The organism is Rhodococcus sp. DMU2021 (genome assembly GCF_019641445.1).
GTDB classification, from domain to species: Bacteria; Actinomycetota; Actinomycetes; order Mycobacteriales; family Mycobacteriaceae; genus Rhodococcus; species Rhodococcus pyridinivorans.
This window is the reverse complement of sequence record NZ_JAIFKB010000013.1, coordinates 57672-115342: the sequence shown is the minus strand read 5'-3', so window position 1 is coordinate 115342 and position 57671 is coordinate 57672. Positions and strand designations below refer to the sequence as shown.

Sequence of the window (57671 nt, the reverse complement as noted above, 5' to 3'; positions counted from 1 at the left end):
CTGGACCTCTCCGGTGTTGGGGGCGAAGACGTCGGCGAAGCGGCCGGAGGTGCCGGCGACGTGCTGCCCGCCGACGAAGTGGGTCAATTCTCGAACGCTCATGTCCGATCCCGTCCTTTACTGGTGTGCGATGACGTGGGGTGTGCGATTTCGGCACGAACGGGCCCAGGCCCGAAGTCTTCGCTCATCCTATAGTTGGAAGTCCACGTATGTCTACCGTCACACCGGACCGGATCCGCCGGCACCCTCACGCACGGTCGATGCGCGAGGGGCCGATATCAGCCCTCGGCGATCTGCTGCGCCTTCGCGTACGCCAGGTGCAGGAAGTCGGCTCCGGTCAGCGCCGCGAACGAACCCGCCACCAGACGCGTGAGATTCGGAGCGTAGACGCGGCCGAAGACCATCGCCGTCACCGTCCACAGGTCGAGGCAGAAGGGGCAGGCCAGCAGTTCCCCGACGGCGTGACGGACCCGCGACGACTTGCGGGGCTGCTCCATCACCTCGGCCGGACCACCGGGGCCGTCGAACTTCGTGAACGGTGCGCGGACGGGACTGGTCACCGCCGCCTTGCTCACGATCCGGGAGACCTTGTGGCTCGCGAGCGCGGTCACCACGAGATCGCCGGCATCGGGCTTCGGCATCGGCCGCCCGCGCTTTGCCGCGACGGCGCCGAGCGTGCCGACAGTGGTGAGGTACACGGACATGAGCACCGCATATCCACCGAGGGGTCGATCCTCCCCGTTCCGATAGGTGTCGGCCTCCTGCTGGACCGCATCGACCGCACGTTCGGCGTTCTCCCGCGCTGTCGACGATGCTTCCGGAGTCCGCATGAATCCTCCACTCGTGGCATGTGCTGTCGGTGGCGCGACCGGAGCCGTCACCTTCACGGGCGGCATACCCCAGGGACGGACGACACAACCACCGGCGACCGATCGAGGTCAACGCATGCGGCGGTAGAGATCCTCGAGGTCGATGATCCCCCGGATCACCACGGCTTCGTCGGTTCCGCCGGCCCGCAACGCGCGGCGCAGCAGCATCGGATCGAGGTCCTCGAGCGCGGGACGGAACCGTTCCGTGGGCAGCTCGGACAACTCGGTGTCGTCGCCGTAGAAGTCCCGCGCCGCGGCCACCTCTTCGTAGGCGTCCGCATCGTCGACGCCGCCGATCAGCGTCGCGAGGTCCACCCCGCGCAGGGTCAGGACCGCGAACGGTTGGTCGTCGACGTGTTCTGCGAGCAGGTAGGCGACGGCCGCGGCGTGCTTGCAGGGCCACCCGTCGTCGGGGCAGGTGCAGTCGAAGTCGAGTTCACCCGAGCGTCGCGGGAGGAGGGCCGATCCGAGTTCCTCGGGAAGGATGCCCGCCGCAAGTCGCGTCAGCATGCCCGGCGACGAGCGGACGAGCGAGACGAGGTCTCCCACCGCCTCCTCGTCGAGCGTGCGCACCCGCACCGCCGAGGTGAAAGGGGTGAGTTGACTGCCCTGCACGTCGCCGACGGCCGCTCCGGGTTCGAGCCGCATGGAGATCACCTGGCCGGCGCGTGCATACGCACGGCCCCGCGTCAGTCGCCCCTTCTCGGCGACCTCCTCCATCGCCGAGATCAGTTCCTTCGACCACCAGCTGCGGCCGATCGAGCCCCGCTTGGTGCGCGCCTCGATGCCGCCGTCGATCCGGCGGGCCGTGCCGTAGCGGCGTACGTTGCCCCGTGCCATCTAGTCCCCCACCGCGTCGTCGCCGAGGGTGAGCAGGGAGTGCAGCTGATCGGTGGACAGCTCGGTGATCCAGTTCTCCCCTGCCCCGACCACAATCTCGGCCAGTTCCTGCTTGCCGGTGAGCATCTCGTCGATACGTTCCTCCACCGTTCCCACACAGACGAGCTTGCGGACCTGGACGTCGCGACGCTGCCCGATCCGGAACGCACGGTCGGTGGCCTGGTTCTCCACCGCCGGATTCCACCACCGGTCGAGGTGCACGACGTGGTTGGCGGCGGTGAGGTTCAGTCCGGTGCCGCCCGCCTTGAGCGAGAGCACCATGATCGGCGGTCCGCCCTCGCTCTGGAAGCCGTCGACCATCGCGTCGCGCCGGCCCTTGGACACTCCCCCGTGCAGGAAGGGCACCGTCGTGGCGAACCGCTCCTCGAGATAGGGCACGACGAGCTCACCGAACTCGCGGAACTGCGTGAACAGCAACACCTTCTCGCCGTCGGCCAGCACCGACTCGACAATGTCCTCGACCAGGCCGAGTTTGCCCGAGCGGTGCCGTCCGCGACGCAGGACGGGCGAGCCGTCGCCCAGATAGTGCGCGGGGTGGTTGCACACCTGCTTGAGCCGGGTCAGCGCCGCGAGCACCGCGCCCTTGCGGGCCATGCCCTCCTTGTCCCGGATCCGGCGCATCATGTCGTCCACGACGGCCCGATACAGGGCGGCCTGCTCGGCCGTGAGGTTGGCGCGCACGGTCTGCTCGAACTTCTCGGGCAGATCGGAGATCACGTCGGGGTCGGTCTTGACGCGGCGCATCACGAACGGTGCGGACAACGCCCGCAACCGCGCCGCAGCGACGGCGTCGTGGTCGCGCTCGATCGGCACCGCGAAGCGGGCCCGGAAGGACGCCGCGGTGCCGAGCAGGGACGGATTCGCGAAGTCCAGGATCGCGCGCAGTTCCTCGAGCCGGTTCTCCACCGGTGTGCCGGTGAGCGCGATCCGGTGCGCCGCGGGCACGGCGCGCGTGGCGCGGGACTGCGCGGTCGCGGTGTTCTTCACGTGCTGGGCCTCGTCGAGGACCACGCGTTGCCAGGTCAGCGTCGCGAGCTGCGCGACGTCGCGGGCGGCGATGGCGTACGTCGTCACCACGAGATCGTGGTCGGCGGCAGCGGCGGCGAGCGCCGGTCCGCTCAGCCGCTGGGCGCCGTGGTGGACGTGCACCCGCAGGTCGGGCACGAACCGTTCGGCCTCACGCTGCCAGTTGCCCACCACCGACATCGGGCAGACCAGCAGGGTCGGGGCGTTCCGCAGGCCCGACTCTCGTTCATGGGCGAGCAGCGCGAGCACCTGGATAGTCTTGCCCAGGCCCATGTCGTCGGCGAGCACGGCGCCGAGACCGAGCCGGCTCATGAACGCGAGCCAGTCGAGGCCGCGCTGCTGGTAGGGACGCAGTTCGGCGTTCAATCCCGCCGGCACGGGGACAGGCTCGGGGTGCGCCTGCCCGTCGAGCAGCATCTCGACCCAGCCGGAGGCGGAGATCTCGGTGACCTCCGCGGGCGGAGCATCGTCGCCGGTGAACTGGGCGAACAACGACCCGAGGGTCGCATCCTCGGCGGAATGCGCGGTGACGTACCGGGCCGCGCGGGCCAGCGCCTCGGCATCGGCCCGCACCCATTTGCCGCGCAGTTTGACCAGGTCGCTGTTGGCCGCGACGAGCTCTTCCATCTCCGACGGGGTGAGCAGCATGTCGCCGACGGCGAGCTGCCATTCGTACGAGACGATCGCGTTCATCCCGACGACGCTGTCGTCGGCGCTCACGGGGGCGACGGGTGACTCGACCTGCAGACGCAGGGACGGATCGACCCGGGTCCAAGCGCGCGGTAGCAGCACCGCGATGCCTGCGGCGTCGAGCTCCCGGGCGCCGTGCTCGACGAGATCGACGACGACCGGGGTGGGCAGCAGAAGGTCGAGACTGTCGGGATCGCGGGGCACGTCCTGCAGGCGGGGATAGGCCTGGAGCGCGGTCCCGAGCTTGCGCACGCCGATCTGGAGCAGGTGCGGGTCGGTGTCCTCGACGGGCAGCGGCGTCGGGGACTGTCCCTCCGGACGCAGGCACACCTCGAGCCGCCAGATGGAGTCGGCTCCGACCCCGTCGTCGACGTCGTCCGGTTCGACGAGGCGCAGCACGAGGTCGGGTTCGTATCCGGCGAGGCTGGCGCGCCATTCCTCGAGCGCATCGGCCATGCGCTGGGTGCCACGGGGATGGGGACTGCCCTCGGCCAGCGCAGCGACGAGGGGGTGCAGCGAGGTCGACGAGCCGTGGAGGGTGCGCACGATGGGGTCGGTCAGTTCGCGGCACAGATCGTCGAGGAGATCGACGGGCCGTCCGAGCTGTCGTTGCGCGGGAGACATCGCGGCGGCGAGTTCGGCGGACCAGGCCCGCGTCTTCTCGCCGCCGAGCAGGCGCCACCGCGCCCACCACTGCTTCTCGACACGCACGAGCTCCGGTGCGACGCGGCCGGCCTGCGCCCACCTCTCGATGCCACGGGCGACGTGCGCGAGATATCGCAGATCGCCGCCGACACCCCCGGGACGCCGCGGCATGTCCAGCAGAAGCTCGGCTGCGTCCGCCGGTGCGACCGCGACGGCGGGCAGCGTGCTCGGCTCGGTCTCCGTAGGGAAGGTGAGGGTGACGCGATGGCGGAACGGGCGGTCGATCCACCGGCGCAGCGCAGACGGCAGCGCGTCGGGATCGGGCTCTGCGGCGGGGTCCCACCACAGCATCAGGCCGGATCCCGGTGACCACAGCCCGTGCAACATGCCCACTATCGTGCCAGCCGCACCCGACCCCGATGGCAGGCTGGGTCCCATGGCACGCGCATACGGCTTCGTGGAGTACGGCGGTCCGGAGACACAGCAGCTGTTCGACACCCCCGTCCCACCGCCCGGTCCGGGGCAGCTCCTCGTGGCAGTCCGGGCCGCGGGCGTGAACCCCGCCGACTGGAAGGTGCGGTCCGGACGGCGCACAGGCAGCGTCACGGTGCACTTCCCGGCGGTCCTCGGCCGGGAGGTCGCCGGTGTGGTGGAGGCCGCCGGTCCGGACACCGGCTTCCGGCCGGGCGACGCCGTCTTCGGGGCCGCCGCGGAGGGCTACGGCGGCTACGCCGAGTACACCCTCGTCGACGCGCGGGCTGCTGCGCTCGTGCCCGAGTCGGTGCCGTTCGAGGTGGCGGCGACCCTTCCGGTCGCGGCCGGAACGGCCTTCGACATCGTCGAGTATCTCGAGATCGTCGATGCGGACACCGTCCTCGTCCTGGGTGCCGGTGGTGGTGTCGGGTCGGCGACGACGCAGCTCGCGCACAACGCCGGCGCCGCCGTCCTCGGTGTGGCGAGTGCGGGGAAACGGGATCTCGTCGAATCGTGCGGCGGTCTGTGGATCGAGTCCGGTGACGGGTTCGACGCGCGGGTCGCGGCCACCGCGGAACGGTGCGGGGCGGTGACCGCGGTCGTCGACCTCGTCGGTGGCGACGTGCTCGAGCGGGCGGTCGCGCTGACGCGGGCACCGGAACGGGTCGTGAGTGTCGCCGATCCGGCACGCGCGGAGGAGCTGGGCGGTTCGGGAATCACGCGGCGACGGACCCGGGAGGTGTTCGAGCAGGTCGTGGCGCTCGTCGAGCGTGGTGTTCTGACGCCGCGCGTCGAGCGGACCTTTCCGCTCACCGAGGCCGGGGCTGCGCTGGAACTCGTCGAGTCCGGGCACGCCGGCGGGAAGATCGTCGTCACCGTGCCCTGAAGATCCTGTCGGCAGGGCATGTCAGGATCGCCGCGTGCGTGGGGGGAACGCGACGTGGTGGGTGGCGGCAGTGGTGGTCGCGGTGGCGGTGTCCTGGTTGTGGGACCGCACCGCGCCGGGGTCCGGGACGGTGCCGGGCAGCCCCACCCGAGCCGAGGTGCATCTCCTGCTCGAGCAGGTGACGGTGGTCGATCAGCGCCGGAAGGTTCCCGGCTATCAGCGGGGCTGCGGCGCGGGCGAGCGATGCGTGTTCGGTCCGGCCTGGTCCGACGACCATCCCGGGGCCGGTGGACACGACGGTTGCGACACCCGCAACAACGTCCTCGCGCGCGACCTCACCTCCCCCACCTTCCGGGCCGGCACCGACGACTGTGTCGTGACGAGCGGGGTCCTGAACGATCCGTACACCGGTGCGCGCGTGGAGTTCCGGCGTGCCGAGGCGAACGCCGTGCACATCGATCACATCTATCCGCTCGCCGCGGCCTGGGATCTCGGTGCCGCCGCATGGCCCGCCGAACGTCGACTCCGGTTCGCGAACGACATCACCTACAACCTCGTCGCTGTCGACGGGCAGGCCAACCTCGACAAGCGCGACGGCACGCCGGCCCAGTGGCTGCCACCGGCTCCCGGTTACCGCTGCTGGTTCGCCGGCCGGTACCTGACCGTGGCGGTGCGCTACGCGTTGCCGATCACGGTCGACGACCACCGTGCCTTGGTGGGCGCGGCGGAGTCGTGCCCGTGACATCATCGCGACCAGCAGTCTCCCCGCCTGGCAGATGCCGTTGACGGCGGAGATGACGAGGGCGGCGAGGGCGGGATCGGAATCGACCAGTCGCACCGCACGTTCGGGTCCGCAGTACATCGCCGGGGTGAACGCGTTGCGCGCTGCGGGCCGGTCGATGATGCACCAGACGATCGCGCCTTCCCGTTCGAATCTCAGTCCTCCTGCACCCAGATCGTCTCCCTTGCATCGGACAGTATCTTGTTCTTTGTTGTGAGAACAACGTGCTCTCCTGAGAAAATCTCTGTTTCCGAACATGTAGGGTCTACGGTGAGCAAATGCTCGAGCGCATCTCCAAGGACACCCGGCTGTGCATCTCGATGTCCGGCCGTCCCAGCAACATCGGCACCCGGTTCCACAACCATCTCTACGAGGAACTCGGCCTCGACTTCGTCTACAAGGCGTTCGCGCCCGCGAACATCGAGGACGCCGTGGCGGGGATACGCGGCCTGGGCATCCGCGGCGCCGGGGTGTCGATGCCGTTCAAGGAAGCCGTGCTGCCCCTCGTCGACGTGCTGCACGATTCGGCGCGGGCCATCGAGTCCGTGAACACGATCGTCAACGACGACGGCGTCCTGCACGCCTACAACACCGACTATCAGGCGGTGAGCGATCTGCTCGTCGAGCACGGCGTCGATTCCGCCCTGCCCGTCACGGTGGTGGGCAGCGGCGGCATGGCGAAGGCGGTGACAGCGGCGCTGCGCCACAACGGATTCACCGACGGAACGATCGTCGCGCGCAACGGGGACACCGGACGACCGCTCGCACGCAAGTACGGCTACGAATGGCGCGCCGACACGAGCGACGTCGCACCCGGGCTGATCGTCAACGCCACTCCGATCGGGATGGCGGGCGGCGCCGAAGCGGACGACCTGCCACTGCCCCACGACTTCGTGGCCGCAGCGTCGAGGGTCTTCGACGTCGTGGCCGTCCCGCCGGACACCCCACTCGTCCGATTCGCCCGCGAGCACGACATCCCTGTGATCACGGGCGACGAGGTCATCGCGCTGCAGGCGGCACTGCAGTTCGAGCTCTACACGGGAGTGACCCCGACGCGCGAGCAGGTGCGCCGCGCGTCGGAGTACTCCCGTTCCTGAACGGTCGGGACGGAGGAGGACTCGGCCGTCGAACGATATGGCCCTGTTCGAGACCGTCGAGCACCACGGCGGCGGCATCGACCGCGACGGTCATCTCGACGCGGGTGATGTCGTGCGTGGCGGGGGTTCTGCAGATCGAAGTTGTTGACCCCACGCGGCCGTTCGCGCCGACTGGAACACGAACGTGGTGGTCACGGTGTCGCCCCCCAGGTCGCCGACGAACCAGCCGGTGAAGAACGGGCCGAGGTCGACGCCGTAGGTCGCCTCGCACTCGCCGGCGATCACCGGTGCGGCCTCGACGAGGTGGGCGACGATCGCTCCGAGCAGGGTCGCCAGGACTGCAGCACCTACCGTGGCTGCTGTACGACCTCGGGCGAAATGTTTCATTTGCGTTAATTTGCCGGCCGTTTCTCCGGGATACTCCGCGAGTCCCATTCACGACCGGTGGTCCCGCCTCCGGAGTGCAGTTCTCGTCGGCGATGTTGCGAATTGTCGACGAGAACTGCGCATCGGCCGGCGGATCGCCGCTCAACTGCCGGTGGCGACCTCCCGCTTCGGATCCGCCGACCACTGCGACCACGAACCCGGATACAGCGCGGCGTCGATGCCCGCGATCTCGAGCGCGGCGATCTCGTGTGCGGCGTTGATTCCCGATCCGCAGTACACGGCGACGTCGGTGCGCTTCACGCCCAGCGTCGAGAAGCGGTGCGCGATCTGATCCGCGGGCAGGAACGACCCGTCCTGACGGAGGTTCTCGGTGGTCGGCGCGCTGACTGCGCCGGGGATGTGGCCCGCCCGGCGATCCACCGGCTCCTCGTCGCCGCGGTACCGTGCGTGGGCGCGCGCATCGAGCAGAACTCCGTGGGTCGCGTAGGTCGCGGCCTCATCGGGACCGATGGTGGGCATGTGGCCGGGGCTCAACGTCACGTTGCCGGACTTCTTCTCGCCGCCCGGTCCTGCGGCGAGAGGGTGCCCGCCGGCGATCCACGCCTGCAGTCCGCCGTCGAGCAATCGCACCTCGGAGTGCCCCGCCCAGCGCAACAGCCACCACGCGCGGGCCGCGGCGAGATCGCCGCTGTCGTCGTATGCGACGACGAGAGCACCGTCGTCGATCCCCCACCGGCGTGCGATGGCCTGGAAACGGTCGATGTCGGGCAGCGGATGACGACCGAGCTCGGGTGCGGGCGGATCGGCGAGATCCTCGTCCAGGTCGACGTAGACCGCTCCGCTGATGTGCCCCTCATGGAATCGGTCCCGTCCGTGTCTGTCGCCGAGTGCCCAGCGGACGTCGAGTATCACCGGCGACCGGCCCTGCTCGATCATCTCGGCGAGTTCGACGGTGGAGAGAAGAACGGGGGTATCGGACATGACCCGATCCTGACACGAACGGCACACGCCGTTCCGGCTTTGGGGCGACACGCCGTGCGTGCCGGGACGACCCCGGCGGGCGGACACGCCCTGTGCACGTCCGATTCGGGGGTTTTGCGTCTCGGTTCGGGATTGGCGTGGGGGTTGGTCTGATTTGACGTGCGGAGAGCACTATCGTCGAGACGTGAGCAACCGCCAACCGACGAGCCCAGCCGCCCCGCCTGAGCCGGAGCAGTTCCCGGTGTTGTGGCCCATGCAGACGCGTTGGGCCGACAACGACCATTACGGCCACGTCAACAACGTCACGTACTACTCGTACTTCGACTCGGCGGTCAACGGGTGGCTCATCTCCACCACCGGTGTCGACATCCGCGAACTCGACGCGATCGGGGTCGTGGCCGAGACCTCCTGCCGCTATCTCGCCGAGCTGTCCTTCCCCGACCGCCTGCAGGTCGGACTGGCGGTCGAACGTCTGGGCACACAGTCGATCACCTATTCGCTCGCAATCTTCCGGGAGGCCGACGACACCCTGATCCCGGCGGCGACCGGCCGGTTCGTCCACGTCTACGTCGATCCGCAGACGCGCCGCCCTGTCCCGATCCCCGATCAGATCCGCAAGGCCGCCGCCCAGTTGGCCACCCCGAACGCGGGCCGCTGACGCCCTACGTCGCCTCGTCTCCGCTGCGCCCGGCCGCCCGGTTCAGCAGCGGAGCTGTGCGCTGCGGGACGAGGTCCTGCATTACCAGCGACATGTCCGTGCGCTCGACGCCGCGGATCTTCAGGATCCGGCCCGCGAGCCGATAGAGGTCGTCGGCGTCACGGGCGACCACCTTCACCGACAGGTCGATCTGCCCGGTCAGCCCGTAGACCTCGGTGACCTCGGGGATCTGTGCGAGTTCGTCGACGACCTCGTCGAGACGGTGCTGATCGACCCGGGTCGCCACGTAGGCGGCAAGCGGATAACCCAGGCTGACGGGATCCACCCGCCGGTCGAACGAGGCGAGCACGCCCTCGGCCTCCCATCGGGCAAGGCGCGCCTGGACGGTATTGCGGGACAACCCGAGACGCTGCGCCAGCTCGACTCCCGTGGCCCGTGGTGTGCGCGTGAGTTCGAGCAGCAGACGCGCATCGGTGGCATCCAGACTGGTCATTTTCCGCAGTCTGCCAGCTAGGAGCACCCCGAAACCGTGCTTTCTGCACGGTTGGGAGCGGATCGATTGCGCACGCGCGAATTGCCCGGATGATGTGATGTACGGCACACATCATCCGGTCGGGCCTCACGAGGGCACGCTGGATCCGCACCGACGAGGTGATCCGATGGTTGTACCGACCGTCTATCCGGTCCAGTTGATCCAACCCGACGGGCGACGCGTCCTCGACACCGAGTACGGCCCACTCGTCGCCGACGTCGGCCCCGACGAACTGCGCGGGCTCTACCGCGACATGGTCGTCGCGCGACGCGTCGACGCGGAAGCCACGGCGCTCCAACGGCAGGGTGAGCTCGGCCTCTGGGCGCCGCTCCAGGGCCAGGAGGCCGCGCAGGTCGGCTCCGCCCGGGCACTCGCGCCCGACGACTACGTCTTCACCAGCTACCGCGAGCACGCCGTCGCGTTGTGCCGCGGCGTCGACCCCGCCGACATGACCCGCCTGTGGCGTGGGTGCGGACTGTCCGGATGGGATCCGCAGACGGTCGCCACCACCAACCCAGCCATCGTCGTCGGAGCCCAGGGCCTGCACGCCACCGGTTACGCGATGGGCGCGAAGCTCGACGGAGCCGAGATCGCCACCGTCGTGTACTTCGGCGACGGCGCCACGAGCCAGGGCGACCTCTCGGAGGCCATGGTCTTCTCGGTCAGCTGGGGTGTCGGCGTGGTGTTCATCTGCCAGAACAACCACTGGGCGATCAGCGTGCCCACCCACGTGCAGAGTCCGGTCCCCCTCGCCCGGCGCGCCGCCGGATTCGGGATGCCGGCCGTGCAGGTCGACGGCAACGACGTCCTCGCAGTCCTGGCGGTGACCCGGCGTGCCGTCCGGCATGCCCGCGAGGGTGCCGGTCCGTTCTTCATCGAGGCACTCACCTACCGCATGGGCCCGCACACGACCTCCGACGACCCCACCCGCTACCGCACACCCGCCGATCTCGAGGAGTGGCAGGCACGCGACCCCATCGATCGGTTGCGACGACTGCTCGAACGCGAAGGGCACGCCGACGACGACTTCTTCGACGAGGTCCGGACCACTGCCGACGACGCCGCGATGCGGCTCCGGCGCGGCACGCTCGGGATGCCCGACCCCGAACCCGCCGCCCTGTTCGACCACGTCTACGCCACCGAGCATCCGCTCGTCGAACAGGAACGCGCGGACTACGCCGAATATCTGGCGAGTTTCGGCCCCACGGAGGAGGCGCGACGATGACCACCACGACGATGACCCTCGGCGGTGCCCTCAACGCCGGACTCCGCCGCGCACTCGAACGCGACCCCAAGGTCGTCATCATGGGTGAAGACGTCGGCACCCTCGGCGGCGTCTTCCGCATCACCGACACCCTGCAGAAGGATTTCGGTGAAGGTCGTGTGATCGACACTCCCCTCGCCGAATCCGGGATCGTGGGAACGGCGTTCGGGATGGCGCTGCGCGGCTACCGACCCGTGTGCGAGATCCAGTTCGACGGCTTCGTCTATCCGGCCTTCGACCAGATCGTCTCGCAGGTCGCGAAGATCCACTACCGCACGGCCGGTGCCGTGGTGGCCCCGCTCACCGTCCGGATCCCCTACGGCGGCGGCATCGGTGCGGTCGAACATCATTCGGAATCACCGGAGGTGTACTTCACCCACACCGCGGGTCTGCGGGTCGTGAGCCCGAGTACCCCGTCTGATGCGTACTCGATGATCCAGCAGGCCGTCGCGCTCGACGACCCGGTGATCTTCCTCGAACCGAAGCACCGCTACTGGGAACGCGGTGAGATCGACACGGAGACCGCACCCGACCTGCCGCTCACGTCCGCGCGGGTCGTCCGGTCCGGTTCGGACGCGACGATCGTGACCTTCGGTGCGCTGGTCGCTACCGCGCTACGCGCAGCCGACATCGCCGAAGCGGAAGGACATTCGCTCGAGGTCGTCGATCTGAGGTCGCTGTCCCCCATCGACTTCGACACGATCGAGGCGTCGGTGCGGCGAACCGGCCGGCTCGTCGTCGTGCAGGAGGCGCCGGTCTTCTGCGGCATCGGCGCGGAGATCGCCGCCCGCACGACCGAGCGGTGCTTCTACCAACTCGAGGCACCGGTCCTGCGGGTCGGCGGATTCGACATCCCCTACCCCCCGGCCAAACTCGAATCCCACCACCGCCCCGACCCGGATCGCATCCTCGACGCGGTCGACCGCGCACTCGCGGCGTGAGGCGCACCGATGACGAATCCCGCCCGCGCAGTACAGGAATTCCGTCTCCCCGATCTCGGTGAGGGACTCACCGATGCGGACTGGGTGCACTGGGCCGTCGCGGTCGGCGATCGTGTCGAACTCAACCAGGTCATCGGGGAGGTCGAAACCGCCAAGGCCACGGTGGAACTGCCGTCGCCCTATGTCGGCACGGTCGAGGAACTGCTGGTCGAGCCGGGACAGACGGTGCCGGTCGGGGCACCCCTGCTGCGGATCGCCACCGAGGACGGACCCGCCGAGCCGGCCGGTGACAGCGGCGGCCCGTCCCGACCGTCGGTGCTCGTCGGATACGGACCCGGCGACGCCCCGCAGAGCAGACGTGCGACCCGCCGTGCCTCGGCGGACGCCGGTCGTGCCCGCGACGGTGATCCCCCTCCCGCACGACCCGACGCGAAGCCCGGCGCACGCAAACTCGCGGCTCTCCTCGAGGTCGATCTGGACACGGTGACGGGCACCGGCCGCGGCGGTGTGATCACGCGCGACGACGTGCGGCGCACCGCCGGACACGGCGACGAACCTACCGCAGGCCACGACGAAGAACCCACCGCCGAACGACCACACTCACCCGCCCCTGAGGCGTCCCCCGAACGGACCACACGGATACCCGTCGGAGGGGTGCGCAAGCGGACCGCCGAGGCAGTCTCCCGCAGCGCCTTCACCGCCCCGCACGCGAGCGTCTTCCTCACGTGCGACGCGACCGCCACCGTCGACCTGGTGTCGACCCTGCGCGCGTCGCCGGCCTTCGAAGGCGTCCGTCCGACGGCGCTGAGCATCGTCTCCCGCGCGCTGTTGCACGCGATCGCCGACGAGCCGTCGCTCAATGCGCATTGGGACGACGACACGGGCGAGATCGTGCTCCACCACGACGCGCATCTCGGGATCGCCACTGCGACCTCGGACGGCCTGAAGGTTCCCGTGGTCCGGGAGGCCCAGCGCCTGTCGTTGCCGCGCCTGGCCCGGTCGATCGCCGAGGTCGCCGACCGCGCGCGGACGGGCCGCTCCACGCCGCCCGAGCTGACGGGTTCGACGGTCTCGGTGACGAACGTCGGGGTGTTCGGGGTGGATGGGGGAACACCGATCCTCAATCCCGGCGAGTCGGCGATCCTCGCCGTCGGCGCGATCTCCGACCGCCCGTGGGTCGTGGACGGTGCTCTCGCGATCCGGAAGGTGGTCACGCTGTCGCTGTCGTTCGACCATCGGCTCGTCGACGGGGAGCAGGCGGGACGGGCACTCGCGACGATCGGTGCGTTCCTCGGCGATCCCGTGCCCATGCTGCTCGCCGACAGGTAGGTGGGTGCAGCCGCCCTGACGCCGACGGCGCCCACGCGGTGATCCGCGTGGGCGCCGTGACGGAGCAGCGACAGGTCCGGAATGCCTACAGGGCCTTCAGTTCCTCGGTGACCTCCGAGACCATCTTCTTCGCGTCACCGAACAGCATCGACGTGTTGTCGGCGGTGAACAGCGGATTGTCGATACCGGCGTAACCGGAGCTCATCGAGCGCTTGAGCACGATGACCGACTTCGACTGGTCGACGTTGAGGATCGGCATGCCGTAGATCGGGCTCGTCGAGTCCAGGCGGGCAGCCGGGTTGGTGACGTCGTTCGCGCCGATGACGATGGTGACATCGGTGCGGCCGAACTCGCCGTTGATGTCGTCCATCTCCTTCATCGCGTCGTATTCGACGTCGGCCTCGGCGAGCAGGACGTTCATGTGGCCGGGCATACGACCGGCGACCGGGTGGATCGCGTACTTGACCTCGACACCGCGGTCCTCGAGCAGCGCCGCCATCTCCTTGACGGCGTGCTGCGCCTGGGCGACGGCCAGACCGTAGCCGGGGACGACGATGACCTGGTTGGCGTACGCCATCTGGATGGCGGCGTCCGAGGCCGAGGTGGCCTTGACCGTGCCACCCGACGCCGAGGCCACACCGGCCGCCGCCTCGCCGCCACCGAAGGCGCCGAAGACGATCGCGGGGATCGACCGGTTCATGGCCTTGGCCATGAGGTTGGTCAGGATGGTGCCCGAAGCACCGACGATCATGCCCGCGACGATCATGGCCTGGTTGTTCAGCGCGAGACCGGCAGCTGCTGCCGACAGACCGGTCAGGGCGTTGAGCAGCGAGATGACGACGGGCATGTCGGCGCCACCGATCGGCAGCACGACGAACAGACCCATCAGACCGGCGGCAATGAGCAGCGCCAGGATCCACCACGAGGCCAGCGGGTCACCGTCGGCGCTGATGCCGATGTAGACGGCGATGGCGATCGACGCGAGGACGAGGACGATGTTGGCCAGCTGGAACAGCTTCGCCGACGCGACGAGCTTGCGCTCGAGAGTCTTGTTCAGCAGTTCCTGCAGCTTCGCGAAGGCGACGAGCGAACCCCAGAACGAGATCGAGCCGATGATCGCGGCGAACAGTGAACCGACGATCATGACCACGGTCGGGTCGTCGTCCAACGTCGTGAAGCTGGTGGACTCGAGATATTCGGCCCACGCGATGAGTGCGACGGTGCCACCACCGACGCCGTTGAACAGCGCGACCAGCTGCGGCATTGCCGTCATCTTGGTCTTCAGTGCCGGCGGGACGCCGAGGATGATGCCGACGGCCAGACCGCCGATGATCAGACCCCAGTTCTCCGTGTCACGGATGTCGATGAGCACCGCGACGACCGCGATGAACATACCGACGGCGGCGATGTAGTTGCCGCGGACTGCGGTCTTCGGGCCCGTCAGACCCGACAGACCGTAGATGAACATCGCGAAGGCGATGATGTACAGGACCGAGACGAGGTAGCCCATCAGGCGTCAGCCCCCTTCTTCTGTGCAGCCGGGGAGTCCTTGCGCTGCTTGAACATCCCGAGCATGCGGTCGGTGACGACGAAGCCACCGACGACGTTCAGGGTGCCGAAGACCAGAGCGACGAACAGGATGATCTTGATGCCCCAGTGGGCATCACCGGGGAGATGACCGAGCACGACGAGAGCGCCGAGCACGACGATGCCGTGGATCGCGTTGGTGCCCGACATCAGCGGCGTGTGCAGCGTGTTCGGCACCTTGGAGATGACGGCGAAACCGACGAATCCGGCCAGGACCAGAATCGCGATGTTCGCGAGTAGTTCGTTGTACATCTAGGAGTTCTCCTTCGAACGCGTCACGCAGGCGGCCTCGAGGATCTCGTCGGAGAAGTCCGGGGCCAGGGCACCCGACTCGTCGAGGAGCAACTCGATCAGCGCGTACACGTTCTTCGAGTAGAGCTCGGAGGCATGCTCCGGCATCGTCGCGGGCAGGTTGAGCGGCGAGCAGATGGTGACGTCGTGCTTGACGACGGTCTGCCCCGGCTCGGTGAGTTCGCAGTTGCCGCCGGTCTCGCCGGCGAGGTCGACGATGACCGAACCCGGCTTCATCCCCTCGACCGCGGCGGCGGTCACCAGGCGCGGCGCCGGGCGGCCCGGCACGAGCGCTGTGGTGATGACGACGTCGAAGCCCTTGATGGCGTCTTCGAGCGCCTGCTGCTGCTGGGCCCGCTCGGCCTCGGTGAGCTCGCGTGCGTAGCCGCCCTCACCCGCGGCGTCGATGCCGAGGTCGAGCCACTGGGCACCGACCGACCGGACCTGGTCGGCGACCTCGGGACGCACGTCGTAACCGGTGGTGCGGCCACCGAGACGCTTCGCCGTGGCCAGCGCCTGCAGACCCGCGACGCCCACCCCGAGCACCAGCACGGTCGCCGGCTTCACGGTGCCGGCGGCGGTGGTGAGCATCGGGAAGAAGCGGGTGGATTCGCTCGCCGCGACCAGCACGGCCTTGTAGCCGGCGACGTTCGCCTGCGACGACAGGGCATCCATGACCTGCGCGCGGGAGATACGCGGAATGGCCTCGACGGCATACGCCTCGACTCCGGCCTGCGTGAGGGCGCCGATCTGGTTGTCTGCGTTGCGCGGGGCGAGGAAGCCGATCAGGCGCTGGCCGGACTTCAGGTGGGCGATCTCGGCGTCGCTCGGCGGAGCGACCTTGACGACGATGTCGGCGGACCAGGCGTCGCCGACGGTCGCGCCGGCTTCCTTGTAGGCCGCATCCGGAATCAGCGCGCCCTGGCCGGCACCGGACTCGACGACGACGTCGAGACCCTTGCCGATCAAGGAGGGCACGATCTTCGGCACGAGCGCGACCCGCCGTTCCCCGTCGTTCGTCTCACGAACCACGCCGACGGTCGGACGGCGGTGCGCTCCGCTCCCCGTGTTCGATCCTTCGGTACTCAATTCTTGACTCCTGCGTCGATGAAAGTGCGCGTCGTGCCGCGATCGGCGGCGAAAGATGCGTTATCGAAGGCCATGTGACGGCCTGTCATGCACTGAAAGGCTTAAGCAGACCTACCGTGCCCTCCCGTAACCTCGCAACCTGGTCAGATCATCTGAATCGAGTCCGAACAGCAAGACGGCGCAAGTTTGTGAGGCAGCTCACCTCACAAATGCCATTTTCCTCCGGTGAGCAAGACCGTGCAGGACGATCGGAATCGGTCCCGAAAACGGCCCGGGAGCGGCCCCCGATGCGAAAGAAGGCGGAGTGCAAACAGATTCGTTCCGTGTGTACCGAACGGCGGTGTGTACCGATTCAGAACACTTCGGAATCGATTCAGATACTCGGTCACCGGACCCGGCCTTTGCGCTCGTCCGGCAGCCCGCGTAGGGGGTGTCCGTGACACACGAACCTCGGAAGGACCCCGCGAACGACACGCCCGCCGACTTCACGGTCGACGACGACCCCGGCACGGCCGACCTCGGCGGCGACCCGGTCTGCTGGCTCCATCTCCTCTGCCCCGACTGCGGGGCGATGCTCACCTCCGAGGAGGAACCGTGCCCGCGATGCGGCAGGGAGCACCCGATCCCGGATCCCTCCTGACCCGAGCACCTAACCTGGCCCCATGAACGTGCCGGAACCCGTCCTCGACCTCGCCCGCTCGGCCCGCCGCGTCGCCGTCCTCACCGGCGCCGGGATGTCCGCCGAGAGCGGTGTCCCCACCTTCCGCGATGCGCAGACCGGACTGTGGGAGAACTTCGACGCCACTGCCCTCGCCACACCAGCGGCGTGGGCGGACGATCCCGCGACGGTCTGGGCCTGGTATCAGTGGCGGGTCGCGCTCGTCCGGCGTGTACAGCCCAATGCCGGACACCGGGCCCTCACCGACTGGGCACGGGCGGCCCACGTGCAGATCGTGACGCAGAACGTCGACGACCTCCACGAGCGGGCCGGAAGCCACGAGGTCACCCATCTGCACGGGAGCCTGTTCGCCCCGCGGTGCAGCCGGTGCGAGCGTGCCGTCGACCTCCCCGATCCGCCGGAGGATCCCGTCGCCCGTCTCGATCCGCCGTCGTGCCCCGCATGCGGAGGCGACGGCCGGCCGGGCGTCGTGTGGTTCGGCGAGATGCTGCCGCAGGACCCGTGGGAGACCGCGACCGAGTCCCTGCGGGAGGCCGACCTGCTGCTGGTCGTCGGCACCTCGGGCGTCGTCTACCCGGCGGCCGGCCTGCCGTCGCTCGCGCGCAGTCACGGCGTGCCGGTGGTACAGATCGATCCGCGCGAGACCGATCTGAGCGATCAGGTCGACCACGCCTGGCGCACCACGGCCGCCGTGGGTCTTCCCGCCCTCGTCGACGCGCTGAGGATCGGGACCGACACACCGCGTTAAGGTGACCCGGTGAGTTCCTGTGTGTTCTGCGCCATAGCCGACGGCAGCGGTACGGCGACACGGGTGTACGAGGACGACGAGGTCGTGGCCTTCCTCGACATCCGGCCGATCGCGCGCGGGCACACCCTCGTGATCCCGCGCGTGCACGCCGCACGCCTCGAGGACCTCGATCCGGCGTCGGGCGCGGCCGTCTTCCGCGCCGGACAGCGGATCGCCCGGGCGATGACCCGTTCCGAACTCGCCACCGACGGAACCAATCTCGTCCTGAACGACGGACGGGCAGCCTTCCAGACCGTCTTCCACACCCACCTGCACGTCCTGCCCCGCTGGGGCGGCGACCGTGTCCGGATGGGTATCGGTCTGGTCCGCCGTCGACCCCACGACCCCGAGACCACCGCGGCGCTCATCCGCGCCGGTCTCGACCGTCTCACCGCCGAGGAGCACCAGTGACATCGCAGCCCGACACCACCCCCGGCACCTCCGCTGCCGAGTTTCCGATCGACACGATCCGGCCGCTGCTGCTCGAGCAGTTCGCCGTGATCGACGACCTGCTCTCGGGACCGACCGAGGACGAGTGGAACGCCGCCACCTGCCTGCCGGGATGGACCGTCAAGGACATCACCGCGCATCTCATCGGCACCGAGTCGATGCTCGCGGGCATCGAGGCTCCGCGCGTCGAACGCGACGTGCGCTCGTTCGACCACGTCCGCAACGACATCGCGGCCTTCAACGAGCTGTGGGTGGAGTCGCTGCGTCCCGTTCCCGGCCCGGACGTGCTCGAGCGCTACCGGGAGATCGTCGCCCTGCGCACGGAGCAACTCGGCGCGATGACCCAGGCGGACTTCGGGAAGCAGTCGAACACTCCCGTCGGGCCGGCGCCCTACGGACGCTTCATGCGGATCCGCGTGTTCGACTGCTGGCTCCACGAACTCGACATCTGCGACGCTCTCGGCAGGACGGGCAGCGAGGGCGGCCCGCGTGCCGAACTCGGATCCGCGGAGGTCTTCGGTGCGGTTCCGTTCATTGTGGGCAAGCGCGGCAAGGCCCCCGAGGGAGCACGCATCACGATCGAGCTCTCCGGTCCCCTCGCACGCACCGTCCACGTCGAGGTGCACGGACGGGCCACCGAGGTCCCGGCCCTCTCCGAACCGGCCACCACGACGATCGCGATGGACTCGGGACTGTTCGTTCGGCTCGCCGGAGGACGCGTGCGCGCCGAGGACCGAATCGACGAGATCACCCTCGGCGGCGACACCGAGGTCGGGCGCCGCATCGTCGACAACCTCGCGTTCACGATCTGACGTCGTGCGGCTGTTCCTGTCCTCCTACCGGTTCGGCGCCGACCCGGACACCTTCGTCCGTCTGGTGGCGCCGGGCCGGATCGCGGTGATCGCGAACGCCGCCGACGCGTGGCCGGCCTCCGCCCGCGCGGCGGCGGTCACGAGCGAGATGGGCCCGCTGCGGTCGCTCGGCTTCGCTCCGGAGGAGGTGGATCTGCGCGATCACCTCGACGATCCCGACTCGCTGCGGCAGCGACTGTCGGGCTTCACGTCCGTGTGGGTGCGCGGCGGCAACACCTTCGTCCTGCGAGCGCAATTGGCCCGCAGTGGAGGCGACGCCGTGCTCACGGATCTGGTGCGCAGCAACCGTCTCGTGTACGGGGGATACAGCGCCGGGGCCTGTGTCGCGACACCGTCGCTGCGCGGCATCGAGTTCTCCGACGACCCCGACGAGGTCGCCACGACCTGCGGTATCCCGGTGGTGTGGGACGGACTCGGCTGGGTCGAGCACGCGATCGTGCCGCACGCCGGCGACTCGCTGCTGGCCGACGACGGGATACAGCGGACCCTGCTGTACCTGCGCGAGCACGGCGTCGAGCACGTGGCGTTGACCGACGACGACGCGATCGTCGTCGACACTCCTCCAGAGCACGCCCCGAGTACGGTGACATCATGACGCAGAACATCGACGGCACCGAACCCCGGATCGAGCACGACGCCGACAAGGCCCGCTTCGCGCTCTATCTCGGCGACGACCTCGCGGCCTACGCCGACTACACGCAGCACGGCGACCTGCGGGACTTCGACCACACCGTCACCGACCCGCAGTTCCGCGGTAAGGGTCTCGCCGGGATCGTGGTGAAGCACGCCCTCGACGAGACCAAGAAGCGGGGACTGAAGATCGGTACGTCCTGCTCGTACGTCGAGAAGTTCGTCTCCGAACATCCCGAATACCGCAACTGATCCGTCACACCTGCACGTCGCGGCGGCGGAAACCCACGATCGCCGCTGCGACGAGCAGCACCGCCGCGACCGCCTGGATGATCAGCGGCATCGCCGTCGCATTCTCTGCGGGCACCAGCGGGATGTGCGAGAACGGCGACAGTGCGACGAGTTCGTCGGGTAGGTCGAGCATCTCGCCGAGCCACGCGACGAACACCGTCCACACCACCAGCACCCACACCAGCCCGGTCGCGCGCGGCACGCAGCCCAGCAGCGCGAACGCCACGGCGACGACGAGGATCGCCGCCGGCGCGTAGGCCAGGGACGCCGCGATCATCCGCAGCACCCACGCCCAGTCGCCCACCGCGAATGCGACCCCCAGTCCGGTCGCGGCGCCGGAGACGAGCAGCGCCACGACCATCTGGACGACGATCACACCGAGTGCCGCGGACAGCCATGCGCTGCGCCCGGTTCCGGTGATGATCACGAGACCGGACCGTCCGCCGTCCTCCTCGCTGCGCATTCGCACCACCGCGGACACACCGAAGGCGGTGGCGCCGAGGGCGAGGAACATCAGCATCATCCCGGCGAAGGAGGCGGTGAGGGCGTCGGGATCCACGCCGACCATGTCCAGCACCTGAGGCATCTCGTCGATGAGATCCTCCACGGAACTGGCGAGGGCGCCCATCGCGACACCGAACAGCACCAGTCCCGTCAGCCATCCCACGAACGCTCCGCGCAGCAGGCGCCGGATCAACCCCACCGGACCGAGCAACGCGGAATCGGCCTCGGCGGGGCCTGGTTTCGGCGCCCGTAGACCGGCTCCGAGGTCGCGGCGCCGCGACAGCGCAACGGCGACGGTGAGCAGCACGACCGTCGTGGCGACGGACAACAGCAGCGGCCACCACCGCTCGTCGACGTAGAGCCGGGTCTGCTGGGCCCAGGCGATCGGCGAGAGCCACGACAGCCACGACCCGGTGGCCTCGATGATGTCGCCGGCTCCGCGGACGAAGAAGGCCGCGGCGAGCACTGCGAGCGCGGTGCCCGTGGCCGAGCGGGAGTGCTCACCGAACTGGGCGGTCACCGCGGCGACTGCGCCGAAGAGCACCCCGGTGACGGCGGAGGCCACACCGAAGGCGATCGAGCCGACGACATCGAGCCCGCCGGCGATGAGCGCGACGGTGATGCCGGTACCCACCACGAGATTCGCGACCGAGACCAACAGCAGGGCGGCCGCCGGCGGGGCGTAGGCCCCGACGGGCAGAGCCCGCAGGAGTTCGAGCCGGCCGGATTCCTCCTGCGCTCGGGTATGCCTGACGACGAGCAGGATGCTCATGATCGCCGTCGCGACGAAGACGGTCAGACTCAGCTCGTTCGCAGTCATCGCCCCGAGCGTGTAGTTGTCGATCCCGTAGGCCGGTCCCGTCATGAGCACGGCTGCCGGATTCTCCAGCAGGGCCGCGCGGGCCTGCCGGGAGGCCTCGTCGGGATAGACCGCGGCCAGGCTGAGGACGGTCGACCACACCGTGAGGGCGAGCGCGAGGGTCCAGACGGTGATCCGCACGCGGTCCAACCGCAGGTAGAACCGCAGCAGTGTGCCGAGCCCGGTGAACGGTGCCGCGGACGTCGCGGAGGTACCGCTCGGGGTCGGCACTGCTGTCGGTGTCGTCGTGGTCATCATGAGGACACCTCCTCCACGGCACCGGCACCGGCACCGTTCCCGTCACCGGTGTCGAAGGTGTCGCCGTAGTGCCGCATGAACAGCTCTTCGAGTGACGGGGGTGTGATGGTGAGGTTCTCGACGCCGAGTCCGGCGAGTTCCTGCAGGACCGGTGCGAGGGCGGTGTTGTCGACGTCGAACGCGAGCCTGCCGTCGTCGGTGGAGAGGTCGTGGACTCCGGAGAGCCCGGCCAGTCGCTCGGCAGGGGCGGTGGTCGTGGCCCGCACGGACGAGCGGGTCAGGTGCCGCAGTTGTGCGAGGGTGCCGGTCTCGACGTCGCGTCCGGCCCGGATGATCGTCACCGTGTCGCAGAGCTTCTCGACCTCGGCGAGGATGTGGCTGGACAGCAGCACGGTCGCGCCGCAGTCGCGGAGCCTTCGCACCTCGTCGGTGAAGACCGCCTCCATGAGCGGGTCGAGACCCGAAGTGGGTTCGTCGAGCAGGTAGAGCTCGGCGTCCGATGCGAGGGCGGCGACGAGTGCGACCTTCTGCCGGTTGCCCTTCGAGTAGGTGCGGGCCTTCTTCGTCGGGTCGAGTTCGAACCGTTCGAGGAGTTCGGCGCGACGACGCGTGCGCGCCTCTCCCCCGCGGATGCGGGTGAGGACGTCGATGATCTCGCCCCCGGTGAGGGTGGGCCACAGATTCGTGTCGCCGGGCACGTACGCGAGTCGGCGGTGGATCGCGACGGCGTCGGTCCACGGGTCGAATCCGAGGACACGGGCGGTGCCGGAATCGGCACGCAGCATTCCGAGCAGCACGCGGATCGCCGTGGACTTGCCGGCGCCGTTCGGTCCGAGGAATCCCGCGACGGTGCCGCGTTCGACGGTCATCGAGAACCCGTCGAGAGCTCTGGTGGTTCCGAATGTCTTGACGATGTCGCGGATTTCGATAAGAGGGGTGTCCATCTTTCCTCCGTCAGGAGTCGGGGGGTGCCTCACGCGCTGCCAGACAGGCGTCGAGAAGGGTCGAGTCCGTCAGCAACGGCTCGGTGTAGAGCTCGAGCATCGGCAGCGCGAGGCGTTCGGTGTAGGCGCGCAGCCTGGCAGGAAAGGTTTCGAGGTCGAGGTATTCGTCGGGACCGGGAAGGTCCATGAGCACGGCGCCGACGCTGAACGCGATGAGGGCACGTGCTCGTTCGGAGGGGAACCGGCTGGGCCGCACGGTTCCGGCGGCCACAGCCTCCTCGAGATAGGCCTCGGTGTCGGCGACGAGCCGGTCGAGGAAGTCGGCGGCGGGGGCGCCGCCGGTCCGGAGGGTGCGGAAGAGGTAGGCGACCGTGGTCGCGTAGTTCTCGATGTGTTCCATCTGGTCGTTCAGCGCGGCCGGTCCGACCTTCGGGTCGAGGACGGCACTCTTCGCCTGCCGGATCCCGTCGAGCACGTACCGGTCGCAGTGTTCCTTCAATCCGGCGCGGGATCCGAAATGGTGCACGATCAGCGAGGCGCTGACGCCGCACTCGGCGGCGATGGTCCGCAGCGGCACGCCGACCCCGTACGCGGCGATGCACCGGATGGCAGCGTCGCGGATCCGTGCACGGGTGGTGAGGTCGTCACCGGCGGCGGTTGAATGCACGTTTCAAGGATTGCACACGTGTTCAACCCGGTCAACGCACCGTATGTGTCATCTCACGGCATGTGCCATCGGAGCACGTGCCGCACCGGTGCGCGGGCGCGCTCAGGTGAAGGCCATGACCTCGGTACCCCAGACCCGGCGCATCTCGCCGTCCGGATCCGACTCGACCCTGTCCGTGGAGTCGATGAGCAGGGTCGAGCGTTCCTCCGCCTCGTACTGCGGCCAGTGCTTCGAACCGTCCAGTGCCGCCGGCACACCGTGGTGCGCGAACGCGAACCAGCGCCGCTGCACGCGACCGGAGACCTCACCGGCGGCCTTGCGGCCGCCGAGCCAGAAGGACGGATCCCGGCCGAGAGTGCCGAAATTTCCGAAGACATATGGCAATTCGGTCGCGTGCCCGGCTCCGATCCGGGCGGCCTTGAGCATCGGGGTGGCGTGGTCGAAGCGGTACACCCAGGTCGGCGAATGCGCGCTGTGCGCTTCGGCGACCCACAGCACCGGCATGCGGAAACCGGCGTCGCGCGAGAGCGCCATCGCCCCGATGGGTTTGGGCAGGTCGGGATACGCCGCGACGATCTCGGCGAGTCGCTCGGCAGGCAGATCCGTCCGGTCGTCGGCCAACGCCGCCAACATAGCCTGCACCGCCGTGTCGTCGACGGGCATCAGCGGGGACTTCATGAAGCGGAAGATGGACGGCTCGTCCTTGTTCGAGCCGATGATCAGCGGGATCCGGTGCGACAGCCCCTTCTGGAAGGCCGCGACCGGATATTTCGGCACCAGGCCGCGGTCGACGACCGGTGTCATGGCGAGCGTCCCCGGCACCTTCGTCGGAGTCTCGGCGACGAGCACCTCCGACGCCTCGACCAGCGTGTCGGTCGACATCGTGAGTAGTTCGGCGGCCCGGGACGGCGACAGGTCGAGGATCTCGAGGAAGCGCTGCGCGACGGTCGCGGCACGGTCGCTGCCGTACACCGAGGTGGCGGGCGGCGACTGGGCGATCGCACGATGGAAGAGGCCCTTGGCCTTCGGGACCGTCATGAGCGTGGTGATCGACCCCGCACCCGACGATTCGCCGAAGAGCGTCACGCAGTCCGGATCGCCACCGAAGTCGGCGATGCAGTCGCGCACCCATTCGAGGGCGGCGATCTGGTCCCGGAGGCCGACGTTGGATTCGAAGGTGGTCCCGGGCGTGGAGAAGGACGACAGGTCGAGGAAGCCGAGCGCGCCGAGCCGGTAGTTGATCGTGACGATCACGACATCGCCGCTCTCGCACAGGTTTCGGCCGTCGTAGATCTTCTGACCGGAGTAACCGAGCACGTAGGCGCCACCGTGGATCCAGACCATGACGGGGCGTCGGCGTCCGTCGGGCGACGGCGCCCAGATGTTGAGCGAGAGACAGTCCTCGCTCAACGTCATCTCGGGGTCGATCCCGATCGGGCTCTGTCGGCTCTGCGGAGCTATCGGTCCGAACCGTGCGCCGTCGAGGACGCCGTCCCACGGTTCGGGCGGTAGCGGCGCTCGAAACCGCCGGGAACCGGTCGGGGCCGCGTACGGGATGCCCTTCCAGACGTAGACCTCGCCGTCGCGATACCCCCGGACCTCGCCGTACTTGCAGGCGACGGTGAGCGTGTCGTCGTCCATGTGACCTCCCACCCGAACCGGTACCGCCGTGCAGCACCGATCACTTCGTTCGTCGACCTACCGATTCAATGATGGTGGATGCCGGGCGGTTCGTCAGCCGGCCGCGGAGAGAGGCGCGGGGGCCACGCAGTCGACGAGGTCGATCACGAGTGCGTCGAGCACGTTGCGCAGGTCGCCGCGCGCCGAGTCGGCCAGCGCCGGGAAGACGGTGGCGAGCGCGATGGGCACGAGCGAGGCCTGTCCCAGCAGGATCCCCATGGCCGCATCGAGCTTGACGACCTCATCGTGCAAGCGGGCGTAGGTGGTGGTGTCCATGCCGTGCGCCACGGCGATCCGGTCGGGCTCGCATGCCGCGGCGTCCGCCACCATCCGGGGCAGGTCCGCCGCGGTGATCTCGTCGGCACTCATGCTTGCAACGTCGAATTTACGCAACATCTCGCCTTCGTTCGTCCCCCAGGAGCGACGCCGGGCCGCGCGCCGCAGTCGAAACATACAGTCAGTGTGGCCCGAAAAGTACGGGATGTGTAGAAGGTCCGGAAAACTTTTTGCACTGCCGGTACCTGACAGAAGGTACATCGCCGAGAACCCGCCTCCGCCCGGAATCGTCACTCTGAGACCAGGACCACAACGATTGCTCAGCAAACCCTCGCGACCTGGATGAACGGGCGTATCCTCGTAAATCCGAAGTTCGTGCAGCCACCCCGACCGGGTCCGACCACGACTCCGGGCAGACCGAGGAGGTGCCGGTCATGAGCGTCGCCCGCACCGAGTTGCTCCCTCTGCCCGCGCACCACGCGACCACGCGCGAGTTCGCGGGGGTGAGCACTCGGTCCCGTGCCTTGTCCTTCTCGGTGCGCCGTACCGTGCGGCCGTTCATCGAGGCATGGTCGTACGCCCCGACCCTCCCCTGGCCGGCGTCGGCGATAGACCACCTCGCGTTCCCTCTCGTGCCCGTGCCCGGCACACACCGCCGGCGAGTCGACCTACCGATGTGCCCGGCGGAACTGCTCTGGGCGCCGGGTGCCGCACCCCCGGCCGCTCAGGTCGATATGGACGGCACCGCCGCGCAGGTCGGTATGGACGGCACCGCCGTCCTGTACCTGCACGGCGGCGCGTTCCTGTGCTGCGGCCTCACCACGCACCGCCATCTGGTCTCCCGCATCTCCGCCACCACCGGCGCGCCGGTCCTGGCCGTCGGTTACCGCATGCTGCCCCGCCATCCGATCCGGCGCGCGGTCGAGGACGGCCTCGACGGATTGCGCTGGCTCGTGGCGCACGGCCACCCGGCCGAGCGTGTCGTGATCGCCGGGGATTCCGCCGGCGGCTTCCTCACCTTCGCCGTCGCCCACGAAGCCGTACGACTCGGCATCGGCCGCCCGGCCGGCACCGTCGCGCTGTCGCCGCTCACCGATCTCGACCCGCGGGGCAAACTCGACCATCCCAACTCGCACCGGTGTGCCGTCTTCCCGCGACGCGCCGTCGCTGTGCTGCCCACCCTCGTCGAACGCGCCGAACGCCTCGGCGGCGAAGGCGCCGAACCGGTCGCCTCCCCCGTCGATCTCGATCTGTCGGAGATGCCTCCCGCACTCATCCAGACCGGATCCGAGGAGATGACCTACGTCGACGCCGAGCTGATGGCCCGGCGACTGCAACTCGCCGGGGTCTCCGCCGAACTCCAGGTGTGGGAGAAACAGGTGCACGCCTTCCAGGCCGCGGCGGGGGTCGTCCCGGAGAGCGGCCGCGCGATCGCCGAGATCGGCCGCTTCGTGCGTGAACTGCGGTGAACCCGCTCCCCGGGTGCCGCTGCCCTCAGGCCCGGCCCGTGAACAGGTCGTTGCGGTCCTCACGGGCACCGGCTCGTCGTCCCCGACCCCATCCGACGACGGCGCGGTAGCGCCCGAGCGCACCGGACTCCGTGAGCGCATCGACGTCCCGGTGTGGCGAATCCTCGCTCACCGCAGCCGAATAGGGTGCGACGTAGAGAGCGTCGGCGGGGCAGTTGACCTCGCACATGAAGCAGGTCTGGCAGTCCTCCTGGTGCGCGACAACGGGAAGCCCGTCGGGTGCACGCTCGAAGACGTCGGTCGGGCACACCGCGATGCAGATGTCGCACGAGATGCACCGCTCCGCGACGATCACCTCGATCATCGGTTCGCTCCTCGTCGCACGAGGTGTCCTTCGGCACGGACGTCCACGCGGTCCAGACCGCTCGTCACGAGGCGGTACTGCAGGTCGGGGTCGGTGTCCGGGTGGTCGGTGCGCACGTGCATGCCCCTCGTCTCCGTACGCGCGAGGGCGGTGCGGCTCACCCACCGGGCGACGGCGAGGAGCGCGGCACCGGACCGGGCTCGTACCAGCTCCCGCCCTCGTCCGCCGAGCACGACGGGCGCCGCGGTCCACGCGTCGTCGAGTGCGGCGATGCTGTCCTCGAGACTGCGGGCCGTCCGCCGGAAACTACGTCGGAGCGGGAGCGTGTGCTCCTGCACCAGGCCGATGATCGCGCGGGTCGCGGCGCGGTCCGGGTCACCCTCGAGGCCGACCCCGCCGATCGGTCTCGCCACGTCCGGGACACCGCGGTTCCGGGCGAACTCTGCGGCGGCCGCCCCGGACCACGAACCGGACGACATCGCCCAGGCCCCGTTGTGACTGCCTCCACCGCTGCGGCCCCCGGTGATCAGCTCGCGCGTGGCGACGTCGCCGGCGGCGAACAGACCAGGGACCGTCGTGCTGCAGTCCGTCCCGATGATCCGTAGGCCACCGGTACCGCGCACCGTTCCCTCGAGGACCGCCCGCACCGGGTACATCTCGGTGAACGGGTCGATCCCGGCCTTGTCCAGAGGCAGGAAGTAGTTGGGCTGGGAACGACGCATCGCTTCGCGGTGGTCGGGATGTGCCCGGTCGAGACGGGCGTGGACCGGGATACCGTCGAGCAGGTACCGCATGGCGGTCGCGCGGTCGTCGCCGAGCCGCACACGGGCGTCGTCGTAGAACGTCGCGAACTGCATGAACAGTCCCTTCGTGTGCCCACTCCAGGAAGGCGCGAGCGCGTAGGCCGAGGAGAACTCCATCCCGGAGAACTCGGCACCGGCCTCGGCGGCCATGAGGTGACCGTCGCCGGTGTCGACGTCGGTACCGAAGCTGCCGGAGAGGAAGGCACAGCCTCCCGTGGCGAGGACGACCGCACCGGCACGCGCCGTCCACGGCTCGTACCCCTGCCGGCGGTGGACACCGGTCGCGCCGGCCACCGCACCGTCGGTGTCGACGAGCAGCTGCAGGGCGGGCGACTGATCCAGGATGCGCACGCCGGCGCGGTGGACGAGGCGGCGCATCCGCCGCATGTACTCGGGTCCCTGCAAGCTGCTGCCCCGGCGACGTCCGGTCTCCGGGTCCACGCCGAAGGGATAACGGCCGTGGACGGCGAGGTCGTCGACGCGTCGATAGGTCTCGTCGAGCACCCGGTGCATCCAGGCGGGATCGGAGAGCAGTCCCCCTTCGATGTGGCGGCGGTCGACGGCCGCGGCGCGCTCGGGTCCGGGCGGCAGGTACCAGAGGTTGTTGCCGCCGGACGCGGTCGGGCCGCTCGTCCCGCAGTAGCCCTTGTCGGCGAGGACCACGCGACTCCCGGCCCGGGCGGCCGCGAACGCCGCCCAGGTACCGGCCGGTCCCCCGCCGAGCACGAGGACGTCGGTGTCGATCTCCGTCCCGTCGCTGACGGTCATATCGACACGCGGATCGCGTAGTCCGCCACGGCATCTGCGGTGCATTCGGCTACCCCGGCCGATATGGCGACGATCTCCACGAACGGATCTGCCGACTGTACTGCGGGGATGCGGGCCGGCAGCGTCCGGACGAGACGGATGATGGCGTCGATCATGCGTCGATGGTCGACCATCTCCGGACGGATCGACACGGTTTCGCTCGCCGGGATCGGAACACTCCGGCGGGCCGTCGGCGGCCGAGAACCGTGCGCTCGCGCGGGCCGCCGGCGACCGCGCACCGTGCGCTCCGGCGAGCTGTCGCTCGTGCGACCGAGCGGAGGAATGCCTGTCGGTACCGGCGACTAGTCTTTCTCTCGGCTCGACCGCACAGAGAAGGGGGTCCGATCATGGCCGACGCGCAGACCCGGTTCGACCAGGACGTCGATGCGGCCTGGCGCGAGTTCCGCACGCGCCTGGCCGACCATGTCGCGGCCATGAGTGACGGCGACGGCCTGGTCCTCGAACCCTTCACCGACGAGGCCGGCGGCCCGGCGGGGCCGTGCGTGCAGTTCTACGCGTGGGGAGACCGGCTCGTCCGCTGCGAGGTCCCGTCCAACGCCCACCTCGCCCCCGACCGGCACCTCACGCCGGTCGACGAGCAGATGCTCCTCGAACTCGGGCTGAAGGCGCCCTCCCGCGGACCGGACGATCCGGAGGACGACGGATCCCCGGCGTTCTGGATCGATCGTCCGGGCAGCTGGGCCGATCAGCTCGCCGTCATCGCCGTGCGTGCCCTGCGCTCGGTGTGGGGCGTTCCCCATCCCCTCTTCCTGCGGGCCGAGACATTCGGGACGGAGCGCTCGGTCGCCGAGCTCACCTCGTTCCTCGTGCCCGAGACGCCGCAGGCCGGTCGCACGCAGGCCCCGGAGGTGCCGCTCGCGGTCGTCCCCAGCGGCGACGACCACGTGCGCGAACTGATCGAATCCACCCTGCACGAGCGGATCGACGATCTGCCCGCCTGGGACGAGGACGGCGATCTCGTCCTGCGGATCGCCGGGGTCCTGGTGTTCGTCGGTGTCGGCCCCGGAGGCGGCACCGTCGACCTGTTCGCACCGATCGTCCATTCCATCACCGGACGCACGCGGGCCGCCGAGATCTGCGTCGACCTCAACCGCCGGTGGCCGCACCTGAAGTTCGTGCTGGTCGACGACCGCCTCGCGATCGTCGACCACGTTCCGGCCGCGCCGTTCGCTCCGGCGCACCTGCTCGGATCGCTCGAGACCATCACTCGGTTCCTCGACACCGTCGACAGTTCGTTCGCCACCCATATCGGTGGCTCGCTGCTGCGCGATCAGGGATTCGACGGGGCGACGGGTGGTGCGGCCGATCCGCCCTGGGGCGACGTCTCGCAGTTACCCGACGCCGAGGACGATCTGCCGGTGGCCCTGCTCGCGGTGCGCGACTTCCATCTCGACGGCGCGACCGATGTCGCCGCGAGCACCGTCGCGGCGATCGGCGATCGCAATCCCGAGCAGTTGCGGCGGTTCCTCACCATCAGCACCGAACTGCAGGTGTGGTGGGACGGCGAGTCGCAGACCCGCGAGGCGGCGCTCAACACCGACGGTGCTCGCGAGGCACGGGCGCGGGCACTCGAATGGGAGGCGACGAGCCGCTCGCTCGCGGAGGCCCTGCAGTTCCTCGAACAGGGCGAGGGCACCGATTCGGCCGGCTCACGCGCGTCGAAGTCGAGCGCCGGCCGTGAGGCGGCGCCCGAGCAGCCCGCACTGTTCGACAACCCCGACGAACCGACTCTCTTCGACGGCTTCGGCGATTACTCCTGAGCCGATCCCGCCCGGGACACGGCGCGACGGAGCGCGTCGACCGCAGCGTTGTCGAGGCCGACGAGTACGACGGTCTCCACGCCCGTCTGTGTCTCCCGGATGGTGGTGACGGCCTGCAGGGCGGCGTCGTCGAGCGGCCAGCCGTAGATGCCGGCCGAGACGAGCGGGAACGACACCGTACGGGCACCGAGATCGTGCGCAACGAGCAGACTGTTGTGGTACGCCGAACGCAGGATCCCGGATCGGTCCTCGTGCGCCGACCACACCGGGCCCACGGTGTGGATCACCCATCGCGCCGGGAGACGCCCCGCGGTTGTCGCCACTGCACGGCCCGGTTCGAGTCCGTCGGGTAGCGAGGTCGCGCGGAGTTCGCGGCAGGCCGCGAGGATCTCCGGGCCTCCGGCCCGGTGGATCGCACCGTCCACTCCCCCGCCACCGAGCAGGGAGGAGTTCGCGGCGTTGACGATCGCATCCACCGCGATGGTGGTGATGTCGCCGTGCGCGATGTCGAGAGCGGTCACCCTGTCGACCATATGTTCCGCGCGCTGCCCCCGAGTCGTTTTGCTGGCATGATTCAGGACCGTGACGTCCTCGGCGAAGCTGCGCGAACTGGCCGGAAAGCACGGCATCACCACCACCTACACGGGATGGGGGGGACTCGACCACGATGTCTCCGACGAGACATTGCGGCGCGTACTCGCCGCGCTCGACGTCCCGGCCGGGACGGACGACGAGGTCGTGGCATCGCTCGCCGACTTCGACGACCGCCCGTGGCGCTGCATGCTCCCGCCCGCGCTCGTGGTCGTCGAGGGCGACGACCGGACGTTCCCGGTGCATGTGCCGCACGGCGACCCGGTGTCGGTGTGGGTCGTCGCCGAGGACGGGGCGGAGGTCGATGTCGAGCAGCTCGACGTGTGGGTGGACCCGCGTACGGTCGACGGCCGGCTCGTGGGCCGCGCGACCTTCGCCGTTCCGCGGCTGTCCCTCGGCTGGCATGTCGTGCACGCCCGCAGCAACGACATCGAGACCACCGCGGTCCTGGTCGTGACCCCGCGCCGGTTGTCGACCGCCGACCGACTGCTCGAGAAGAAGCGCTGGGGCCTTGCGGCCCAGATCTATTCGGTACGCAGCCGCAGGTCGTGGGGCATCGGTGATTTCGCCGACCTGGCCGATCTGGCGGCGATCACGGCCGGTTACGGCGGCGACTTCGTCCTGATCAACCCCGTGCACGCGGCCGAGCCCGTGCCCCCGCACGAACCGTCGCCCTATCTGCCGTCGTCGCGGCGTTTCGTCGACCCGCTGTACCTGCGGATCGAGGATATCCCGGAGGTGGCCTACCTCCCCGCGAAACACCGCAAGGAACTCGACGAGCACGCGCAGCGCGCGGCGAAGGCGAACCGGAAGGCGCGGCGTCTCGACCGGGACGCGACTTTCCGCGCGAAACTCGACGTCCTCGAGCGCGTGTACCGGGTGCCGCTCGGCCCGGCCCGCCGCGCACGGTACGAGGCGTTCTGCGCCGAGGGCGGGCAGGCGCTCGACGACTTCGCGCTGTGGTGCGCGCTGTACGAGAAGTTCGGCGACCGCGCCGACCGGTGGGCGTCACGCGCTCCGAGCCCCGACGACCCGAAGGTCACCCGGTTGCGCGAGCGACTGGCCTCGCGGATCGACTTCCACCGCCGGCTGCAGTGGTTGTGCGACGAGCAGCTCGCGAACGCTCAGGCTGCTTCGCTTGCAGCAGGTTCCGATATCGGAATCCTGCACGACCTCGCAGTGGGTGTCGGTCCGCACGGCGCCGACGCCTGGACGCTGGGCGACGCGCTGGCGTCGGGCGTCACGGTGGGCGCCCCCGCCGACGACTTCAACCGCAACGGCCAGAACTGGAATCAGCCGCCGTGGCGGCCGGATCGTCTCGCGGAGCTGGGATACATCCCCTTCCGCGATGTGGTGCGCTCGGCGTTGCGGCACGCGGGTGGTGTCCGGGCCGATCACATCCTGGGACTGTTCCGCACCTGGTGGGTACCGGAGGGGATGTCGCCCGCCGACGGCGCGTACGTCCGCAGCGACCACGAGGCACTCGTCGGCATCCTGGCGCTCGAGGCGCATCGCGCCGGCGCCGTGGTCGTTGGTGAGGACCTCGGAGTCTTCGAGGAGTGGGTGCAGGAGTATCTCGCCGAGCGGGGGATCGCCGGGACGTCGATCCTGTGGTTCGAACGCGACGAGGACTCCCCACGCGGGCCGGAAACCTACCGCACCCTGTGCCTGACCTCGGTGACCACACACGACCTCGCGCCCACCGCGGGATACCTTGCGGGCGAACACATCCGGCTGCGGTCGGAGCTCGGCCTGCTCGAAGGCGACCTCGACGCCGAACTCACCGATGCGGCGGCCGAACGCGACTCGGTTCTGGCGCTCGCGGTCGAACGGGGTCTGCTCGACGAAGGCGAGACCGACGTCGATCGCCAGGTCGAGGCGCTGCACCGGCTGATCGCGGCGAGTCCGTCTGCGCTGCTGGGCGTTTCGCTGGCAGATGTGACCGGCGAGCGTCGCAGCCAGAACCAGCCGGGCACCGTCGACGAGTATCCGAACTGGCGGGTTCCGCTCGCCGATGCCCGCGGCAAGGTCGTGCTCGTCGAGGATCTCGTCGACCACGACGGATTCGCGCGACTGGCCCGGGCAGTCTCCGGAGACACCTCCCCGGTGGAGTGACACCACACGAACACTGCGACCGCCGATCCGGATGCCGGATCGGCGGCCGCTGCTCGGGTACGCGCCCCTAACGCATCACTTCGCGTACAGAGCGTCGATCTCGTGGGCGAAATGCTCGGTGACAACGTTGCGCTTGATCTTCAGCGTCGGTGTGAGCTCACCGGACTCCTCGGTGAGATCGCGGTCGAGAATGGCGAACTTCTTGATCGCCTCGCTGTGCGAGACGAGGGTGTTGGCGTCGTCCACGATGGTCTGCATCGCGTCCCGCAGCGTGGCGTCGTGGCGCAGGTCCGCGATCGTCGCACCGCTGGGCTTGCCGTTCTCGGTCTTCCAGTTCTCGAAGACGTCCGGGTCGACGGTCACCAGAGCGGTGACGAAGCTGCGTCCGTCGCCGACGACGACGGCCTGGGAGACGAGGGTGTGCGACCGCATGCGGTCCTCGATCGGCCCGGGTGAGACGTTCTTGCCGCCGGCGGTGATGATGAGGTCCTTCTTGCGCCCGGTGATGGACAGGTAGCCGTCCTCGTCGAGCGAGCCGAGGTCGCCGGTGCGGAACCAGCCGTCGTGGAAGGCACCGGCAGTGGCCTCGTCGTTGCGCCAGTAGCCGTCGAAGACGACCATGCCGCGCAGCTCGATCTCGCCGTCATCCGCGATGCGCGCCGAGTTCCCGCCCATGGGACGCCCGACGGTGCCGATCTTCTGCGCGCCGGGCGTGTTCACGCTGTGTGCGGCCGTGGTCTCGGTGAGGCCGTAGCCCTCGTAGATCGGCACGCCGACGCCGCGGAAGAAGTGACCGAGACGGGCACTCAGGGCACCGCCGCCGGAGATCGCGTACCAGCACTCGTTGCCCATGGCCTCGCGCAGCTTGGAGTAGACCAGCTTGTCGGCGAGGGCGCGCTTGGCCTTCAACGTGAAGGTGGGGCCGCCGTGGTCGAGCGATTCGCTGTAGGCGATGGCGGTGCGCTCGGCGAAATCGAAGATCGCCGCTTTGACCGGTCCGCCGGCCGCCGCCTTGCCCGCTGCCGCGTCACGCACCTTCTCGAAGACGCGCGGCACACCGAGGATGATGTTCGGCGAGTACCGGGCAAACTGCGCGGAGACGGTCGAGAAGTCCGCCCAGTGAGCCTGCGCCGTGCCTGCTTCGAAGAGCGCGAGCGACACCGCGCGCGCCAGCACGTGCGCGAGGGGCAGGAAGGTCAGGCCGCGGTTGCCGGGCTTGGCGACGATACCGATGTCCGAGGTGAGGATGGACCGGACCTCGGCGAGGAAGTTGCGGTGGGTGAGCATGCAGCCCTTGGGTCGCCCGGTGGTTCCCGAGGTGTAGACGAGGGAAGCCAGGCCGCCGGAACGGATTCCGGCCAGACGCGTGGTGATCTCGGCGTCGTCGACCTCGGCACCATCGGCCGCAAGCGTGTTCACCGCGCCGTCCTCGATCTGCAGGATGCGACGGAGGGTGTCGGGCATGTCGACGAAGAGCTTCTCGTGCCGCGCGGTTTCGACGACAGCGAGGACGGCCCCGGAGTCCTGGAGGATCCAGCGAATCTGCTCGGTGGACGAGGAGTCGTAGATCGGTACCGACACCGCGCCGGCCGTCCAGATCGCGTAGTCGAACAGCGACCACTCGTAGCGGGTGGCCGAGAGCAGCGCGACACGATCGCCGGGCTGCACACCGTTGGCGATCAGGCCCTTTGCGACGGCCTTCACTTGGTCGGCGAACTGCTGCGCAGTGACCGCGACCCAGTCGTCACCCTGCGGCCGGGAGTACATCACGCGGTGCGGAGTCTTCTCCGCATGGGTGAACACCGTGTGGACGACCGATTCGTCGTCACCAATGGTGAACGGGGCCGGGGTCGAGTACTCACGCACTGCAATCTCCATCGTTCTGGTCGGGAGTCCGGTCGTCGGAATCGATTCCTGCGCGGAAGCGGCGCAGGAGATCCACGAAGCGTTCGAGTTCGTTCTCGTCCCAGCCCTCGAGGCCGGCGCGGACGTCGTCGAGACGACGCACGACCGCACCTTCGAGAACTGTCGCTCCGTGGTCGGTGAGCCGGAGCGGATGTCCGGCACGTGCCGGACCCGTCCCCGCCTCGACCCAGCCCGCATCGACGGCGTGACGCAGTTGGCGCGACACGGTCGAGCGGTGGACACCGAAGACCTCGGATATGTCGGTGGCGCGGCAGCCCGGATTTCGGGAGATGAAGCCGAGAAGCGAATGCTGGACCAGTGAGAGTCCGCTGTCCTGCGTTCGTGCTCCGGACGTCAGGAAGCGCACGAGAAGCACGAACTCCTCGTATACGCGGGCAACGCCGTCCGCAGACGGCCGCCGGGCCTGCCGATTGTGTTGCACAGGGCAACTATAAACGCGAGTGAGGCACGGCACGAATCCGCGCGGTGTCCTGCCGATTTCCGGCCTGCCTCTCCACAGCCCGTGCGCGCACCCGGTGAACTCGTCCGCCCCGCTCGGCGTTCACCGGGCTAGCCTGTCTGTCCGTACGGCGTCAGCACTCGGGAGAAGAGGTCGGATGGGCGAACACATCGGTCGCGACCTGTTCCGTCATCTCGTCGCCGACGAAGCGGACGAGTACCTCGCGGTGATGGACTGCTTCACCGACCTCCTGCTCGCCGATCTGTCCGCCGACGATATCGCGGTCTCGTGTGCGCGGCGCGGGGTGGCGCTCGACATCGCGGTCGTCGATGCCCGGTGCCGCAGCCTGGTCCGGTGGGGCAATCTCGCACTCACCAGCGGCGGAACCGACGGTGGCGGCTCCCACCGGCGGAGCGCTCCCGAGACCGCCTCGACCGAGGTCCGTGCCCGATACCGGCCGACACCGGCCGGGCTGCGGGTGCACCGCGAGACCGGCAGGCTTCTCTCCACCTCCGACGACGTGCGCGGCGTGGCACGCGTGTCGCTCCGTTGTGTCGCGGACGGGCTCGCCCGCATCGAGGAGCTGCTGGTGGACGACGGGAGCGTGCCCGACCGGGACGAGCTGGCCGCCCACGTCACCGCCCTGTTCGCGCACCACCGGATGTTCACCGACAGCGTCGCCGATTTCTATTCGCACCTCGCCGAGATCCTGAGCCGTCTCGAGCACTCCGGCCGTCCCGAACACTCATCCGATCGCGAACGCGCCGGGGCGGTCGACGATTACGCGGAGACCAAGAACCTGCTCCTCGACTACGTCGACGTCATCGGTTCGGACGTCGAGCGCCTCGCCCCTCTCGTCGCCGGCAGGCTCGACCAGATCAGGCCGCGTCTGGACTCCCTGCTCGCCGCGTTGCGCGAGTCCGGCCTGCCGAACACCGTGCCCGGGTCCCCCGGTCGCCGTCGCACCGACTGGGACGAACTGGCGCAGTGGTACGCCGAGGACGCCGGCCCGCGCCGCGTGCGCGAGGCAGCGGCGGAGGCGCTGAACCGGCTGCTCGTGCGCACTCGGCGGATCATGGCGAGCACGCCGGGCTTCTCGCACCGCGCAGATCTCCTGCGCCTGGCCCGGTGGTTCACCGAGTCCTCCGACGAGCAGGGCCACCGGTTGTTCGCCGCGACCTTCGGTGCCTTCCCGAGCCGGCACCTGCTGCTCGGCCCCGACGAGCCCGACCCGCGAGTGGGTGCAGGCACGTCGTGGTGGCGGGCCGATCCCGTCGTCGTGCCCGTGTCGTTGCGCGAACGCGGCGACCACACGTCCCTCGGGGCCGTCGGCCGACTCCCCGATTCGATGCCCGGCCGGGTCCGGGCCGACGAACTCGCCCGGCGAGAGTCGCGCCGCCGCTCCGACGCCGTCGCCGAACTGAGTGCGGCGGGCGACCTGCACGGAGCGGACCTGTCGGCGGAGGCGCGCGACGTCCTGCTCGACGTCCTCGCCGCCGCGCTCGCGGGCCACCTCACCACCGACGGTCCGGTGCAGGTGGACGATCCCGATCTCGGGTTGTCGCTGACGGCGGAGCCCGGCGCCGACACCGTGGTGCACTCCCCCGACGGCGATCTCACCGTGCACGGTTTCTCGTTGCGCACGTCGGTCACGGCATCGCTCGATCACAGTGCGGCGGCGCCATGAGCACCTCGTACGCGAGCACGGTGTCCGGGGACGTCTCCGGTCGGCGGGACGCGGCGCGGGCGCTGCTGCAACAGCCGATCGTCACCGCCGCGAGCGAACGGGAGACCTTCGACCTCGTTCGGCGCCACGCCCCGGCCCTGAAGTCGATGTTCGCCGACCGCCTCGGATACCGGCTCGTCGTCGAACCGACCTTCGCCCGTCTGATCAAGGCACCGCTCGGGCCCACCTCACCGCACCGGGCGCTCCGCCACGCCGACGGCACCGAGTTCGGCGCGATCACCTACGCGTGTCTCGCGCTGGTGTGCGCGGCACTGCTCGAACCCGGGACCGGCGAGAGGGTGTCCGTCGACGACCTGCTCGAGCAGGTGCGCGCCGATGCGCGCGAGAACGGGATCGTGTTCGGCGACCCGGTGTCCGAGGAGCGGAACCTCGCTGCGGCCCTGCGCGTCCTCGAGGAATGGGGCGTGATCGCCGAGTCCGGTCACGGGGACGAGGTGAGCGGCGACGAGGTGAGGGGCGACGGGCCGCATCTCGACGTCCACCGCGACCTGCTCTCCCAGCTGCTCGACACTCCCCTCCATGGGATGCCCGGTCCCGCAGCGGCACTCGCACGTCACGAGCACGAACCCGCCGCTCTCCGCCTGTACCGCAGGCTCGTCGAGGACCCGTTCGTCGCGCGCGACGAACTGGACGACGAGTCGGCGACGATCCTCGCCCGCGACCGGCACGAGCTCGCCCGGATGCTGGAGGGCGACTTCGGCCTCGTGCTCGAGGTGCGTGCCGAGGGCGCGCTCGCGTACGACCCGGCCGGCGTGCTCACCGACGAGGCGTTCCCGGGGTCGGGCACCCTGAAGCACGCCTGCCTGCTGCTCCTGGCCGAACTCACCGAACGGTTCGGCGACTCGGCGGCGACCACATTGCACGTCGACGCGCACATCCTCGACTCGGTTCTCGCCGATCTCGCCGCCGTGCGTTCCCGCACCTGGAAGAGCATCTACGTCCGCGATTTCGCGCTCCTGCGCCGGGACGTCGTGGCTCTGCTCTTCCGGCTCGGGCTGGCGCGACCGCACGAGAACGGACTCGAACTGACCGCACCCGCCGCCCGCTACCGCCCCGTCCCCGCCGAAAGCAAGTGTCGATGACCCACTCGTCCGACCCGTCCGCCCTCGACGAGAACTCTCCACCCCGTTTCCCGGATCGCTGGCGTCTCCACCGCGCCGGCATCGTGAACGTGTGGCACTACCTGGACGTCGAGTTCGTCCTGTCCGGTGGGCGGATGATCCTGCGCGGCACCAACGGATCGGGGAAGTCCCGCGCCCTCGAGATGTTGCTGCCCTTCCTGCTCGACGCCGACCGCAGGCGCATGGACGCGACGGGCGCCGCGAAGGTCGATCTCGACGAACTCATGCGTACCGGGGCCTCGGACACCACCGACCGTGTCGGCTATCTCTGGCTCGAACTGGCGCGCCCCAGCGGACATTTCACCGTCGGGGCGCAGGTCCGGCACCGCGCCGACGCCCGTCGCAGCGACGTGCACTTCTTCACGACACCTTTGCGTGTCGGCACCGAGTTGCACCTCGTCGATGACGCCCGCATCCCGCTCTCGCGGGAGCGACTCGCCGAACTCATCGGTGCCGACAACCTCACCCGTGATCCGGAGCGGCATCGCGAGACCGTGCGGAAGTCGGTGTTCGGCCTGCACGCGGAGACGGGACGCGAACGCTACGACGGCCTGCTGCAACTGCTGCACACTCTGCGCTCACCCGATGTCGGCCACCGCATCGACGAGGGACGCCTCCCTCAGATCCTGTCGGATGCGCTGCCACCTCTGACGGAGAACATGCTCGCCGAAGCGGGAGGTCGCCTCGACCTGCTCGGTGACACCCGTCAGGAACAGGTCCGTCTCGAAGCGGCGCACGCACACGTGCTGCGGTTCCACGAGGTGTACCGGCAGTACGCTGCGGATCTGCTGCGCGCCGGCGCCGAGACCGCGCGCGACCTCGCGCAGCGGGTCGTCGAGACGCGACGCGCACTCACCGTCGCGGAAGCCGAGGCGGCCGACCTCGACGCGCAGGCCGCCGCCGCGGACACCCGCCTGAAGGAGCGCCGCGACCAGGTCGCCGAACTCGACCGCGCGATCCGCGGACTCGAGACCCACGAGATGTTCCGGTCCGCGGACGATCTCGCGCAGCGCCAGCTCGCCGTCGATGCGCTCCGCCGCGCCGCCGAGCACGCAACCGCCGCCGCCGATCGCAGCCGCATGCAGGAACGGCGCCACACCGACCACGCGGCCCGCCTCCTCGACGAACTGACCTTCTCGGTCACGCGTGCCGCGAGACGGCTTGCGACGGTAGGTCGCGACCTGCTGTCGGTGGGTCTTCCGCACGACACCGCGCCGACCACGCTGCACTTCTCCGCCGACCGTCCACCCGCTGTGCTCGAGCCCGTGCGCACCGGCATCGACGATACCACCGAGCAGGTGGTGCGGCCGGTGGTCGCGACGGTCTCCCTCGACGCCGGGCACGTCGACGAGGTCCGGGACGCGATCCTGCGTGCCGCCGAGGCGACCCGTCGCCGGCGGGACCAAGCGGGTCGGCGACTGCTCGAGGCGCGTCGACTCGACGCCGCCGCGCATGCGGTCCGGGAAGCCGAGGCGGCGGCCGACCGCGCGGCCCGCGACGCCGAGCAGCGTGCCGTCGAGGCCGCCGAGACGGATGCCGGTGTCGGTGCGGCCGCCGCCGGTCTGCAGCACCGGTGGCGCGAGTGGATCACCGCCGACCGCACGACGGCTCTGCTGCCGGAACTCGATCGGGATCGGGTCATCCTGATGCGCCGACTGTCCACGCGACTCGACGCACTGATCGACTCGTCCCCCACCGACGCCGGGGACACGGACTCCGAGGACGTCGACGTCGATTCGGCACTCGCCGAGCTGGATTCGCTGCCCACGACCGCCGCTCGGTCCGCCCTGAGCGACCTCGCCGGCGCCCCGGCCGAGCGCGAGCGCCGCGAACGTGAGGCGCGGACCGCGCGCGAGGACCTCGTCCGCGAACAGGCGGCACTCGACGCGATCGGCGAGGGACCGGAACAGGCGCCCTGGCACGTGCGCACCGACGGTGTCCCCCTGTGGCGGGCGGTCGAGTTCGTCGACACCCTCGGGGACGACGATCGCGCCGGAATCGAGGCGGCGTTGCTCTCCGCGGGTTTCCTCACCGCCACGGTCGACGGCGAGGGCCGCTTGCGTGCGCTCGGCGGCCAGGTCCTCGTCTCGCCGCGCGGTGAACCACCGGCGCAGCCCCTGTCGACGGTCCTGCGTCCCGACCCCGAGGCCGACGTACCGCGCCCGGCGATCGAGGCGGTCCTCAACACGATCGGATTCGAGGACGCCACCGCGGTGGCCTCGGTCTCACGGGACGGCCGCTGGCACAACGGAGTTCTGCGCGGGCGCCACACCGCCGAGGCCCCGCGCAGCATCGGCAGTCCTGCCCGGGAGGCCGCAACCGCGGCACGTCGGGTGCGTCTCGACGAGATCCGCGCCGAACTCATCCGGATCGACCTGGCGGTGGAACAGCTGCGCGTCGACTATCCCGACGCGGCGCACCGGCGGGCGGAGATCGACGCACACCTGTCGACCGCGCCGACCTCACACGCTCTGCGCGCCGCGCTCGAACGACGTCGGCACGCGTACGCGCACGTGCGGTCCGCGGCGAACACCGCGGTGGAACTGCGCGAGCGGGCGACGACGCTGCGTGCTCGCTGGACCGCCGAGCTCGACGCACACCGCACAGCGTGCGAGCACTTCGGCGTGCCCGGCGATGTTCCGGAACTCGAGGCGCTGGTCGCCGGATGCGCCTCCGCAGAGACACTGTGCACCGAGCTGGCACGCGATCTCGGTGACGTCCTTGCTGCCCACGTCCGGTTCACGGATGCCGCCGAACGGTGCGTGCAGGCCACCTCCGAGCGGATCGACTCGGAGGAGATCGCCGAATCGTGCCGCTACGAATGGCACGCGAAGGCCGCGGTGGTCGCTGCCCAGACCGCCGCTGTCGACGTCGACGCCGCCGACCTGGCGCAGGAACTGCGTGACTCGGAGGCCGAACGGGCACGCGCCGACGAACAGTTCCGGCGCACGGTCGCCCATCGCGACCATCTCGGCCGTGCCGTCGCCGAGGTGCTGCAGCGATGTGCTGCCGCACGCGAACGGCTCGACCGCGACCGTCGCGAACTCGCCGCGGCCGCCGAACTGCTCGCCGCTCACCTGCAGCTGCCCGAACTACGCGGCGCACTCGAGGAGAATCCGGAGTCGGACTCCGCCTCTGCCCGGACGGTTCTGCCTCCCGTCCACCTCGAGGATCCGGATCACGTGCTCTCCGTGGCCCGCACCCTGCTGGCCACGTTGCCGCCACGCACGGGAGTCGACGAGAACGCGATGCTCGTCGCGCTGCAACAGTTCGACCGCGACCTCACGGCCCGGTTCGACATCGAGCACACGGTGACGCACGGCGCCCATCGCGTCCGGATCGCCGGGGCGGGTGACGACACCACGCCCGCGGGTCTCTCAGTCACCCTGACCCGGCAGGTCGAGGACGGCCGGCGGGCACTGTCGCAACGCGAACACGACGTGTTCACGGGATTCGTGCTCGGCGGTGTGGCCGACGAACTGCGCCGGCGGATCGAGCGGGCACGACAGGTGATCGCCGCGATGAACGACAGTCTCGCCGACAGCCGCACGACGCACGGGATCGGCGTGAGGATCGAGTGGCGCCCCGGTGGCGAGGACGCCGACGCGGCGCGGCTGACGCAGCTGCTCACCGCCACCGAGCGGTCACCCGAGGATGCGTCCGAACTGGTCGGGGTGCTGCGGCGCCGGGTGGAATCCGCCCACACCGCCGATCCGTCCGCCGGCTACGCGCAGCACCTGTCGCAGGCACTGGACTACCGGCGCTGGCACGAGGTCGAGGTGACCATCCTCGGCCCCGAACCGGACCGGGAGAGGCGGATCTCCGCGCGCGCCAAGATATCCCAGGGTGAGACCCGATTCGTGTCGTACGTGGCGCTGTTCGCGGCGGCGGACGGCTATCTCTCGGGCCTACCCGACACCAGCACCGCACTGCGGCTCGTGCTGCTCGACGACGCGTTCGCCAAGATCGACGACCCGACGATCGGTGAACTCATGGGTCTGCTCGTACGGCAGGATATCGACTTCGTCATGACCGGGCACGCACTGTGGGGTTGTGTGCCGGAGGTGCCCGAGCTCGACGTCTACGAGGTCCGGCGACTCGCCGACGGCGCGGCCGTGACGACCCGCGTGCACTGGGACGGGCGCGTCCGGCAACTCCGACCGCTCACCGAGCTGCAGACATGACAGTGGTGGGAGCGATACGTATCGCTCCCACCACTGTCGGTCCTTCGAAACCTGCCCGGATCAGGACACGCGGCGCAGCAGCGCGGCGAGTGCCTGTCCGCCACCGATGCACATGGTGACGACGCCGAGTTCGAGATCGCGACGGATCAGGTCCTTGGCGACGCGCAGCGTCAGGATCGCGCCGGTCGCGCCGACCGGGTGACCCAGGGCGATGGCACCGCCGTAGGGGTTGGTCTTCTCCGGGTCGAGCTTGGCGTCGCGCGCCACCGCCACGGCCTGCGAGGCGAAGGCCTCGTTGAGCTCGACGGTGTCGATGTCGGCCGGGGTCAGGCCGTTCTGCTCGAACAGCTTCACCAGGGCGAGGGTCGGGGCGTAGCCCATCAGCTCGGGCTCCATCGCCGAGGTGACGACCGACTCGAGCACGACAGAGGCACCGAGACCGCGTTCACGGGCGACCGACTCGCGGGCCAGGACGAGCGCGGCAGCGCCGTCGTTGATCCCGGAGGCATTACCGGCGGTGACGGTGCCGTCCTTGATGAACGCCGAGCGCAGCTTGCCGAGCACCTCGAGGGTGGTGTCGGGCTTGGGGTGCTCGTCCTCGGTGACGGTGACGGGCTTGCGGCCACCGATCTCGACCGAGGTGATCTCCTCGGCGAAGGCGGCCTTCGCAGCGTCGGTGGCGGCGCGGCGCTGCGATTCGAGGGCGAACTCATCCTGCTGCTCGCGGCTGACGCCGTACTCGCGGGCGACGTTCTCGGCCGTGACGCCCATGTGCAGTCCGCTGAACGGATCGGTGAGCATGCCGACGGTGCCGTCGACGAGCTCGCGGTTGCCGAGCTTGTAACCGTTGCGGGCACCGAAGTCGTAGAACGGCATGCGCGACATGCTCTCGTCGCCACCGGCGACGGTGATCTCCGCGGCACCCCAACGGATCTCCTGGGCTGCGGACCACACGGCCTGCAGACCCGAGCCGCACAGGCGGTTGACGGTGAGGGCCGGGGTGGAGACGGGAAGTCCGGCGGCGAGGGTGACGCGACGGGCGTTGTAGGCGTCGGCACCTACCTGTCCGATGCAACCCATGACAACCTCGTCGATGTCCTCACCTGCGACACCCGCGCGCTGCAGCGCCTCGCGGACCGCGGTGGCGCCGAGTTCGTGCGCGGGTACGTCCTTGAGTGCGCCGCCGAAGCTGCCGACGGGGGTGCGTGCGCCGTCGACGATGACGATGCGTTCCGGAGCGGTCATTTCTCGTCCAATCTGGTCGAACACCTGGGGTCCACGCGCCGGCACCGCCGAGCGCACAGATCTTCGGGAAGGCGTCCTCCCGAAGCGTCTGACTCGATGCTACGGCACCGAGTGCCGCACTTGCGAAGGTCCGAACACGAGTTGCAGGAACGGGAACGGAAACGCCATTCTACAATACGGACTGCGTTATTTTCACTCGTCGTCGACGGTGAACGGAGGACCCTCCGCGAGACGTTCCGCAGCCGCCGGTGTGCCCAGTTCACGGCGGTGGCGAGGGTGCTCCACGTAGAACTCGAGGAAACGGTACAACTGCACCGGATCGACGGCCAGATGCCGTGAGTCCACCTCGATCCGGGGCTCGGACGGCAGGCGCTCGAAGGGGAACACCCGACTCGTGCGCCGACGCGCCCACGCCGCCGACCCGTGCCCCTCGATCCAGATTTCCGGGAACCCCCGGTCGACCGCACGAAGACCCCGCACCGACACCCACGGCAGATAGGACTCCACGAACCAGCCGCGCAGCCTGATCCCGTCCGGCCCGAGAACCAGCGAACCGGCCCGGATGCGCCCGAGTGCCACCTCCACGAGGAAGGCCAGACACACCCCGGCGACGAGCGCCAGCACCAGCGCCACGAGAGGTAGACCCTCGTTCCCGACCACGATCTCCACGGCTGCGCCGAGCGAGAGGAACGTCCCGCACAGCACCATCGCGAGCAGCAGACCGAAGACAGGGCGACGGCCCGCGATCTCGGTACTGCCGCGATCGGCCGTCTCGACGTACCGGAACCGCGGTGTGCGGCTCGGAGGCCACGACGACGGTCGCCGGGCCCCAGATCCGGCAGGCCACCAGAAGGTGGCGCCGAAGGCCGCCGTCAGCAGCATCAGCACCGCCAGGATCGAATAGAAGCGGTCGGCGCCCACCGAATCGGTGCCCCACGCGCTCGCTCCGCGGGCCGCGGCGAAAATCGCCACGAGCACCGCCACACCGGCCGCTGCGTACACGTGCAGATTGCGCGTGCCGTGCTGCCATTCGCTCGGCGGTTCGATGTGGGATGTCGGTTCGGCACCGAAAGTCGGTTCGGCACCGGAAGTCGCAGCCTCCGTGCCGCGCCCACCCCACGGGACAACAGGTCGTCGCATCGGTCTCCCCTCCAGGTGTACCGAGGAGCCCCGACGTCCTCGGCCCTGCCGGTCGGCCGGAACGCTACCTCGAGCGGCGGACCCGATGCGGACCCTTCGGGTGCGACGTCACCGACGGGCACACGAGTTGGCACCGGTCGGTGTGACAATTAACATACCCCTCGGTCATCGGGGTGTTGAACCAGGTCACGGCCGTTTATGAAGGAACAGGACGCGCATGGGAGAATCTCGCGAGAATTTTTCCCTACGTGTCGGTAACACCTATAGGCGTGAGCACGACACAATCTGTGACGATTCAGACGAGACCGGAGGAGTCTGCATGACTGTCCAGCTTGATTCGCCTGGCCTTGCGTCCGTCGGCGAAGCTTCGTCGGCCGAGGCAGAGCTCGGGGAGCTGTTCGAGCAGATCAAGGAGCTCGACGCTCAGCTGCTCGCGGTGATCAAGCGGCGTTCGGAGCTCGTTCAGCGCGCCGGAGCATCCGCGAAGGGCACCGACGCGAGCCGCGAAGCACAGGCCGAGGAAATGGCCGTCATGGGACGCTTCGCCGAACTCGGCACCGACGGCAGCACGCTCGCGATGACGCTGCTGCGCCTCGGCCGCACCCGCAAGGCCTGAGACCTACCACCGACGGCCCCCGCACCACATGGTGCGGGGGCCGTCGCCGTAGCCGTCCACCGCTTCGCATCACGCCGGTCGCAAATGTGGCCGCCCGCTCCCCTGTCGGCATACCGTCGGGACATCCCCGAAGAACGGACAAGGGCAGCATGGATCTCGGACTCACTGCGAAGAGGGCCATCGTCACCGGCGGTAGCCGCGGCATCGGCTACGCCATCGCGCGGGCACTGGCCACCGAAGGTGCCGACGTGGTGATCGCGGCCCGTACCGCGGCCGATCTCGACATCGCGGCGAAGACCCTCTCGGAGGAGACCGGGCGACGAATCGTTCCCGTGCCCACCGACACCAGCGACCAGGCCTCGGTCGACGCACTCGTCGCGCGGGCCGTCGCCGAACTCGGTGGCGTCGACATCCTCGTCAACTCCGCCGCCACACCCTGGACCGCCGACAAGCCGACGAGTTTCGCCGCGACCACCGACGACATCGTGCGCAACGAAGTCGAGATCAAGATCCTCGGCTGTCTGCGCACCGCACGCGCCGTCGCCCCCTACCTGATCGAGCAGGGCTGGGGCCGGATCATCAACATCAGCGGGCTCGGCGCGCGCAGCGCGAACTCCATCGCCCAGACAGTCCGGAACGTCAGCGTTGCAGCCGTGACGAAGAACCTCGCCGACGAACTCGGCCCGCACGGCATCAACGTCACCGTGGTCCACCCCGGCCGCACCCGCACCGAACGGCTGGCGGCGCGACTGGCCGAGGAGTCCGCCGAGACGGGCACGCCGATAGCCGAACTGGAACAGCAGATCGCGAAGAACTCCGTGAACCGCCTCATCGACGCGAGCGAGGTCGCCCACGTCGTCGCGTTCCTCGCGAGCCCGCGCAGCATCGGCATCACCGGCGATGCGATCGCCGTGGGCGGCGGCGTACCCGGCGCGGTCTACTACTGACCGGTCCGACGAAACGATACGGCACCGCCGTCAGCGCAAGATTCGACGGCACCGCCGTCAGCGCAAGATCGTTTTGATCTCCAGGAACTCCTCGAGCCCGAAGACACCGGCCTCGCGTCCGATACCCGACTGCTTGTAACCACCGAAAGGTGCGTCGGTGTTGAAGGCGCCGCCGTTGATGTAGACCTGACCGGTGCGCATACGGCGGGCCACGGCCTCCGCTCGCGCTGGGTCGGCCGACCAGACCCCACCGGACAGGCCGTACTCGCTGTCGTTGGCAATGCGCACCGCATCGTCCTCGTCCTGGTATCCGATGATCGACAGCACCGGCCCGAAGATCTCCTCGCGGGCGATCGTCATCTCCGGCGCGACGTTCGTGAACACGGTCGGGCCGACGAAGTAGCCGGTGGTGAACTCGGTTTCGCGTCCGTCGAGCACCAGTTCGGCCCCCTCCTCGACGCCCTTGTCGATGTACGCCTTCACGCGTGCCTGCTGCGTGCCGCTGACGAGCGGGCCCAGCTTCGACGACGGATCGTCGGGCAGCCCGAGGGTGTAGGCCCGCGCGACCTGCTCGGCGACGGCGGTGGCCTCCTGCAGACGGTCGGCGGGGACGAGCATGCGGGTCAGGGCGGTGCAGGTCTGGCCGGAGTTGAGGAAGCACTTGCCGACACCCTCGGTGACGGCGGCGGTGAGGTCGGCATCGTCGAGGATGATGTTGGCCGACTTGCCGCCGAGTTCGAGCGCGACCTTCTTCACCGTCTCCGCAGCGACGACCGAGACGCGCTTGCCGGCACGCGTCGAGCCCGTGAACGACACCATGTCGACGTCGGGGTGTGCGGCGATGGCCTCGCCGACGACCGGTCCGTAACCGCTGACGAGGTTGAACACGCCCGGCGGCAGGCCGGCCTCGTCGACGATGTCGACGAGCGCGTAGGTCACCAGCGGCGCGACCTCGGTGGGCTTGAGCACCACGGTGCACCCGGCGGCGAGCGCGGCGAACACCTTGAGCACCACCTGGTGCAGCGGGTAGTTCCACGGGGTGATCGCCCCGACGACCCCGATGGGTTCGCGTACGACCAGGGCGTTGCCGATCTCCTGGTCGTCGAAGTCGTACGTTCCGGCCAGCGACGCATAGGCGGCAATATTCTTCAGCGGCATCCCGACCTGGATGGCACGCGCGAAGTGAGCGGGCATCCCCATGTCCTGGGAGACGACGCTCGTGAGTTCGTCGGCACGCTCGTTCGCCAGCGAGGAGACCTTCTCCAGGTAGGCGGCGCGCGACGCACCACTGAGCGCGGACCAGGCCGGGAAGGCCGCCTTCGCTGCGGCGACCGCCCGATCGACATCGGAGGCGGCACCCTCGGCGACCGCGGCGACGACCTCTTCGGTCGTCGGGTTCACGACCTCGATGCGGCCGGCGCCGTCGGAGTCCACCCACTGCCCGTCGATGTAGATCTTCGTGCGGTCGAGAATGTCGGTCATATCGCTCTCCCTGCTCGTAGTCCGGCCTGTCGACGCCGTTGGGCGCGAGCGTAGCGAAGACCCTCCCGCAATAAAGCGTTTACTCCCGGCGGGTTGTGATGTATCCCGCCGTCACCGGAGTTAACACGTGCGCTACACTTGCCATTGCTGCTCGCGCGCTCCACCGTCGCAACGCACGGCGCATTCGGACAAAGACGTCTGCATTCACACACATCGTCTCCGGCACATGTCTATGCACCTCAGGAGCTGCGCCTTCCCACGCGTTCCCCTTCTTCGCATCGTCACTGCCGGTCGACGTCGAATTCGATGCACCGAGGAGGACGTCCGTGACGCACGCCAGTGACACCGGCCTGTACGACAGCACGCTGGACAAGAGCAGTTGTGGTGTCGGTTTCATCACCCGCAAGGACGGCGTGCAGACCCACGACGTGCTCACCCGCGGTCACGAGGCCCTGTGCGTCGTGCCGCACCGCGGTGGCATGTCCGCCGAGGGTGTCGGCGACGGAGCCGGCATCAACGTGGACCTGTCGGTCGCCTTCTTCTCCGAGATCACCGGAAAACCATTGCAGGAAGGGCACTTCGGTGTCGGAAACTTCTTCCTCCCCACCGATCCCGCGGCGCATGCCGATGCCGAGGAACTCGTCTCGTCGGCACTCGCCGGAGCCGGGGTCACCGTGCTCACGATGCGCGACGTCCCCGTCGACGACAGCGTGTTGCGTCCTGCCGCAACGAAATACCAGCTGCCGATCCGTCAGTGGATCTTCACGCGGCCCGATGCGTGCGACTCCGTCGACGAGTTCGACCGACTGCTGCACGGCGTGCTCCTCGAGGTCGAGGCCCGCGCCTACACCGAGCCGGAACTGGGCGGGCTGTACCCGCTCTCGCTCAGTGCGCGCACGCAGGTTCTCAAGAACCGCTTGAACTCTCACGAGGTCATCCCGTACTTCCGCGATCTCACCGATCCGCGGCACGCGGTGCACACCCTGTTCTTCCACACCCGGTTCTCGACGAACACCGATCCGCATCCGACGATGGCGCAGCCGTTCCGCCTCATAGCGCACAACGGTGAGCTGAACACCGATCGCAAGAACCGGCTGTTCGAGGGCGCCCTCGCCCGCGCGATGGGCCGTGACATCATTCGCCCGCCGGGACAGTCCGACAGTTGCCGCTTCGACCAGACCCTGGCCTCGCGTATCGCCCACAACGAACTCGACCTCGTCACCGCCGTCGTGCAGATGATGCCGCCTGCCTGGGAGAACGACACCGAGCTGTCGCCACAGGTCCGCGCGATGCTCGAGTTCTTCTCCCTGTACGAGGAGAAGAACGACGGCCCCGCGGCGCTGGTCTTCGGCAACGGCACCGTCGTCGGCGCGCGCCTCGACCGCCTCGGCCTGCGTCCGCTGCGCACCGTGGAGACCGAAGAGTACCTCGCCGTCACCTCCGAGGCCGGCCAGTTCGACTTCGCGCCCGAGACCGTGCTGCGTCGCGGCCGCATCGAGGCCGGTGGCATGCTGTACTTCGATCACCGCACGCGCCGCTCCTACGGAGCTGATGAGGCGCTCGAACTTCTTGCTGCCCGGCAGAATTACGCGTCGCTCGTCGACGAGGCCCGCCGCAATCTCGATGCCCTGCCCGAGGTTCCCGCCGAGAAGGCCGGTTCCCCGCTGCGCTACAACGGCGATCTCGAGCGTTACCAGCGCTACGTGTCCTACAGCATCAACCAGGAATCCTTCCGGTTCATGCTCGACCCGATGCTCGCGTCGGGTCAGGAGCGCATCTCCGCGATGGGTTACGGCAACGCCATCAACGCGCTGTCGGATCAGGAAGGCGGTGTGGCCAAGTACTTCTCGCAGCGCTTCGCCCAGGTCACCAACCCGTCGCTGGACTCGATCCGCGAAGCGGACGGCATGACCCTGCGCGTCGCGCTCGGTGCTCGCCCCGGTAGCGGTGCTCCCGTCTCGTCCGCGACCCAGATCGTGGCGCCCACCCCGATCCTCACGCACCTCGACATGCTGCGTATCCGCGAGCAGTCCGACACCCCGGTGCGACGTTTCGAGATGCTGTACTCCCCCGTCTTCGACGACGCCAAGGCGAACGCGGCCGCGCTCGCCGCCGCGATCGACGGTACGGCAGAGGCCATTGCCGATTTCGCCCGCGAATCCGGTGGCATCGCCGTGCTCACCGACCGCCACGTCTCCACCGACCGCGCCGGACTGCCGATGGTGCTCACCGTCGCCGCGGTCAACCAGCGCCTGATCGACGAGGGATTGCGTCTGCGCGTGTCCGTCATCGTCGAATCCGGACAGCTGTTCTCGTCGCATCACATCGCCGCGACCCTCGGTTTCGGTGCCGCTGCGGTGTATCCGCTCACGGTGCAGATGCGCGCCGAGGAGAAGTTCGGCGACGATGCCGACGCCGCGTTCCTGAAGTTCCGCAAGGCGGCCGAGAAGTCGCTCATGAAGACGATGGGACGCGTCGGCCTGTGCACCGTCGAGTCGTACATCGGCGGTGAGTTCTTCGAGCCGAGCTATCTCGACACGAGTGACGAGGTGCTAGCGCGCTGGTTCCCGAACGTGAAGTCCCCGGTCGGCGGTGTCGGTTTCACCACCCTCGCGCAGGCCGTCGCCGACTGGCACCGTCGCGCTCTCACCGTGGAGACGGAGAAGGACGTCCCGCTGCTGGGTCTGTTCAAGGAGCGCGCCGAGGGCGCCGGTCACTCGTTCGGCACGACCGCCGTGCGCGGCTTCGTGGACATGACCGAGGAGCCCTTCGCGCTGCCCGTGGAGAAGGAGGCCGAGCCGGATCTGACCGACGCGCTGCGTCTGCTGCCGCTGCACCGGCTCTCCGACGCGCACGGTCTCGACGACGCGTCGTACCGCTACGGCGGCTTCCGCGCCCTGACACCCGCCGAGATCGATGCCTTCGAGATCACCCCGGGTTACCGCGCGTTCGCCCGCACGATGGCCGACGAGCGCACACAGCGTCCCGCGGCGCTGCGCGACGTGCTCGCCCTGCCCGCCGACGTCACCTACGCCGTCACCGCCGAGGACTTCACCAAGGAGATGGGCCGCTTCGCGCGGTTCGGCAACAACTCGATGCTCGTGCGCGGGATCTCCGCGGCGCGGGTCGGTGAGAGCGAATTCGTCCTGCGTCTGACCGGTCCGCTCGCAGACGACCACCGTCGTCCCGATGCGCTCGCGGCCTCGCTCGTCGCGCGCTTCGGTGACGGCATCGTCTCGCACCGTTGCTACGGCGACACCCTGACCGTGCACGCGATCGGTGACGCCGCGCGCTATCTCGAGCAGGTCCGCCAGGCCCCGCTGAGCGTGCGGCTCGACCGGGTGCAGCCGGCGCACGAGATCACCCCGGCGCTCGCGTCGGGTGCGATGAGCCATGGCGCGCTCAACTCCAACGCCCACGAGGCCGTCGCCCACGGCACCAACATGGTCGGCGGCATGTCGAACTGCGGTGAGGGCGGCGAGCACATCTCCCGCTACGGCACCATCCGCGGGTCGCGCATCAAGCAGTTCGCGTCCGGCCGCTTCGGTGTGTGGGCCGGTTATCTCGCCGATCCGATGCTCGAGGAGATCGAGATCAAGATCGCGCAGGGCGCGAAGCCCGGTGAGGGCGGCCAGTTGCCCGCCAAGAAGGTCACGGTGGAGATCGCCGCGGCGCGCGGTGCGACCCCGGGCGTCGAGCTGGTCTCGCCGCCGCCGCACCACGACACCTACTCCATCGAGGACCTCGCCCAGCTCATCCACGACGCCAAGGCGGCGCGGGTGCGGGTGATCGTCAAGCTCGTCTCCTCGGAGGGCATCGGCACGATCGCCGTGGGTGTCGCGAAGGCCGGCGCCGACGTCATCAACGTCGCCGGCAACACCGGCGGCACGGGTGCCGCCTCGGTGACCTCGCTGAAGTACGCGGGCCGGTCCGCGGAGATCGGTGTGGCCGAGGTCCACCAGGCCCTCACGGCCAACGGTCTGCGCGACAAGGTCGTGCTGCGCTGCTCGGGTGCGCACCAGACGGCGTCGGACGTCATCGTCTCCGCGCTGCTCGGCGCCGACAGCTTCGAGTTCGGCACCACCGCGCTGATGATGCTCGGCTGCGTCATGGCGAAGAACTGCAACGTCAAGTGCCCGGCAGGTCTGACCACGAATCCCGAAGTGTTCAACGGCGATCCGCGGGCGATGGCCCAGTACCTGCTCAACGTCGCGCACGAGACCCGAGAGCTGCTCGCCCGCCTGGGTCTGCGGTCGCTGCGCGACGCGCGTGGCCGCGCCGACCTGCTGCACCTGCTCGACCACCCGTCGAGCGTGGGCCGGCTGGACCTGCGGGCGATGCTCGCGGTGCTGCCCGAGGTGCACATCGACAATCCGGTCTACATGGAGAAGGACTACTCGCTCGACGAGGCGTGGGTGGCCCGGCTGCGCGAGGCCCTCGTCGATGCGAAGGAGCTCACCGTCTCGCTCGGCGACGGCGTGCAGCTGACGAACAACAACAAGAGCGTCGGCGCGCAGCTGGCGATCGACATCGAGCGCATGCTCAACCACGAGGATCTCGGCGCCCTGCCGGCCGTGCTCGACGACGAGCGCGGACGCCGCTGGCTACGCGACGGCACCGTCACCATCACCACCTCCGGTTCGGCGGGCCTGTCCTTCGGGGCGTTCTGCAACGACGGCATGCACATCGAGCACACCGGTACCGCCAACGACGGCGTCGGCAAGGGCCAGTGCGGCGGGCAGATCGTGCTGCACTCCCCCGGCGGCGGCAGCGACCGACGCGGCGGCAACGTGCTCATCGGCAACTTCGCGCTCTTCGGTGCGACCGGTGGTCGCCTGTTCGTCGAGGGTGAGGCCGGCGACCGCTTCGCGGTGCGCAACTCCGGCGCCACCGCCGTCGTCGAGGGTGTCGGCGAGTTCGCCTGCGAGTACATGACCAACGGCGCGGTGCTCAACATCGGCGAGTTCGGCAAGGGCTTCGGCAACGGCATGTCGGGCGGGTTCGTCTACCAGTACGACCCCGAGGGCCTGCTCCCCCGCAAGGCCAGCGCCGACTCGATCGTCCTCGGGTCGATCACCGGCGACGACCCGCAGGCCGCGATCCACAACGCCGCCGTGCTGCAGCTGCTGCACCTGCACGTCGAGGCGACCGGCTCGGTGAAGGCCCGCTTCCTGATCGACAACTGGCAGGTCGAGCAGCACCGCTTCGCGTACGGCATGCCGCGCGCGCTGCTGCAGTACCAGGACCTCGACGAGATCCTCGCCGCAGCGTCGCGCAAGGACCTCGCCGCCGAGGTCGCCACGGCGCTGGTCGCGCACCAGGTGCGCAAGTTCAAGGAGAACTACCGCTCGGGTGTTCCCGTCGCCGGTGGTGTCACCCCGGACGCGACCGACACCGAGGCCATGTACGCGCTGCTCAACAACTACACGGTGCTCGCCGCCGCGCAGGAGACGGCGCTGCAGAAGGTCCCCGGCGCCACCGACGTGTCGGATCCGGCGGTACAGAAGACCGCACGCAATCTGCTGCTCACCGAGGACTTCTTCCTCGTCGCGAAGCTCGAGCGCTACGCCCTCGCGGCGATCGCCGATCACACCGACGAGCAGCTCGCGGCGCTGGTCGCCGACAAGCGCCTGAACGACTACAAGCAGGCCCTGGACCTGCGCAACGTCCGCTCGGTCGATGCGCCGGGTACCTACGGCTGGATCCTCTTGCAGAGCCGCAAGAATCTCGACGCCGCAGGTCGCCTGCCCGGTTACGAGGAACTGTTCGCACGCAACGCCGTCCCGAACGTCCTCACCTCCACGATGGGAGTCTCCGCGTGACCACCACCGGCCCGTTCATTCCCCTCGACGCTCCGTTCACCGCCGATCAGCGGTCGTGGCTCTCCGGCTTCGTCGCCGGGATGCAGACCCGCCTGTTCTCCGGTGGTCCCGCCGCCGATGCCGGGACCGTCGGCTCGGCGCCTGCTCTGCACGTGCTCTACGGCTCGCAGACCGGCAATGCCGAAGCCGTCGCCGAGGACGCCGCGGCTGCAGCGCGCACCCAGGGCTTCGCGCCCGTCGTGTGCGCTCTCGACGACATGGACCTCGACCGGTTCGCCGGTCTGGGCCAGGTCCTGATCGTCACATCCACCTACGGCGAGGGCGAGATGCCCGACAACGCCGAGCTGTTCTGGGATGCGCTGTCGGCCGAGAGCGCGCCGCGCCTCGACGGCATGAACTTCGCGGTGCTCGCTCTCGGTGACACGGGGTACGACGGGTTCTGCCAGGCCGGCAAGCTCATCGACATGCGTCTCGAGCAGCTCGGTGCGCAGCGCATCGTGCCGCGGGTGGACTGCGACGTCGAGTTCGAGGAGCTCGCCGCGACGTGGATCGCGGAGACGCTGCCGCTCGTCGCGGCCGTCGAGGGCATCGTGGGCGATGGTGCTCCCGCTCCCGCGGCACCGGCGGCACCGGCCCGGGCGAAGCCGCAGTGGACCCGCAAGAATCCCTATCCGGCGGTGCTGACGTCGAACGTGCTCCTGTCCGGGGAGGACTCGGCCAAGGAGATTCGGCACTACGAGTTCGCGCTCGCCGATTCCGGTCTCGAATACGAAGCGGGCGACGCGCTGAACGTGGTGCCCGTCAACGACACCGAACTCGTGCACGCGATCCTCGGTCGGCTCGGTCTCGACGGCGCGACCGTCCCCGAGAGTCACGACGACACGCTCGAGCACCTCCTCACCTACAACTACGAGATCACCGCTCCGTCCGTCGATCTCCTCGAGGAGATCGAGAAACACACGGGTAACGAGGAACTCACCTATGTGCTGCGGCACAGCGACAAGGCCGCGCTCGACGAATGGTTGTGGGGCCGCGACATTCTCGACGTGCTCCTGCTCGATCCCGCGCCCGAGCTGTCGGCCGAGCAGTTCCTGGCGCTGCTGCGTCCGCTGCAGCACCGGGCGTACTCGATCTCGTCGAGTCCGAACGCGTGCGACGGTTCGGTGCACCTGACGGTCGCGGCGGTGCGCTACGGCACCGACGGCCGCGAGCGTCGCGGCGTGTGTTCGACCTTCCTCGCCGATCGTGTCGGTGAAGGCAAGGTCGGCATCTTCGTGTCGAAGAACAAGGCCTTCCGCGTGCCCGCCGACGACACCGCACCGATGATCATGGTCGGTCCGGGCACCGGCATCGCACCCTTCCGCGGCTTCCTGCAGGAACGTCGCGCACGGGGTGCGACGGGGAAGAACTGGCTGTTCTTCGGCGACCAGAAGCGCGGCTGCGACTACATCTACGAACAGGAGTTGGCCGAGTTCGCCGACTCGGGTGTGCTCACGCGCCTGGACCTCGCGTTCTCCCGCGATCAGGCCGAGAAGATCTACGTGCAGACCCGCATGAAGGAGCACGGCGCGGAACTGTTCGCGTGGCTCGAGGAGGGTGGACACTTCTACATCTGCGGCGACGCGTCGCGGATGGCGAAGGACGTCGACCGTGCGCTGCACGAGATCGTCGCCGAGCACGGCGGCATGAACGACGAGCAGGCCGCCGAGTACGTCACCACCCTCAAGCGCGAGAAGCGGTACGTGCGCGACGTGTACTGAGCAGGCCGGGGGTACGCACCGCCGCCGCGAGGCTCGCAACACCATCGGTCACCGGTGGCGTTGCGAGCCCCGAGCGCGTGTTGCGAACCTCCCCGGAGGCACCATCGGAATGCCTTAGACTGTGCTGCAGGTCACACGAGGGAGTAGCTCGATGCCCGATCGCTCCGCAGCACGCAGCCGGCAGGCACCGACCGCCGACAGTCCCGACCGGATCCGCAACGTTGCCCTGGTGGGGTGCAGCGGCTCCGGGAAAACCACCCTCACCGAATCCCTCGCCGTCGCAGCGGGCGCCGTCGGGCGCGCCGGGCGCGTGGCAGAGGGCACCACGGTGTCCGACTACGAGGGGATCGAGCAGCGCCACCGCAGGTCGGTGCAGCTGTCCGTCGTCCCCCTCGAATGGAACGACATCAAGATCAACCTGATCGACACGCCGGGACACCCCGACTTCGACGCCGAGGTCCGCGCAGCCCTGCACGCGGCCGACGCGGCGATCTTCGTCGTCTCCGCCACCGATCCCATCAGCGCAGCGACCCGCGCGCTCTGGCGCGAATGCGACGACGAGGCGATCCCCCGCGCGATCGTGGTGAACAAACTCGATGTCGCCCGGCACAGCTTCGACGACATGCTCACCGACTGTCACGTCGCCTTCGGATTGGGACCGGACACCCTGAGGGCCATGTTCTATCCCGTCTACGACGGCGACCGCCCGATCGGGTCGATGGGTCTGCTGACGGGCCGCAGCTACGGCGAACCCGGTCCGTGCCCGGTGTCCACCGAAGCGCGCGAGAGCCTCGTGGAGGCCATCTCCGGCCAGGACGACACGCTCATGGAGCGGTTCATCGCCGGCGAGCAACTCGACACGGCCTCCCTGCAGGAAGGACTCACCCGCGAGATCCTGGCGTGCACCCTGCACCCGGCCGTTCCCGCCGACGAGACGGGAATCGGTGCCGTCGAACTGCTCGAATTGATCACCACCGGATTCCCCGCACCGACGCAGCGCGGTCGTGGTGCACCGCCGTGCGATCCGGACGGTCCGCTCGCCGCACAGGTCGTGCGCGTGGCCGGCGACTCCTATGTCGGGCGGATCAGCCTGGTGCGCGTGTACTCCGGCACGCTGCGACCCGACACGATCGTCGCGCTGGCCGACGGCGACCGCGACAGCCGCGAACGCATTCCCGCCCTGACGAGCCCGTTCGGCAAGCAACAGCGCCCGGTCGGTGAAGCCGTGGCGGGAGACATCGCCTCCGTCGGGAAGCTCGCGACGGCACAACCCGGTGACGTCCTGTACGACCCCGACCATCCGGTCCCGCTCGACCGTTGGCCCACCCCGACTCCCCTGCTGCCCGTCGCGATCGACGCACACACCCGCACCGACGACGACAAGCTGTCCCAGGCCCTGTCGCGCCTCGCCTCCGAGGATCCCGCGCTGCGCGTCGAGCAGAATCCCGAGACCCATCAGCTCGTGCTGTGGTGCACGGGTGAAGCGCACGCCGAACTGGTCCTCGAACGGTTGCGCACCCGGCACGGTGTCCAGGTCGACACGGTCGAGCATCGGGTGCCGCTCGAGGAGACCTTCGCCGGCCCCGCGAAAGGCCACGGCAGGCTCGTCAAACAATCCGGCGGGCACGGTCAGTACGCGGTCGTCGACGTCGAGGTCGAACCACTGCCGGTGGGGAGCGGGGTGGTGTTCGCCGAGAAGGTGGTGGGCGGTGCGGTTCCGCGCCAGTTCATCCCGTCCGTGGAGAAGGGCGTGTACGCGCAGGCCGAGAAGGGCGTGACGACGGGATATCCGCTCGTCGACGTGCAAGTCACCCTGGTCGACGGCAAGGCCCACTCGGTGGATTCGTCCGACGCGGCCTTCCAGGCCGCCGCCGGGCTGGCCCTGCGGGATGCGGCCTCACACAGCACCGTTCGCGTACTCGAACCGGTCGCCGCCGTGCGGGTGATCGTGCCGGAGGAGTATCTCGGCGCGGTCCTCGGCGATCTGT

General features: G+C 69.3%; 48 protein-coding genes (2 of these 48 cut by a window edge). 24 read left to right on the top strand and 24 right to left on the bottom strand.

What is annotated here, in order from left to right:
- The 4 genes from K3M35_RS17990 to K3M35_RS17975 form a co-directional block, all read right to left on the bottom strand.
- Positions 1-102 carry the 5' end (the start) of a CoA-acylating methylmalonate-semialdehyde dehydrogenase gene (locus K3M35_RS17990; protein ID WP_220666829.1) on the bottom strand. 1431 nt of this gene lie to the left of the window's left edge, so 102 of the gene's 1533 nt are visible here — the first part of the coding sequence; the start codon lies at positions 100-102; its stop codon lies off the left edge, out of view.
- A 176-nt stretch (positions 103-278) separates the two neighbouring features.
- A complete protein-coding gene (locus tag K3M35_RS17985; protein ID WP_006552558.1) occupies positions 279-830 on the bottom strand; it encodes a DUF1360 domain-containing protein in 552 nt (183 codons plus the stop codon).
- Between the two features lie 108 nt (positions 831-938).
- Positions 939-1709 carry an SWIM zinc finger family protein gene (locus tag K3M35_RS17980; protein WP_064061219.1) on the bottom strand — a complete coding sequence of 257 codons (771 nt, stop codon included), beginning with the start codon at positions 1707-1709 and terminating at the stop codon, positions 939-941.
- Positions 1710-4517, bottom strand: a complete 2808-nt coding sequence (locus K3M35_RS17975) for a DEAD/DEAH box helicase (RefSeq protein ID WP_064061218.1) — start codon at positions 4515-4517, stop codon at positions 1710-1712.
- Positions 4518-4566: 49 nt separating this feature from the next.
- On the opposite strand from K3M35_RS17975, the gene K3M35_RS17970 reads away from it, so the two are divergent.
- From K3M35_RS17970 to K3M35_RS17960, 3 genes are all read left to right on the top strand, one after another.
- Positions 4567-5490, top strand: a complete 924-nt coding sequence (locus K3M35_RS17970; protein WP_220666828.1) for an NADP-dependent oxidoreductase — start codon at positions 4567-4569, stop codon at positions 5488-5490.
- A 70-nt stretch (positions 5491-5560) separates the two neighbouring features.
- Positions 5561-6232: an HNH endonuclease family protein gene (locus K3M35_RS17965; RefSeq protein WP_006552554.1), complete on the top strand. Its 672-nt coding sequence runs from the start codon at positions 5561-5563 to the stop codon at positions 6230-6232.
- A 317-nt stretch (positions 6233-6549) separates the two neighbouring features.
- Positions 6550-7368 (top strand): shikimate 5-dehydrogenase, encoded by an 819-nt coding sequence (locus K3M35_RS17960; RefSeq protein ID WP_064061216.1) that lies wholly within the window; start codon positions 6550-6552, stop codon positions 7366-7368.
- Between the two features lie 90 nt (positions 7369-7458).
- Here the strand turns inward: K3M35_RS17960 and K3M35_RS17955 are convergent, their stop codons facing one another.
- Complete coding sequence (locus tag K3M35_RS17955) at positions 7459-7755, bottom strand: hypothetical protein (RefSeq protein WP_220666827.1); 297 nt, start codon at positions 7753-7755, stop codon at positions 7459-7461.
- A 141-nt stretch (positions 7756-7896) separates the two neighbouring features.
- Positions 7897-8736, bottom strand: coding sequence for a sulfurtransferase (locus K3M35_RS17950; RefSeq protein ID WP_220666826.1), 840 nt, complete (start codon positions 8734-8736; stop codon positions 7897-7899).
- A 184-nt stretch (positions 8737-8920) separates the two neighbouring features.
- Between K3M35_RS17950 and K3M35_RS17945 the strand changes: the two genes are divergently transcribed.
- Complete coding sequence (locus K3M35_RS17945; RefSeq protein WP_024103679.1) at positions 8921-9394, top strand: thioesterase family protein; 474 nt, start codon at positions 8921-8923, stop codon at positions 9392-9394.
- A 4-nt stretch (positions 9395-9398) separates the two neighbouring features.
- Here K3M35_RS17945 and K3M35_RS17940 read toward each other — a convergent pair whose 3' ends face one another.
- Positions 9399-9887: an Lrp/AsnC family transcriptional regulator gene (locus K3M35_RS17940; protein WP_019288945.1), complete on the bottom strand. Its 489-nt coding sequence runs from the start codon at positions 9885-9887 to the stop codon at positions 9399-9401.
- 166 nt (positions 9888-10053) lie between these two features.
- Here K3M35_RS17940 and pdhA point away from each other — a divergent pair, with 166 nt between their 5' ends.
- From pdhA to K3M35_RS17925, 3 genes are read left to right on the top strand one after another with little or no spacing between them, the layout of a single operon-like run.
- The gene (pdhA, locus tag K3M35_RS17935) at positions 10054-11151 is read left to right on the top strand and encodes a pyruvate dehydrogenase (acetyl-transferring) E1 component subunit alpha (RefSeq protein WP_220666825.1); all 1098 of its coding nucleotides are present in this window, start codon (positions 10054-10056) and stop codon (positions 11149-11151) included.
- Positions 11148-12131, top strand: a complete 984-nt coding sequence (locus tag K3M35_RS17930; protein ID WP_006552547.1) for an alpha-ketoacid dehydrogenase subunit beta — start codon at positions 11148-11150, stop codon at positions 12129-12131. The genes pdhA and K3M35_RS17930 overlap by 4 nt, the downstream gene beginning before the upstream one ends.
- A 9-nt stretch (positions 12132-12140) precedes the next feature.
- A complete protein-coding gene (locus tag K3M35_RS17925; protein ID WP_220666824.1) occupies positions 12141-13460 on the top strand; it encodes a dihydrolipoamide acetyltransferase family protein in 1320 nt (439 codons plus the stop codon).
- 85 nt (positions 13461-13545) lie between these two features.
- Here the strand turns inward: K3M35_RS17925 and K3M35_RS17920 are convergent, their stop codons facing one another.
- Genes K3M35_RS17920 through K3M35_RS17910 form a run of 3 tightly spaced genes read right to left on the bottom strand, consistent with a single transcriptional unit; the run spans position 13546 to position 16427 of the window.
- Positions 13546-14970, bottom strand: coding sequence for an NAD(P)(+) transhydrogenase (Re/Si-specific) subunit beta (locus K3M35_RS17920; protein WP_006552917.1), 1425 nt, complete (start codon positions 14968-14970; stop codon positions 13546-13548).
- Complete coding sequence (locus K3M35_RS17915) at positions 14970-15299, bottom strand: NAD(P) transhydrogenase subunit alpha (RefSeq protein ID WP_006552916.1); 330 nt, start codon at positions 15297-15299, stop codon at positions 14970-14972. The genes K3M35_RS17920 and K3M35_RS17915 overlap by 1 nt, the downstream gene beginning before the upstream one ends.
- Positions 15300-16427 carry a Re/Si-specific NAD(P)(+) transhydrogenase subunit alpha gene (locus K3M35_RS17910; RefSeq protein ID WP_006552915.1) on the bottom strand — a complete coding sequence of 376 codons (1128 nt, stop codon included), beginning with the start codon at positions 16425-16427 and terminating at the stop codon, positions 15300-15302. It lies immediately after the preceding gene.
- A 436-nt stretch (positions 16428-16863) separates the two neighbouring features.
- Here K3M35_RS17910 and K3M35_RS17905 point away from each other — a divergent pair, with 436 nt between their 5' ends.
- From K3M35_RS17905 to K3M35_RS17880, 6 genes are read left to right on the top strand one after another with little or no spacing between them, the layout of a single operon-like run.
- The gene (locus tag K3M35_RS17905; protein ID WP_006552914.1) at positions 16864-17067 is read left to right on the top strand and encodes a hypothetical protein; all 204 of its coding nucleotides are present in this window, start codon (positions 16864-16866) and stop codon (positions 17065-17067) included.
- 22 nt (positions 17068-17089) lie between these two features.
- Entirely contained in the window at positions 17090-17854 is a 765-nt protein-coding gene (locus K3M35_RS17900; protein ID WP_064256615.1) for an NAD-dependent deacylase, read from the top strand.
- Between the two features lie 9 nt (positions 17855-17863).
- Complete coding sequence (locus K3M35_RS17895; protein WP_220666823.1) at positions 17864-18304, top strand: HIT family protein; 441 nt, start codon at positions 17864-17866, stop codon at positions 18302-18304.
- Positions 18301-19155, top strand: a complete 855-nt coding sequence (locus tag K3M35_RS17890; RefSeq protein ID WP_019288937.1) for a maleylpyruvate isomerase family mycothiol-dependent enzyme — start codon at positions 18301-18303, stop codon at positions 19153-19155. The genes K3M35_RS17895 and K3M35_RS17890 overlap by 4 nt, the downstream gene beginning before the upstream one ends.
- A gap of 4 nt (positions 19156-19159) precedes the next feature.
- Positions 19160-19810, top strand: coding sequence for a Type 1 glutamine amidotransferase-like domain-containing protein (locus tag K3M35_RS17885; protein ID WP_220666822.1), 651 nt, complete (start codon positions 19160-19162; stop codon positions 19808-19810).
- Positions 19807-20097 (top strand): GNAT family N-acetyltransferase, encoded by a 291-nt coding sequence (locus K3M35_RS17880; RefSeq protein WP_220666821.1) that lies wholly within the window; start codon positions 19807-19809, stop codon positions 20095-20097. Before K3M35_RS17885 ends, K3M35_RS17880 begins: the two co-directional genes overlap by 4 nt.
- A 4-nt stretch (positions 20098-20101) precedes the next feature.
- Here K3M35_RS17880 and K3M35_RS17875 read toward each other — a convergent pair whose 3' ends face one another.
- The 5 genes from K3M35_RS17875 to K3M35_RS17855 form a co-directional block, all read right to left on the bottom strand.
- Positions 20102-21757: an ABC transporter permease gene (locus K3M35_RS17875; protein WP_231411917.1), complete on the bottom strand. Its 1656-nt coding sequence runs from the start codon at positions 21755-21757 to the stop codon at positions 20102-20104.
- On the bottom strand, positions 21754-22701 hold the full coding sequence (locus K3M35_RS17870) for an ABC transporter ATP-binding protein (protein WP_217579952.1): 948 nt from the start codon (positions 22699-22701) through the stop codon (positions 21754-21756). Before K3M35_RS17870 ends, K3M35_RS17875 begins: the two co-directional genes overlap by 4 nt.
- A 10-nt stretch (positions 22702-22711) precedes the next feature.
- Positions 22712-23368: a TetR/AcrR family transcriptional regulator gene (locus tag K3M35_RS26690; protein ID WP_220666820.1), complete on the bottom strand. Its 657-nt coding sequence runs from the start codon at positions 23366-23368 to the stop codon at positions 22712-22714.
- A gap of 102 nt (positions 23369-23470) precedes the next feature.
- On the bottom strand, positions 23471-25009 hold the full coding sequence (locus K3M35_RS17860; RefSeq protein WP_006552905.1) for a carboxylesterase/lipase family protein: 1539 nt from the start codon (positions 25007-25009) through the stop codon (positions 23471-23473).
- A 93-nt stretch (positions 25010-25102) separates the two neighbouring features.
- Positions 25103-25417: a non-ribosomal peptide synthetase gene (locus tag K3M35_RS17855; RefSeq protein WP_228044996.1), complete on the bottom strand. Its 315-nt coding sequence runs from the start codon at positions 25415-25417 to the stop codon at positions 25103-25105.
- 341 nt (positions 25418-25758) lie between these two features.
- On the opposite strand from K3M35_RS17855, the gene K3M35_RS17850 reads away from it, so the two are divergent.
- Positions 25759-26793, top strand: a complete 1035-nt coding sequence (locus K3M35_RS17850) for an alpha/beta hydrolase (RefSeq protein ID WP_039587791.1) — start codon at positions 25759-25761, stop codon at positions 26791-26793.
- A gap of 25 nt (positions 26794-26818) precedes the next feature.
- Here K3M35_RS17850 and K3M35_RS17845 read toward each other — a convergent pair whose 3' ends face one another.
- From K3M35_RS17845 to K3M35_RS17835, 3 genes are read right to left on the bottom strand one after another with little or no spacing between them, the layout of a single operon-like run.
- Positions 26819-27157 carry a ferredoxin family protein gene (locus tag K3M35_RS17845; RefSeq protein ID WP_006552903.1) on the bottom strand — a complete coding sequence of 113 codons (339 nt, stop codon included), beginning with the start codon at positions 27155-27157 and terminating at the stop codon, positions 26819-26821.
- Positions 27154-28728 (bottom strand): FAD-binding protein, encoded by a 1575-nt coding sequence (locus K3M35_RS17840; protein WP_094980678.1) that lies wholly within the window; start codon positions 28726-28728, stop codon positions 27154-27156. The genes K3M35_RS17845 and K3M35_RS17840 overlap by 4 nt, the downstream gene beginning before the upstream one ends.
- Entirely contained in the window at positions 28725-28883 is a 159-nt protein-coding gene (locus K3M35_RS17835; protein ID WP_019288929.1) for a hypothetical protein, read from the bottom strand. The genes K3M35_RS17840 and K3M35_RS17835 overlap by 4 nt, the downstream gene beginning before the upstream one ends.
- A 231-nt stretch (positions 28884-29114) precedes the next feature.
- Between K3M35_RS17835 and K3M35_RS17830 the strand changes: the two genes are divergently transcribed.
- Complete coding sequence (locus K3M35_RS17830) at positions 29115-30548, top strand: hypothetical protein (protein WP_220666819.1); 1434 nt, start codon at positions 29115-29117, stop codon at positions 30546-30548.
- On the opposite strand, the gene K3M35_RS17825 is transcribed toward K3M35_RS17830, so the two are convergent.
- A complete protein-coding gene (locus K3M35_RS17825) occupies positions 30539-31069 on the bottom strand; it encodes an O-acetyl-ADP-ribose deacetylase (protein WP_220666818.1) in 531 nt (176 codons plus the stop codon). The genes K3M35_RS17830 and K3M35_RS17825 overlap by 10 nt on opposite strands.
- A 61-nt stretch (positions 31070-31130) precedes the next feature.
- On the opposite strand from K3M35_RS17825, the gene malQ reads away from it, so the two are divergent.
- Positions 31131-33254 carry a 4-alpha-glucanotransferase gene (malQ, locus tag K3M35_RS17820; RefSeq protein WP_220666817.1) on the top strand — a complete coding sequence of 708 codons (2124 nt, stop codon included), beginning with the start codon at positions 31131-31133 and terminating at the stop codon, positions 33252-33254.
- A gap of 75 nt (positions 33255-33329) precedes the next feature.
- Here malQ and K3M35_RS17815 read toward each other — a convergent pair whose 3' ends face one another.
- Positions 33330-35120, bottom strand: a complete 1791-nt coding sequence (locus K3M35_RS17815; protein ID WP_064061204.1) for a long-chain fatty acid--CoA ligase — start codon at positions 35118-35120, stop codon at positions 33330-33332.
- Positions 35113-35601: a MarR family winged helix-turn-helix transcriptional regulator gene (locus K3M35_RS17810; RefSeq protein ID WP_016694262.1), complete on the bottom strand. Its 489-nt coding sequence runs from the start codon at positions 35599-35601 to the stop codon at positions 35113-35115. The genes K3M35_RS17815 and K3M35_RS17810 overlap by 8 nt, the downstream gene beginning before the upstream one ends.
- Positions 35602-35776: 175 nt before the next feature.
- Between K3M35_RS17810 and K3M35_RS17805 the strand changes: the two genes are divergently transcribed.
- Genes K3M35_RS17805 through K3M35_RS17795 form a run of 3 tightly spaced genes read left to right on the top strand, consistent with a single transcriptional unit; the run spans position 35777 to position 42671 of the window.
- Positions 35777-37306 (top strand): DUF2397 domain-containing protein, encoded by a 1530-nt coding sequence (locus K3M35_RS17805; protein ID WP_220666816.1) that lies wholly within the window; start codon positions 35777-35779, stop codon positions 37304-37306.
- Positions 37303-38448 carry a TIGR02678 family protein gene (locus tag K3M35_RS17800; RefSeq protein WP_033098008.1) on the top strand — a complete coding sequence of 382 codons (1146 nt, stop codon included), beginning with the start codon at positions 37303-37305 and terminating at the stop codon, positions 38446-38448. The genes K3M35_RS17805 and K3M35_RS17800 overlap by 4 nt, the downstream gene beginning before the upstream one ends.
- On the top strand, positions 38445-42671 hold the full coding sequence (locus K3M35_RS17795) for a TIGR02680 family protein (protein WP_220666815.1): 4227 nt from the start codon (positions 38445-38447) through the stop codon (positions 42669-42671). Before K3M35_RS17800 ends, K3M35_RS17795 begins: the two co-directional genes overlap by 4 nt.
- Positions 42672-42731: 60 nt before the next feature.
- Here K3M35_RS17795 and K3M35_RS17790 read toward each other — a convergent pair whose 3' ends face one another.
- Together K3M35_RS17790 and K3M35_RS17785 are read right to left on the bottom strand one after the other, a co-directional pair.
- Entirely contained in the window at positions 42732-43916 is a 1185-nt protein-coding gene (locus K3M35_RS17790; protein WP_094980686.1) for a thiolase family protein, read from the bottom strand.
- A 192-nt stretch (positions 43917-44108) separates the two neighbouring features.
- Positions 44109-45056: a hypothetical protein gene (locus K3M35_RS17785; protein ID WP_094980687.1), complete on the bottom strand. Its 948-nt coding sequence runs from the start codon at positions 45054-45056 to the stop codon at positions 44109-44111.
- Between the two features lie 319 nt (positions 45057-45375).
- On the opposite strand from K3M35_RS17785, the gene K3M35_RS17780 reads away from it, so the two are divergent.
- Both K3M35_RS17780 and K3M35_RS17775 read left to right on the top strand, forming a co-directional pair.
- Complete coding sequence (locus tag K3M35_RS17780) at positions 45376-45672, top strand: chorismate mutase (RefSeq protein WP_019288919.1); 297 nt, start codon at positions 45376-45378, stop codon at positions 45670-45672.
- Positions 45673-45821: 149 nt separating this feature from the next.
- Entirely contained in the window at positions 45822-46619 is a 798-nt protein-coding gene (locus tag K3M35_RS17775; RefSeq protein WP_220666814.1) for an SDR family NAD(P)-dependent oxidoreductase, read from the top strand.
- Positions 46620-46676: 57 nt separating this feature from the next.
- Here K3M35_RS17775 and K3M35_RS17770 read toward each other — a convergent pair whose 3' ends face one another.
- Complete coding sequence (locus K3M35_RS17770; RefSeq protein WP_024103652.1) at positions 46677-48101, bottom strand: aldehyde dehydrogenase family protein; 1425 nt, start codon at positions 48099-48101, stop codon at positions 46677-46679.
- Positions 48102-48427: 326 nt separating this feature from the next.
- Between K3M35_RS17770 and K3M35_RS17765 the strand changes: the two genes are divergently transcribed.
- From K3M35_RS17765 to K3M35_RS17755, 3 genes are all read left to right on the top strand, one after another.
- On the top strand, positions 48428-53923 hold the full coding sequence (locus K3M35_RS17765; protein ID WP_220666813.1) for a glutamate synthase-related protein: 5496 nt from the start codon (positions 48428-48430) through the stop codon (positions 53921-53923).
- Positions 53920-55683, top strand: a complete 1764-nt coding sequence (locus K3M35_RS17760; protein WP_217579967.1) for a sulfite reductase subunit alpha — start codon at positions 53920-53922, stop codon at positions 55681-55683. Before K3M35_RS17765 ends, K3M35_RS17760 begins: the two co-directional genes overlap by 4 nt.
- 151 nt (positions 55684-55834) lie before the next feature.
- Positions 55835-57671 carry the 5' portion of an elongation factor G-like protein EF-G2 gene (locus K3M35_RS17755; protein ID WP_220666812.1) on the top strand. Its footprint extends 206 nt past the window's final position, so 1837 of the gene's 2043 nt are visible here — the first part of the coding sequence; the start codon lies at positions 55835-55837; the stop codon falls past the right edge of the window.

Coding starts and splice junctions, on each gene's coding strand:
- pdhA (WP_220666825.1), top strand. CDS start 10,054: ATGGTTGTACCGACCGTCTATCCGGTCCAGTTGATCCAACCCGACGGG.
- K3M35_RS17920 (WP_006552917.1), bottom strand. CDS start 14,970: ATGGGCTACCTCGTCTCGGTCCTGTACATCATCGCCTTCGCGATGTTC.
- K3M35_RS17840 (WP_094980678.1), bottom strand. CDS start 28,728: ATGACCGTCAGCGACGGGACGGAGATCGACACCGACGTCCTCGTGCTC.
- K3M35_RS17950 (WP_220666826.1), bottom strand. CDS start 8,736: ATGTCCGATACCCCCGTTCTTCTCTCCACCGTCGAACTCGCCGAGATG.
- K3M35_RS17930 (WP_006552547.1), top strand. CDS start 11,148: ATGACCACCACGACGATGACCCTCGGCGGTGCCCTCAACGCCGGACTC.
- K3M35_RS17785 (WP_094980687.1), bottom strand. CDS start 45,056: ATGCGACGACCTGTTGTCCCGTGGGGTGGGCGCGGCACGGAGGCTGCG.
- K3M35_RS17915 (WP_006552916.1), bottom strand. CDS start 15,299: ATGTACAACGAACTACTCGCGAACATCGCGATTCTGGTCCTGGCCGGA.
- K3M35_RS17875 (WP_231411917.1), bottom strand. CDS start 21,757: ATGATGACCACGACGACACCGACAGCAGTGCCGACCCCGAGCGGTACC.
- K3M35_RS17980 (WP_064061219.1), bottom strand. CDS start 1,709: ATGGCACGGGGCAACGTACGCCGCTACGGCACGGCCCGCCGGATCGAC.
- K3M35_RS17795 (WP_220666815.1), top strand. CDS start 38,445: ATGACCCACTCGTCCGACCCGTCCGCCCTCGACGAGAACTCTCCACCC.
- K3M35_RS17985 (WP_006552558.1), bottom strand. CDS start 830: ATGCGGACTCCGGAAGCATCGTCGACAGCGCGGGAGAACGCCGAACGT.
- K3M35_RS17835 (WP_019288929.1), bottom strand. CDS start 28,883: ATGATCGACGCCATCATCCGTCTCGTCCGGACGCTGCCGGCCCGCATC.
- K3M35_RS17975 (WP_064061218.1), bottom strand. CDS start 4,517: ATGTTGCACGGGCTGTGGTCACCGGGATCCGGCCTGATGCTGTGGTGG.
- K3M35_RS17960 (WP_064061216.1), top strand. CDS start 6,550: ATGCTCGAGCGCATCTCCAAGGACACCCGGCTGTGCATCTCGATGTCC.
- K3M35_RS17970 (WP_220666828.1), top strand. CDS start 4,567: ATGGCACGCGCATACGGCTTCGTGGAGTACGGCGGTCCGGAGACACAG.
- K3M35_RS17770 (WP_024103652.1), bottom strand. CDS start 48,101: ATGACCGACATTCTCGACCGCACGAAGATCTACATCGACGGGCAGTGG.
- K3M35_RS17870 (WP_217579952.1), bottom strand. CDS start 22,701: ATGGACACCCCTCTTATCGAAATCCGCGACATCGTCAAGACATTCGGA.
- K3M35_RS17845 (WP_006552903.1), bottom strand. CDS start 27,157: ATGATCGAGGTGATCGTCGCGGAGCGGTGCATCTCGTGCGACATCTGC.
- K3M35_RS17955 (WP_220666827.1), bottom strand. CDS start 7,755: ATGAAACATTTCGCCCGAGGTCGTACAGCAGCCACGGTAGGTGCTGCA.
- K3M35_RS17855 (WP_228044996.1), bottom strand. CDS start 25,417: ATGAGTGCCGACGAGATCACCGCGGCGGACCTGCCCCGGATGGTGGCG.
- K3M35_RS17775 (WP_220666814.1), top strand. CDS start 45,822: ATGGATCTCGGACTCACTGCGAAGAGGGCCATCGTCACCGGCGGTAGC.
- K3M35_RS17940 (WP_019288945.1), bottom strand. CDS start 9,887: ATGACCAGTCTGGATGCCACCGATGCGCGTCTGCTGCTCGAACTCACG.
- K3M35_RS17780 (WP_019288919.1), top strand. CDS start 45,376: ATGACTGTCCAGCTTGATTCGCCTGGCCTTGCGTCCGTCGGCGAAGCT.
- K3M35_RS17880 (WP_220666821.1), top strand. CDS start 19,807: ATGACGCAGAACATCGACGGCACCGAACCCCGGATCGAGCACGACGCC.
- K3M35_RS17790 (WP_094980686.1), bottom strand. CDS start 43,916: ATGACCGCTCCGGAACGCATCGTCATCGTCGACGGCGCACGCACCCCC.
- K3M35_RS17900 (WP_064256615.1), top strand. CDS start 17,090: ATGAACGTGCCGGAACCCGTCCTCGACCTCGCCCGCTCGGCCCGCCGC.
- K3M35_RS17860 (WP_006552905.1), bottom strand. CDS start 25,009: ATGGACGACGACACGCTCACCGTCGCCTGCAAGTACGGCGAGGTCCGG.
- K3M35_RS17925 (WP_220666824.1), top strand. CDS start 12,141: ATGACGAATCCCGCCCGCGCAGTACAGGAATTCCGTCTCCCCGATCTC.
- K3M35_RS17805 (WP_220666816.1), top strand. CDS start 35,777: ATGGGCGAACACATCGGTCGCGACCTGTTCCGTCATCTCGTCGCCGAC.
- K3M35_RS17850 (WP_039587791.1), top strand. CDS start 25,759: ATGAGCGTCGCCCGCACCGAGTTGCTCCCTCTGCCCGCGCACCACGCG.
- K3M35_RS17830 (WP_220666819.1), top strand. CDS start 29,115: ATGGCCGACGCGCAGACCCGGTTCGACCAGGACGTCGATGCGGCCTGG.
- K3M35_RS17800 (WP_033098008.1), top strand. CDS start 37,303: ATGAGCACCTCGTACGCGAGCACGGTGTCCGGGGACGTCTCCGGTCGG.